Below are 57,671 nucleotides of genomic sequence, written 5' to 3' on the forward strand. Positions count from 1 at the left end.
CCGGCCGGCACCATCCAGCCCCTCCGGCGTTTGAGGAGCGGGGGTTCGGGGGCAGCGCCCCCGAAGGATGGGACGGGTAGGGGCGGCGGGGGCGAAAACCTCACAATCGCCACCCCGCCAACCGCGCACGTACGATGGTGAACATGACCGCTTCGCCTGGCCGCCGTGTCCTGCTCGCCGCCCCCCGAGGCTACTGCGCGGGCGTGGACCGCGCCGTGATCGCCGTCGAGAAGGCCCTCGAACAGTACGGGGCCCCCATCTACGTCCGGCACGAGATCGTGCACAACAAGTACGTCGTACAGACCCTCGAGAAGAAGGGCGCGATCTTCGTCGAGCGGACCGCCGAGGTCCCCGAGGGGTCGATCGTCATGTTCTCCGCGCACGGCGTCGCCCCCGTCGTCCACGACGAGGCCGCCGCGGGCAAACTCGCGACCATCGACGCGACCTGCCCCCTCGTCACCAAGGTCCACAAGGAAGCCGTCCGCTTCGCCAAGGAGGACTACGACATCCTCCTGATCGGTCACGAGGGCCACGAGGAGGTCATCGGCACCTCGGGCGAGGCCCCCGACCACATCACCCTCGTGGACGGCCCCAAGGACGTCTCGAAGGTCGAGGTCCGCGACCCGTCGAGGGTCGTCTGGCTGTCCCAGACCACCCTCTCCGTGGACGAGACGATGGAGACGGTCGACGCCCTCAAGGAGAAGTTCCCGCAGCTCATCTCCCCGCCCAGCGACGACATCTGCTACGCCACGCAGAACCGCCAGCTCGCCGTGAAGCAGATGGGCGAGGACGCGGAGCTGGTGATCGTCGTCGGTTCCAGGAACTCCTCGAACTCGATCCGGCTGGTCGAGGTCGCGAAGCTCGCCGGCGCGCGCGAGGCGTACCTCGTGGACTTCGCCGACGAGATCGACGAGGCCTGGCTGGAGGGCGTGTCGACGGTCGGCGTGACCTCGGGCGCGTCGGTCCCCGAGATCCTGGTGGAGCAGGTCCTGGAGTACCTGTCGCAGCGCGGCTTCGAGGACGTGGAGCTGGTCAAGGCGGCGGAGGAGTCCATCACCTTCTCCCTCCCGAAGGAACTGCGCCGCGACCTGCGCGCGGAGGCGGCGGAACTGGTGGCCCAGCGCACGGGCTCCAACCCCGGCACCCCCGTTACGCCCCCCTCGGGCGAGTGACTGTCAGTCGTACGCCGTAACGTAGAGCCATGCACATCTTTGGCGTGGACATCGGCGGGTCAGGGATCAAGGGCGCCCCTGTGGACCTGGACAGGGGCGACCTCGCGGAGGAGCGCTTCAAGGTGCTGACCCCGCACCCGGCCACGCCCGACGCGGTGGCGGACGGCGTGAAGGAGGTCGTCGGCCACTTCGGCTGGACGGGCCCGGTCGGGATCACCTTCCCGGGTGTCGTCACGGGCGGCTCTACGATCCGTACGGCGGCGAACGTCGACAAGAACTGGATCGACACGGACGCGCGCGCGTTGCTGAGCGACCGGCTGGACGGCCTCCCGGTGACGGTGCTGAACGACGCGGACGCGGCGGGCGTCGCCGAGATGCAGTTCGGCGCGGGCCGCGACCGCAGAGGCACCGTCATCCTCCTGACCTTCGGTACGGGCATCGGCAGCGCCCTCTTCTGCGAGGGCGTCCTGGTCCCGAACACGGAACTGGGCCACCTGGAACTGCACGGCCACGACGCGGAGACCCGCGCGTCCACCAAGGCCAAGGACGACAACGAACTGACGTGGGAGCACTGGGCCCACCGCGTCCAGAAGTATCTGGCGCACGTGGAGATGCTCTTCTCCCCGGAGCTGTTCATCATCGGCGGCGGGGTCAGCCGCAAGTCCGCCAAGTTCCTGCCGCTGATCGAGGGCATCAAGGCGGAGATCGTCCCGGCGCAGCTGCAGAACAACGCGGGGATCGTGGGCGCGGCGATGCGGGCGGCCAAGGAGGCGTAAGGGGCGCAAGAAGTGTAAGGGTGGGCGGTCGGCCGGGAGCGGCCAGAGGCCTCGCGGTCCTCTCGGCTGGGGGCGGCCAAAGGCCCCGCGGTTCTGCCGGCCGGGGGCGGCCAGAGGCCTCGCGGTCCTCTCGGCCGGGGGGCGGCCGAGGGCCTACGTGGTCCGGCCGGCCCGATTTCGCCCCGGCCGCCGGTGGTTCATCAGGCGCACCTTCCGCACGGTCGCGATGACACCCGCGACGAGCGTCCCCCCGTACAGCCACCCGGCCTGGGTGGCGAGTGCGGTGACGATGCCCATCGGGCGGGCGAAGAACCCGTCGCCGTCGGCCACGGGCAGCAGGCCCACGGTGAAGGCGATGGGGACGACGACGGGCGCGGTCACCAGGTCCGCGCCCCGCACCCAGGCCGCGGTCAGCACGCACACCGGCAGGAACAGCACGCCGTACGCCGTCAGGGACGCCCCGAACAGCAGTTGGTCGAGACTGCCGAGCGCGAACATCAGCGCGGCGCAGAACAGCCCGCCGCCGAGCCCGGTGAGCCGGGGGTTCGGCATCCGGCGCAGGGCCTGCACGACCGGCGGGGCGGGCCGTCGGGCGGGGGCCGTGGGGCGCCGGTTTCCGGCCGCCGCCTGCCCGGTGCCTCCCCGGGCGCCGGGTACGGGCCGGGCCGGGCCGGAGTGCGGGGGACGGTGTCGGATCCTGTGTTGCTCCACTGGACCAACCTAGGTCGGCCTGTGCGGGGACCGGCCCTTCAGACACGCCGAAGAAACGCCCGTAGACTGAGGGATCGTCTCCACCCTCCTCACCCTCCTCTCGTACGGGAAGTCGCAACGTGTCGCTCACGATCGGAATCGTCGGTCTGCCGAATGTCGGCAAGTCGACCATGTTCAACGCCCTGACCAAGAACGACGTGCTGGCGGCCAACTACCCGTTCGCCACCATCGAGCCGAACGTCGGCGTGGTCGGCGTCCCGGACGCGCGCCTCGCGTCGCTGGCCGAGATCTTCGGCTCGCAGAAGATCCTTCCGGCGACCGTCGACTTCGTCGACATCGCGGGCATCGTGAAGGGCGCCTCGGAGGGTGAGGGCCTGGGCAACAAGTTCCTCGCGAACATCCGCGAGTCCGACGCGATCTGCCAGGTCATCCGCGCCTTCCAGGACGAGAACGTCGTGCATGTCGACGGCAAGGTCTCGCCCAAGGACGACATCGAGACGATCAACACCGAGCTGATCCTCGCGGACCTCCAGACGATCGAGAAGGTCCTGCCGCGCCTCCAGCGCGAGTCGCGTATCAAGAAGGACATCGGACCGAAGGTCGCCGCGGTCGAGGCGGCGAAGGAGATCCTGGAGAAGGGCGACACCCTGTTCTCCCAGGGCATCGTCCAGGGCTCCGGCAACGAGGAACTCCTCCACGACCTGCACCTCCTCACCACCAAGCCCTTCCTCTACGTCTTCAACGTCGACGAGGACGAGCTGACCGACGAGGACTTCAAGAACGAGCAGCGCGCCCTGGTCGCCCCCGCGGAGGCGATCTTCCTCAACGCGAAGCTGGAGGCGGACCTCGCCGAGCTCGACGAGGAGGAAGCGATGGAGCTCCTGGAGTCGGTGGGCGTCGAGGAGCCCGGCATGGCGACCCTGGCCCGCGTCGGCTTCGACACCCTGGGCCTGCAGACCTACCTGACGGCAGGCCCCAAGGAATCCCGCGCCTGGACCATCAAGAAGGGCGCGACGGCCCCCGAGGCCGCGGGAGTCATCCACACGGACTTCCAGAAGGGCTTCATCAAGGCCGAGGTCATCTCCTTCGCGGACCTGGTCGAAACGGGCTCGGTCGCCGAGGCCCGCGCCAAGGGCAAGGCCCGTATGGAGGGCAAGGAGTATGTGATGCAGGACGGGGACGTGGTGGAGTTCCGCTTCAACAACTGAACTCCACCACGTCGCTGATGTGGTGGAGTTCAATGCCAAAGTTTAAGTGGCCAAGGGGGCCGGGATGGTTCGTCCCGGCCCCGTCGGCGCCCCCCGCTGCCAGGGATTCGTTCCCGGGAGGATGTCCATCATGGAGGGCGTGGGAAGAACCAGCCTCGCCGTCGCTGGTCGTTCGCGCCGGATGTCAAGGCCGAGATTGTAGAGCTGTGCGGGCGGGGTGACCGCTCGGTCGGTCAGATCGCCCCAAGGACTTCGGTCTGACCGACACCGCAGTACGACTGTGGGTCAGTCAGGCCGAGGTCGACGCAGGCGAACGCGAGGGCCTGACTAGGCTCTGAATGCGAGGAGTTGGCCACGCTGCGGCGGGAGAATCGCCGCCTAGCCCAGCTGGGCCGTCGCCCGCACTGCGATCTTCGACTTCATCGAGGGTTGGCACAACTTGCATCGCCTGCCCAGCAGTCTCGACTACCTCAGTCCCGGTGACTACGAGACCGTACTTGAGCCTCACCACCACACCACTGGGTCCGTCAAGCGCCTCGTCTGCCTCATCGCGTAAGACACAGGATTGGGCCTCGAGCGCCGCGCGCTAACGGGATCCTGCGTCAGTACCCGGCGCTATCGTTGAGGCACTTAGCTTGGGCTTTGCCACTACTGGTACTGCTGTCACGCAATGACACGCGAAGGATGGGCGCCGAAGGATGGACAGGTCACGCGTACACATCACCACGGGATCGCGGTCAGGCTCCGGGCTCAGCGCTGGCAAGGGGGTGGCGCGCTAGTGGCCCTCAAAAAGTCGGACCTGTACAGCTCCCTGTGGCGGAGCTGCGACGAGCTGCGCGGCGGCATGGATGCCAGCCAGTACAAGGACTACATCCTGACGCTGCTGTTCGTGAAGTATGTGACGGACAAGGCCAAGTCCGATCCGAACTCCTTGATCGACGTCCCCGCTGGCGGATCCTTCGATGACACGGTCGCCCTCAAGGGTGATAAGGAGATCGGCGACAAGATCAACAAGATCATTGGCAGGCTCGCCGAGGCAAACGGACTTGAGAAGGTCATCGACCTGGCCGACTTCAACGACGAGGAGAAGCTCGGCAAGGGCAAGGAGATGCAGGATCGCCTCTCCAAGCTGGTGACGATCTTCGCTGATCTCGACTTCCGAGGTAGCCGCGCTGAGGGCGACGACCTGCTTGGCGACGCCTACGAGTACCTGATGCGGCACTTCGCAACGGAGTCGGGCAAGTCGAAGGGGCAGTTCTACACCCCGGCCGAGGTCTCCCGGGTACTCGCCAAGGTCGTCGGTATCGGAGCGGGCACCCGGCAGGACCACACGGTCTACGACCCGACGTGCGGGTCCGGCTCGTTGCTCCTCAAGGTCGCTGACGAGGCCCCACGTGGCCTCACCATCTACGGTCAGGAGAAGGACAACGCCACCTGGGCGCTGGCCCAGATGAACATGATCTTGCACGGCTACGAGGACCGTGACATCCGCAAGGGTGACACGATTACCAGCCCAGAGTTCACCCAGGGCGCACGGCTACAGACCTTCGACTTCGCCGTCGCCAATCCGCCGTTCTCGATCAAGTCGTGGAGCAACGGCCTCGAGAACGACTACGGTCGCTTCGAGTTCGGCCGGCCGCCGGAGAAGAACGGCGACTACGCCTTCCTCTTGCACATCCTCAAGTCCCTCAAGAGCAACGGGAAGGCCGCAGTCATCTTGCCGCACGGTGTGCTGTTCCGTGGCCATGCCGAAGCGAACATCCGCAAGGAGCTGCTGCGCCGCGGCTACGTTAAGGGCATCATCGGCCTGCCCGCGAACCTCTTCTACGGCACCGGCATCCCAGCTTGCATCATCATCCTCGACAAGGAGAACGCCCAGGCGCGAACTGGCGTCTTTATGATCGACGCCTCCAAGGGTTTCATGAAGGACGGCAACAAGAACCGCCTCCGCAGCCAGGACATCCACAAGATAGTCGATGTCTTCAACAAGCAGACCGAGATCGAGCGCTACTCGCGTATGGTGCCGCTCCACAAGATCGCCGACCCGAAGAACGACTACAACCTCAACATCCCGCGGTACATCGACTCGTCCGAGCCGGAAGACATCCAGGACCTTCACGCCCACCTTCACGGCGGGATCCCGGACCACGACCTGGACGCACTCAACGGGTACTGGGAGGCATTCCCGAGCCTTCGTGCCACGCTCTTCAAGCCGAACCGCCCCGGCTACAGCGACCTGGCTGTCGGCGTGGCTGAGGTACAACAGGCCATCCTGGACTCCGACGAGTTCCAGAAGTTCGCTATGGACGTCCGCGGCCAGGTTGACGACTGGTTCGCCGCGCACCGGCCGGTTCTGCAAGCGCTCAACTCGGACACTGTTCCCAAGGACCTGATCGCTGGTATCAGTGACGATCTGCTGGCCCGGTTCAAGAACACCCCTCTGCTCGACGAGTACGACGTCTATGAGCAGCTCATGACCTATTGGCACGGCGTCATGCACGACGATGTCTTCCTCGTCATGAACGACGGGTGGTGTGAGGCGGCGAAGCCGCGCAAGACCATCGAGGACAAGGAGCGCAAGCTCTCCGAGACCCCGGACCTTGTCATTGGCTCGGGGCGAAGCGCCGCCAAGTACAAGATGGACCTCATCCCGCCGAGGCTTGTCGTCGCTCGGTACTTCGCGGACGAGCAGTCCAAGGTCGACGCACTGCACGCGGCAGCTGAAGAGGCAAGCCGTGCTGTCGAGGAGTACATCGAGGAGCACGCCGCAGAGGACGGCCTGCTTGCCGAGGCGATGGACGATGGCAAAATCTCCAAAGCTCTCGCTTCGACGCGCCTCAAGGTGGCTCGGTACGAGGGAGCTGACGCGGAGGAGATCAACGCTCTCCAACATCTGATCAAGCTGTACAACGACGAGGCCGTCGCCAAAAAATCCGCAAAGGAAGCCCAGGCCACCCTCGACCTCGCCATTCTTGAGAAGTATGGCGCCCTCACCGAGCCTGAGATCAAGCTGCTTGCGCTCGATGACAAGTGGCACGCCACGATCGCCGACCGAGTCGCTCACGTGGTCGAGTCGCTGACGCTGACCCTGGTTGGCCGGATCCAGGAACTCGGCGAACGATACGCCGCAACGGTCGAAGACCTGGTGACCGATCTCGCGAAGCTGGAAAGCCTCGTGACGGGGCACCTCGCTGACATGGGGGTGCGATGACGTCCGCAGCTCCACGACAGCACTGGCATTCGGTGCCGGTGTCCGACCTGATCACCATTTCGCACGGGTTCGCCTTCAAGGGCGAGTACTTCTCTGAATACGGAAGGGACGCGGTCACCACACCCGGAAACTTTCTGGAAGCGGGCGGGTTTCGCCGCACCGAAACAAAGCAGCGGTACTACAGCGGCAGCATTCCGGAAGCCTACCGGCTCAAGGCCGGAGATCTGATCGTCGCGATGACTGAGCAGGCCGAAGGGCTGCTCGGCAGTACTGCGTTTGTACCGGATGCCGGTAGTTGGCTTCACAATCAGCGAATCGGCCGCATTCGGGCCAAGTCCGATGAGGTTTCACTCAAGTACCTGTACTACGTATTCAACTCTTTCGAGTTTCGAAAGTCGGTTGCTGAAACCGCCGCTGGCACCAAGGTCAAGCACACGTCGCCGGTCAAGTTGGGCACGGTAGAGATCCTTCTGCCGCCGAGAGGCGAGCAGGACCGGATCGCCGGGAAACTTGATGATTGCGACGATATGATTCTGGGGCTCGAACGCCTCATCGCTAAGAAGCAGGAAATCAAGCAAGGGTTCATGCAGCAACTCCTCACCGGTAGATCTAGACTCCCCGGATTTACTGCACCGTGGGAAGAGGACTCCGTCGGAAGCTTCCTAGAATTCAAGAATGGCCTCAACAAGGGAAGCGAGTTTTTTGGTTCAGGAACACCGATTGTGAACTTCATGGACGTTATGAACGGCCCATTAATCACTGCCACCGATCTACTAGGGCGAGTGACCCTCAGTCGGGATGAGCGTAGGCGCTTTTCTGCTAAGAAGGGGGACATTTTCTTTACGAGAACTTCAGAAACTGTGGAGGAAGTCGGCACCGCGGCCGTTCTTGTCGAAGATGTACAAGATGCGGCCTTCAGCGGTTTTATCCTGCGCGGGCGTCCACGCGCAACGGATTGTGACCCTCGATTTCTTGCCTATCTATTCCAAACCGACAGAGTTCGGAGACAAGTTACTTCAGCCGCTACATATACAACTCGCGCATTGACTAACGGCAGATCGTTGAGCCGGATTGTTGTACAAGTTCCATCGTTGGATGAGCAGCGCGCGATCGGCTCAGTCCTCGAAGATAATGAGTCTGAGCTCTCCGCTCTCGAGGAACGACTCAAGAAAGCCGTCGACATCAAACTGGGCATGATGCAACAGCTCCTGACCGGCCGTACTCGCCTGCCTGTCAAGGAGGGTGCAGCATGAGTAACGTTGGGCAACCCGAGCGCAAGACTCAAGACCGCGTCGTCGAGCTGTTCCGGGACTCGTTGGGCTACGAGTACCTCGGGAACTGGGGGTACCGTGCAGCAAATTCCAACGTAGATGTGGAACTGCTCACGCAAAACCTCCGCGCTCGGAACTACAGCGACGAACTCATCAACAAGGCGATCGACAACCTGAAGAGCGACGCCTCGCTCGGTGGCGGTCGTGATCTGTACGAGGCGAACCGAGACGTCTACGGCCTGCTCCGGTACGGCGTGAAAGTTAAGCCCGGTGTCGGCGAGCAGACACAGACGGTCTGGCTTATCGACTGGGCGCGCCCCGAAGCCAACCACTTCGCCCTGGCCGAGGAAGTGACGGTGCTGGGGCAGCACACGAAGCGCCCAGACATCGTGCTGTACGTCAACGGCATCGCCTTCGGGACGATCGAGCTCAAGCGCTCGAAGGTCGCCGTCTCTGAAGGTATCCGGCAGAGCATCGGGAACCAGCGTCCCGAGTTCATTCGGTCATTCTTCACGACGGTGCAACTCGTCATGGCCGGCAACGACGTGGAGGGGTTGCGTTACAGCGCTATCGACACGCCGGAGAAGTACTGGCTCGCATGGCGTGAACCGTCCGACATCGCCGATCCCCTCGATCGTTCCTTGACTCAGCTCTGCTCGAAGGAGCGTCTGCTTGAGCTGGTTCACGACTTCATGGTTTTTGACGCGGGACAGAAGAAGACGTGTCGGCACAACCAGTACTTCGGCGTCAAGGCGGCTCAGGAGCGGATCGCCAAGCGCGAGGGCGGCATCATCTGGCATACCCAGGGCTCCGGCAAGTCGCTGACGATGGTGTGGTTGGCTAAGTGGATCCGGGAGTCTCAGGTTGGGACAAACCCACGGGTCTTGCTGATCACCGACCGGACCGAACTGGACGATCAGATTCAGAAGGTCTTTCAGGGAGTCAACGAGGCCATCTACCGGACCAAGAGCGGCGCTGACCTCCTCTCCACATTGAATGCGAGCGAGGAGTGGCTGGTCTGCTCGCTGGTTCACAAGTTCCGCGGCTCGGAAGACGACAACGCCCGCGATGAAGCTGAGAGCGAGTTCATCCGTGAACTCAAAGCGACTGTCCCCAAGGACTTTCAGGCCAAGGGCAACATCTTCGTCTTCGTAGACGAAGCCCACCGTACACAGTCGGGCAAGATGCATGACGCCATGAAGGCGCTCATGCCTGGTGCCATGTTCATCGGCTTCACCGGCACACCTCTTCTCAAGGAGGACAAGGACACCACTGTCCAGCGGTTTGGCAGCTTCATTCACACCTACAAGTTCAACGAGGGCGTTGCAGACGGCGTCGTGCTCGACCTGCGGTACGAGGCGCGCAACATCGACCAGGACCTGACCTCGCCTGAGAAGGTCGACCAGTGGTTTGAGGCCAAGACCCGCGGCATGACGGATCTCTCCCGCGCTGAGCTCAAGAAGCGCTGGGGCACCATTCAGAAAGTCGTCAGCTCGGAGCCACGAGCCCGGCAGATAGTCAACGACATCCTGTTCGATATGGAGATCAAGCCGCGTCTGTTGGATGGCCGCGGCAACGCCATTCTTGTCAGTCAGAGCATCTACCAGGCATGTAAGTTCTACGAGCTGTTCACTCAGGCCGGGTTCAAGGGCAAGTGCGCCATCATCACGTCGTACACACCGCAGGTGAGTGACATTACCAAGGAAGACTCAGGCCACGGCGCGACCGAACGGCTGCGCCAGTATGAGATCTACCGGAAGATGCTCGTTGATCACTTTGAAGAGCCTGCCGATAAGGCAATGGGCAAGGGCAAGGTCGAGCAGTTCGAGAGAGACGTCAAGGAACGTTTCATCAATGACCCGGGCCAGATGCGGCTGCTCATCGTCGTCGACAAGCTCCTGACGGGCTTCGACGCCCCGAGCGCGACGTACCTGTACATCGACAAGAAGATGCAGGACCACGGTCTGTTCCAGGCGATCTGCCGGGTCAATCGCCTCGACGGCGAGGACAAGGACTACGGCTACATCGTCGACTACCGTGACCTGTTCAACTCCCTTGAGTCCGCGATCACGGACTACACTGGCGGTGCTCTCGAAGGCTACGAATCGAAGGACGTCGAAGGGCTGCTGTCGGATCGGATCGACAAGGCCCGTGACGACCTTGATGAGGCCCTGGAGAAGATCCGCGCGCTCTGCGAGCCGGTCGAACCACCAAAGAACACCCTCCAATACCAGCAGTACTTCTGCGCCAGGGAACAGGGCAACACCCAGCAGCTCAAGACCAACGAACCCAAGCGGGTTGAGCTCTACAAGTCTGTGGCGGCCGTGACCCGCGCGTACGGCAACCTCGCTAACGAAATGCAGGCCGCTGGGTACAGCGACGCCGAAGCCGCAGCGATCAAGGACGAGATCGCTCACTACGCCAACGTGCGTGAAGAGGTGAAGCTCGGTGCTGGTGAGAACGTCGATTTCAAGCAGTACGAGGCCGGCATGCGGCACCTGCTGGACACCTACATCAGTGCCAGCCCTTCCGAGGTGGTCTCTGACTTCCAGGAAGCCGGGCTGATCCAGTTGATCGTCGAGATGGGAGCCGGCGCGCTCGATAAGCTTCCCGCGGGTATCAAGAAGGACCCGGAAGCGGTGGCAGAAACGATCACCAACAACATGCGCGTGGTGATCATCGACGAGCGCCCGATGAACCCGAAGTACTATGACAAGATGTCGGAGCTGCTCGACGCCATACTTGAGGAACGTCGGCAGAATGCTCTGGACTGCAAGGCGTACCTCGCGAAGCTCCTGGAACACGCGTCCAAGCTTGGCAAGGGCGAGTCGGACACCAAGTACCCGGAGTGGGCTGACAATGGTGCTCGCCGCGCTCTGATTGATTTCTTCGGTGAGTCACCGGAGCTGGCCGCGGTTGTGGACACCACAATCCTCCATACCAAGCCCGACTCGTGGGTGGGCAACGCGATGAAGGAGAAGAAGGTCAGGCGCGCGCTTGCGCACGCACTGACCGTCGACTTCGACCGGCTTGATGAGCTGCTGGAACTGCTGAAGGCCCACCGTGAGTACCGCTAGCGCCTCTCTCGCTATCCGTGGCATCGATGTTGAGGTCATCTACAAGAACATCAAGAACCTGCACATCGGCGTCTATCCACCACTGGGACGCGTCCGCGTAGCGGCGCCGCACCAGCTCGACAATGAGCAGGTGCGACTCGCTGTAATCCAACGCCTACCGTGGATCAAAGAGCAGCGCGAGCAACTGCGATCAGCAGCACGGCAGTCCACGCGAGAAATGGTCACAGGCGAGTCCCACTATGTGTGGGGCGTTCGTCGCAGGATGAAGGTCGTGGAACGTCCCGGGCGGGCTCACTTCGAGCTAGACGGTGAACGACTGCTGCTATACGTCCCGGTCGGCACAACGGCTGAACGACGCCGGGAGCTGCTCGACCGTTGGTACCGGGAACAGCTTCGACATGTGGTCCCGGATTTGATTGCCAAGTGGGAACGCGTACTCGAAGTGTCGGTGCCGCGGTGGAATATCAAGCGTATGAAGACCAAATGGGGCTCGTGCAATCGCGAGACCGGGCACATCTGGTTCAACGTCGAGCTTGCCAAGAAGCCCCCAGGCTGCCTCGAGTACATCGTTGTCCACGAGATGACGCACTATCTTGAACGTAATCATGGTGAGCGCTTCACCAAGCTCATGGAGAGATTTATTCCGAATTGGCGGAATCTTCGAGATCAGCTAAATGAAGCGCCGCTCGCAGAGGAAGAGTGGGTATAAGGATGCAAGAAAAATAGTCCATCATGGGGCAATATGACGTAAACGGGATCACGGTGCGGGCGGCGGCGTGATTCGCCAGGCTGGTACACGGTCGTGAGTCGAGGGCGTCGCGATCGTGCTGTCAGAGCGAGGCGATAGGGTTCGAACTCAGTTCGACCGAAGTGCGGGTGTCCGCCCCAGAATCGGAGGCTCGACCCGGTGAAGTTCATTGTCCTGCCCCAAGGCACGCCGGTGCGCTCAGGCCCCGAGGCTGCGGTCCTAGTAGTTGATGACTGGGATGACTTCGGCTTCCGCACTAGCTATACGCTTTGGTACCGAGACTCGCAGACGCAGGTGAACCTTGGTTTCGTCAAGGTCGCTGTTGCCGGGCAGGAAGATGGCCCCAGTCCTATCCGTGCCGGGGTTTACGATGGCTCGCCACCGGGTGAACTCTTCTCACTCGGGCAGAGCGATCTCTACTACGACAACATCAAGAAGCTCGGACACGACAGGCGCGAAGAGATCCTCCGAGGGCTCTCTGACGTGGCGTACAATCCCGGCCTTCTTGAGACCGCTATGCAGTACCCAGTGACCCGCGCGTCACTGTTGCGGACGATTGAGGAACAGACGGTCAGGGCGCAGTTCAACCGGATCGCCCGTGGCGGAGTCCGACTGACCGAGTACCGGTTCCGCTACACCGCACCGGGGCATGGCGCTGATGGCACTCTTGATTTCAAGGTCGATCCTGACTCCAGGCCGTCTAGCAATATCCACGTCCTCATCGGCCGCAACGGGGTTGGCAAGACAACCTTGCTGCGGAATCTCGCCGCCGCGGTTGTCTTGCCCGAGAGGTACGCGGAATTCGGCCGCGTGGATGTGCTCCCGACGTCCACGTCCACAAACGGCGAGCGGTTCGTGAATGTAGTCTCGGTCACCTTCAGCGCGTTCGATCCCTTCGTCGAAGTGGTCGAGGAGAGTGATCCCCCAGCGGTGAAGTACACCTACGTTGGCCTGCAAAGCACGTCGCTCGATGATCTGTCCACCGGCACCCAGCAGCAACGACTGCAAGCGGCTTTCAGCGCTGGAGTCCACGCCGTCATCAACTCGCGCGACCTCATGCGCTGGCGCGACGCCATGATGCTGCTGAGCCGTGACCCGCAGTTCGCGGACTCCGCTGTCGCGGCCTACGCCCGCGACATACGGGCCGGCATGAAAGTTACGGACTCCGACGTGCGTGACCTGACCGCTGCCTTTGGGCGGATGAGCTCAGGTCACGCGATCGTGGTGCTGACCATGACACAACTCGTGCACCTCGTGGCGGAGCAGTCCCTGGTCCTGGTGGACGAGCCCGAGGCTCACTTGCATCCCCCACTGCTGGCTTCCTTCATACAGGCGCTGTCCAACCTGTTGGCCGCCCGCAATGGTGTCGCCGTGGTCGCTACACACTCGCCTGTTGTCCTGCAGGCGATGCCACAGTCCTGTGTCTACAAGCTCATACGCCAGGGCGAGAGCAGCCGCGTCGAGCGCCCGCTGATTGAGACATACGGTGAGAACGTGGGCGTGCTGACCCACGAGGTATTCGGGCTGGAGGTGATGGAGTCCGGCTTCTATGCCGAGATCCGCAGAGCGGTGGCCGCACTGGACTCATACGAAGAGGTTGTCGCCCACTTCGACGGCAAGCTCGGCGGAGAGGCAAAGGGGCTGGTCCGGATCCTCCTCGCAGAGAAGACGGATGGGCCCCTTTGATGTGGCCCCTTAAGATCCCCATGCGCAAGGCGAGTGACAGCTACCGGGCATGCGTCGCCCGCAGCACCACGGCGGAAGGGCGGCGCGAGCGGCTGCTCAAGGCGGCCGACACCGTGCAGAAGGCTGGCCAGGTGCTACGCGATGCCGCCGCTAGTAGGAACCTGCACGACCTTGACTCCAAGGGTTTTACAGTTCCCGAATTTGCTGGTGGCACCTTCGTGGCCTGGGCGTACGGCAACGGCATGCAGACCGTCGAGGGACGGGTGATCCGCGACGAGCTGATGGCCGCTCCACCCAACGAACGATGCCCGTTATGCCGACAGGGCACCGTCCGCCAGCTCGACCACTTCATGCCGAAGAGCCTCTTCCCCGCACTGTGTGTAGATCCGCTTAACCTCGTCCCTGTCTGCGAGCGTTGCAATTTAATCAAGGGCAACAAGCGTCCAGACAGCGCCGAGAACACGCTCCTGCATCCGTACCTGGACCGGATATCCCACGAGAGTTGGCTGGACGCACGAACGCTCCATGGTTCCGGCACGGTGCAACTGCGTTTCTTCGTCAGCCCACCGGTGTCCTGGGACGCCACGCTCATCGCCCGGGCCAAGAACCACTTCACGCTCTTCGAGCTCGGGACGCGCTACGCCATCGAAGCCAACCGCGTGATCTCAGACATCACGTATGGCATTGACAGGCAGCGCAAACGCGGTGGCGCACGCATGGTTCGTGACTACCTACAGGAGCAAGCAGAGACTCGGCTCGCCGTCGACCTCAACAGCTGTGAGGGCGTCACCTACCGGACACTCGCAGCCGACGACTTCTACTGTCACGGGCCCTCGACGCGGGACACTCCCAGCTTAGTGGCCCCAAAATGAGGCCGTTAGTACGCGAATGGGCCGGTCGTCGGAATTCGTCGGTTGCTAGACGGTGCGGATGACTGGGGCGGGTTTGATGTCCTGGGCGTCGATGAGGGTGCGGATGTCGTCCGGGTCCGAGGTCCAGATGATGGCGCCGAGGCTGGCGGCCATGGTCACGACGGTGGCGTCGACGATGTCGGAGGTGCCGGCCTTGCCGCAGAGGATGCCTGCGGTTTTGGCGGTTTCGAGGCCGACGGGTACGACGTGGCAGCCGGCGAGGAACTTGCCGAGTCTGACCTGGCGGCGGGAGTCCCGCCATGCCTGGCTGACGACGACGGACGGGACGTGGATGTCGCGGCCGTCTTCGAGGGCCAGGTTGTGGCGGGCCCACATGCGGCGGTCGTCGTTGTCGATGGCGATGAGTACCCCGGCGTCGTACAGGTAGGGGATGTTCACGCGGCTGAGGCTCCCGAACTGCTGAGGTACTCGGCGTCGGCGGCGGCCAGGTCTGCGCGGGCGGCGGCGAGCTCTTCCGGGGTGAAGGCGCCGTGTTCGGCCTGCCACTCCTGGATGACGGCCCGGCCGGCACGCAGCCGCAGCTCGCGTTCGGCGGCTCCGGCGACGAGGCGGGAGAGTGGGATGCCTTCTTCCTCGGCGGCTCCGGCCAGGGCTTCGACCAGGGTTTCGTCGAGAGTGATAGTCACCTTCTTGGTAGCCATACATCAACCATAGCGTGGTATGGCCTTCGGTGTGGATCTGCGGATCACGTGCCAGCGAGCGGAGGGTGCGAGCGCATACAGCAAGGAGGTCCCTCGCCGACTCGATGGCCCGCGGGGCTGCGGGGGAGGGTAGGTCCACATTCCCCGGAAAGGGCGGATTAGTGATGAATATCTTGCTCGGCCATGAGGTAGCGGTGCACGGTTTCGAGCACGGGCCGGGCGAAGGATCGGGGCTTGCGTGGCGAGCGTTTTTCAGAGGTGCAAGAAGGATGTCCGGGACCGGAACTTCCCCTGTGATCGTCCGAGGTGTCGACATGGGTGGACGGTGCGCTACCGGGAGCCGGGAGGCAGGCGCGGGCGGCAGCGGGAGAGGTCGTTTCCCCGTCGGGTGGGTTCGGATGGTGCGGACGCTTTCGCCGACAAGGTCGAGAACGACAAGAAGGCTGGCATTCGCTTCGATCCTGCGCGTGGGCTTGTGCCGTTGCGGCTCTGGGCTCAGGAGTGGCTGGACCGACGGGTTATTGGCGAGTCGACGCGCCGCAACTACGAAGGGTTCATCCATAACCATCTCGTGCCGCGCCTGGGGCGGAAGATGCTGGCCGGGCTGGCGCGGCGCGATTTCGAGGAGTTCGCCAGGGACGTGCATGCCTCCGGTGCCGGGTTGGCGGTCTCCACGGTCAATGACCGGATGGTAATGGTGGCCGCGATGCTGGAGGCGGCCGTCGTTGGCAAACGCATCCCGGACAATCCCGCGCGCGGCATCCGGATATCCCGGGCGGCCCCGTGCGCGGTGGACGAGGACGAGATTCCCACGCTGAGCGAGGTCGATCTGATCGCGCAGCACATCTCACCGCAGTACCGGCTCGCGGTCTACTTGCAGTCGGGTACCGGCCAGCGCCCCAGCGAGGCCCTGGCCTTCTCCACCGAGTGCCGACGGTCTGGTTTCGTCAGGGTCCGCTGGCAGGTCAGTGCCAAGGCTCGCCGCGATGACTGTCGCACGATCTTCGTGCCGCTCAAGCACCGGGCGGAGGGTGAGTACCGGGACATTCCGATAGCCTCGTTCGTCGAGCAGGAGATCGACGACCACATGTCGCGGTGGAAGCCGGTGCCCGTGGCCTTCGCCGATCAGCGGGGCAGGCCACGGCGGCTGGAGGTCTTCTTCACCCCGCGCCAGCGTGGCAAGGGCGTGATGCCCACCGCCTCCACCTACGGCTACCACTTCAAGAAGGCGTGCCTGTCGGCCGGCCTGGTCGACTTGGAGGGCAAGGCCAAGTACACGCCCGGCAGTCTGCGGCACTTCTTCGCCTCGACCGCGATGGCGAACGGTGTACCGATCCGCGAGGTCTCGCGCTGGCTCGGCCATAAGTCGATCAAGACCACCGTGGACATCTACGGTCACCTCGTCCCCGAGGCGTGGGATCGTTGTCGAGACATCATGCAGAACGCCATGCGCCCCGCGGTTGAGGACTCGGAGGAGTCTGCCTCCGCGGCTGGACGTGCTGGATGTGTTGGATCGGCCCCGACGGTGCTGGATGGGTGCTGGATACGATCGTTCGAAGGGACGTTTCAGCAGGTGAGAGCACTGTATTGAATGTTCCGCTTCAACGTCTGAACTCCACCACGTCGCTGACCTGGAGTAATGGGATTTGTCTTCTGTGACGGCCTCGAAAGCGAGGCCGTCACAGATTGATCGTCCGGGCTCCGATCGGCCTTGTCGGCGTGAAAGTGAGGATGTTCCGCCGCTGTCAGACGAAGAGTGGTGTCGGGTTCAGCTTCTCGTACGAGGTCGGCTCTCGGAGACGGCCGAGCGCCACCGGCACGTCGAACAGGCGGCCAGGCGCGAACCGGGCCCAGAAGTGCCGCAGGCCCGGCACGATCACCTTCACCACCGGCAGGCCCAGGTCGGGACGCAGCTGGTCGAGGACCAGGAGTTCCAGACCGGTGGCGTGGACCAGCTCGGTGATCGCGTGCACATCGTCGAGGAGGTCGGGGCGGTGCGGGGTCGGCCAGTGTCCGGGGCCGCGCGGCGCCACCTGCGGATCCGGCGTCAGGTAGGGCTGGTTGGCGACCGTGGCGTGCCGCCACCAGCGCGTCGGCTCGGGGTCGTCGAGCCGGTATCCGGACCCGTCGGGCAGGACGTCGGACACCGCGGGAAGCAGTTGCCCCATCTCGGTGAGCGCGCGCCGCAGCGCCGTCCGCGGGTCGAAGTGGGCGCCGAACCCGAAGATGACGTCCTGGGCCGGCTTGTCGATGCGACGGGAGAGCGCCGCCATGACGGGGATCCCGAAGTCCGAGGTCAGGTCCAGGACCCAGATCTCCCGGTGGACGCGCCGGTATCCGTGGCGCAGCCGCTCCACGTAGGACTCGTCGAAGGCGTCCAGGTCGACCGAGGGCTGCCGGGTGCGGTTGTACCACCACAGGGCGACCGCGTCCCGCTCGACCAGTTCGAGGAAGCCCTGAAGGAGAGCGTCCTCGGGGCTGCCGCCGGCGGCGTTGCCGTTCGAGTCGGCCCACAGGCCGTCGTCTGTCCCTGTTCCCGCGCCCGCGAAGTAGAGCATCGAAGTGGGCAACAGACGCCGGGTGTTGTGGGTCAGGGACCAGACGGGGGTCCAGTCGGTGGGCAGTGTCTCGTCGAAGGGGGCGCTGACGTGCTGGAACCGGGAGTGGGTCGCGTTCCAGAGCTCCCGCTGGGCGTACTGCCGGTCCGCGTACAGCTGGCAGTCGTTCGGGTGCACGGCCGCTGAGCCGAGGCCGCGGTAGGAGTCCCGTACCACCGGCTCGTCACCGTGCCGGGTTCCGCTGTAGCGCTCCACCGCCTCGCCCAGGGCGCTGGCCCGGGCCTCCGTCTCGTTCAGGCCCTTGCCGCCGCTGAGCGCGCGCAGGCCGGAGCGCAACCCGGCGAGCGTCGCGGACCCCATCGCCAGGTTGTGACCGGAGACGTAGGAGGTGACGAAGTCCGGGCAGCCGGGCGCCTTTCTGATCTCCTTGACGACACCGGTCACCGGATTCACCAGATGACCGTACGTGCCGAGCATCTGCTGTGCCGTCAGCGCCCGGTGGCCGTTGCCGCCGGTGACGGCCTTGAGGCGGGTGACCGGCCGGAACGGGGCGCGTACCCGCCGGGCGATCAGATCCGCGTCCCCGCACTCGGGACACTGCGGGCGTCGACTCACCGGATGCGAGGCGGTGCGCAGCCGGACGGTGTCCATCGTGTGGATGTGGCCCTGCTCCGGATCGCGTACCCCGGCCAGCCACTTCGTCGTCTCCAGGACGGCGATGCCGATGGCGAGAGAGCGTCCTGCGGCCAGGGACGCGACGGGGCGGGGGAGCGGCCCGTCGAGCCCGAGGGCCCGCTGCACCGGCACCTCCGAGTGGCGGTGCCCGCGCAGCCGTACGGAAAGGCAGTGCCAGCAGGGGCCGTTGTCCGGTTGGAACACCGGACCGACCCACGGGTCCGCCCCGCACAGCTTCGCGAGCAGCCATGGCTGCCCGGCGGCGCGGTGTGCCGCGTCCACCGCGGCGAGTTGGGGTGACAGATAGTCGTCGCACAGGACGAGGGACAGGTCGGCGTCGGTGCCGGGCGGGGAGATGGTGATCCCTTCGGCGCGACAGGCCCGCGCCACGGGATCCGCCGCCACTCCGGGCAGCGCCTCGACCGCGACGGTGGCGCCCGCGACGGTGGCCGCGGCTCGGCCGCCGTCCAGGCCGATCAGGTCCCAGTACGCCTCGGCGGCCGGGTCCGTGTGCGGCGGTTCGGGAACGTCGAACCGCAGCAGACCCGCGCCGTCCAGGGCACGCAGTGCCGCCTCGGCGTCCTCGATGCCGAGCTCCGGGGCGGCCTCGCGCAGCACGGCACGCGGGCTGCGCGTACCGTCCAGAAGCGGCACCAGGACCTCTGCCGGGTGGCCGTGCAGTGCCGTGACGCCGCGGCGCGACACCAGGTACGTCGCGTCGTCCGGCAGGACCGTGGGGCGCAGGTGGCTCTTGAAACCCACCAGGACACGGTCCCCCGCAGCGAGCACGGGGGACCCGTCCTTCCGTACGTCGGAAGGGGTCACGCGCCGAGCCGCCCGGCCCTCCGCGCGGCGGCCGGGACAGCGCTCTCGGCCTGGATGCAGAACGTGGAGAGCGCGACCATGTGGTCCGCCGCCGAGTCGAGCTCCTCGATCACGAGGACGGATCGGGCGGACCGGGCGGGGCGGGCGGGAACGGCGCTGTCGGCCTTCAACTGAATGCCGGAGGAAAGCAGGTTCATGTCTTGTCCCTCGTTGGTGTGGTGTGTGTTCCTTGGCCTCGGTGGTGCTGCGTGCTGCTCCGTGGAAGATTCTGCGAAGTCGGCCTCGCTGCGCACAGTGCCGGTGTCATCACTGCGAGATGAAGAACTCACGTGGGGCCGGAGGTGGCCTTTTAAGGCTCCGCTTGATCACGGTGATCCGTCCGGCGTCGCGTGGCACGCTCACGGGACGCTCCTTTTCGGCTTCCGTACGCGAGGAAGCTTCCGTACGCGAGGAAGAAGGCCCCCGTGATTGCCGAGACCGCCGCCCCGCCCTACGGCCAAGTGCTTCGGCTCGACGAGCTGTTGCGGACTGCCCGCGTCCACGACGACGATGTGGACCACGTCCTTTTCCTGGCCACACACCAGTCCTGCGAGATCCTCTTCGCCGTCGCCCTGCGCCATCTGGAGGAGATACGCGCGGCCCTGGACACGGGCGACGCGGACAGGGCCGTACGCAGGGCGGCCCCGTTGCCGCGGCTGATGGCCACGCTGACCCGGCACTTCGACGGGCTCGCGACGTTGACCCCGGCCGCGTTCGAGGGCATCAGGACAGCACTGGGCGACGCCAGCGGATTCCAGTCCGCGCAGTTCCGCGAGATCGAGTTCCTCTGCGGCCTGCGCGACTCCCGCTACCTGACCACGGGCGGTTTCACCGAGGAGGACCGGGCGCGGCTCGAAGCGCGGCTCGGGGAACGGACGGTGGCCGAGGCCTACCGGGACTTCGTCGACACGTGCGCGGACCGGGCGGCCGCCGAACGAGTGCGGCTGGCCCTCCTCGAGTTCGACGACGCCGCGGCCGTCTGGCGAGCCCGGCACGCCGTGCTTGCCGAGCGCTTCCTCGGCACGGCCGTGGGCACCGCCGGATCCGAGGGCGCCGGTTACCTGTGGCGTGCCGCCCTGCGCCGGATGCTGCCCGAGGTCTGGACCCCACTGCCGTGACCGCGCCCGACACGGCACGCACCGGGCTCGACCGGGAGTACTCGCCCAGCTCGCGCGTCACCGACCTCGACGTCCACCTCGCCCGATACGCCACCGACAGCGCCCGTGCCCGCGCCGATCTCCCCGTCCACCTGGACGTGTCCTGCGGCCCCCTGCCCGAGCAGCGGCTCGACCTGTTCCCGGCGCCCGACCCGCACGCCCCCCTGTTCGTGTTCGTGCACGGTGGCTACTGGCAGGAGCTCAGCAAGTCCGAAGCGGCCTTCGCCGCACGGGACTTCCTGGCCGCCGGCATCTCCTTCGCGGCGCTCGGCTACGGCCTGGCGCCGCGGCACCGCCTGCGCGCGATCACCGCGGCCGTCGGCGACTCACTGCGCCGTATCTGCACCCGCCGGGCCCAACTGCCCATGGCGCCCAGGGCCGTTCACCTCGGCGGTCACTCCGCCGGGGCCCACCTCGTCGCGAGCACGCTCCTGGACGCCGACGCCCTCCGCCTCTCCGGAACGATCACCTCCGCGACGCTGATCAGTGGCGTCTACGACCTGGAGCCCCTGCGGCACACCTACGTCAACGACGCCCTCGGCATGGACGCCGACGAGGCCCGCGACTGCAGCCCGCTGCACCGCATGCCCACCCGGCTTCCCCGGCTCGTCGTCGCCCTGGGCGAGAACGAGACGGACGCGTTCACCGCGCAGCACCACCGGTTCGTCGATGCCGCCCGCGCGGGCGGCACCGAGGTGACCGATCTCGTCGTACCCGGACGCCACCACTTCGACCTGCCCTTCGACCTCGCGGACCCGGACACGGTGCTGGGCGCCGCGGTGCTGGGCATCCTGTGCAACGGCCACTGATCGAGAGGCTGTTGCCGTCGTACGTTGCCGGGGCCGAGGCCCGCGCCGACGCGGCGGACGACGCCCTGCACCCCGAGGAGCGGGCCGCGGTCGCCGGGGTGGGCGAGGGGCGACGCCGCGAGTTCACCACGGTCCGGCACTGCGCCCGCCGCGCCCTGTCCGCGCTCGGCCACGCCCCCGTGCCCCTGATACCGGACGCGCGGGGGGTGCCGCGCTGGCCCGACGGGGTCGTGGGGAGCATGACGCACTGCCGGGGATACCGGGCCGCCGTCGTGGCGCGGCAGTACGACGTGCGCGCACTGGGGGTGGACGCCGAGCCCTGGCGCCCGTTGCGCGAGGGTGTGCTCGGCACGGTCTCGCTGCCCGGGGAACGCGAACGGCTGGCGGCGCTGGAGGCGTCACACCCCCGACTCGCCTGCTGGGACCGGCTGTTGTTCTGTGCGAAGGAAGCGGTCTACAAGGCGTGGTTCCCGGACACCGGGACCGAACTGACCTTCCGGGACGTGTCGGTGGCGTTCGACCCGGCCGACCACACCTTCCGAGCCACCGTCCTGGTCCCGGACCGGCGTGACTTCACCGGCCGCTGGCTCGCGAGGGACGGGCTTCTGGTGGCCGTCGCCTTCGACGGCTGACCGGTGAGTTTCGGCGGGGGCTTAAGAGCGTGGTCCGGGCGGCCGCGTGTTCCTACGCTGGCGATCGTCCGGAAGACCGCGCCGCCGTCCCTGCCCCGTCCGCACCCAGGAGCCCCCGTCATGGTCCATGTACCCCACCCCAGCTCGGTGTCCGGCGCGGTGCGCCCCGTCGAGGAGGCGTCCGTCGTCCACATGGTCGTACGGCATGTGCGGACCCGGCCCGACACCGTGGCGGTGCGGTCGGCCCACCGTGCGCTCACCTACCGGGAGTTGTGGCGGCGGGCCCTCGTCGTGGCCGCCGCCCTGGACGAGGCGGGCGTCGTCGCGGGGGACCGGGTGGCCCTCATCGCCGCGCGGACCCCGGACACCGTCGCGGGAGCCCTCGCGGTGATGGCGCTCGGCGCGGCCTATGTGCCCATCGACCCGGAGCACCCCGGCGAGCGCGTCGCCGCCGTACTCGCCGGCGCCGCTCCCACCGCGCTGCTGCACTCGGGACCCGACGCGACCGAGGGACTGCCCGCCCGATCCATACCGTTCATCGACATCGCGGCCCTGCCTGACGCCGACGCCCCCGACCGCGGCGCCACCCTGCCGGGCCCGGAGGACATCGCGTACGTCGTGTTCACCTCCGGCTCGACCGGCATCCCCAAAGGCGTCCGGGTGCCGCACGCCTCGCTCGCCAACTACGTCTCGTGGTGCGGCGAGCTGGTGGGCTCCGAGGGGACCGGCAGCCCCCTGTTCGGCAGCCTCGGCTTCGACCTGGCGATGACGTCGCTGTGGGTCCCGCTCGCGCAGGGCCGCACCGTCGTGACCGTCGCCGGGTTGTGGGACCAGAAGACACTGTTCGGCGAGCGCCCGGAGAAGTACACGTTCGTGAAGATGACTCCCTCGCACGCCCGCTTCTTCGACGTCCTCGCACAGCCACCCCGCTACGACCGGGTGACACGGCTGCTGATGTTCGGCGGCGAAGGCCTCGACCCGGCGCTCATCGCCTCCCTGGGCGACCGCCTCGACGGGGTCCGGCTCGTCAACCACTACGGTCCGACCGAGACCACCATCGGCTGCTGTGCGTTCCCCTTCGACCGTACGACGCTGCCCGCGACGCCGACCGTGCCGATCGGCCGGCCCGCCTGGAACACCCGGGCGTACGTCGTGGACGACCAACTGCGTCCGGTGGGGCAGGGCAGCCCGGGTGAACTGGTCATCGCCGGACGCGCGGTCGCGGCCGGCTACCTGGGCCCGCAGCCGTCGGGCGAGCGGTTCATCGACGAGGCCGAGCTCGGCGGGGCGGCCGGGCGTGCCTACCGCACGGGCGACACGGTGGAGCTGCGGCCCGACGGCACGCTGCTCTACCTCGGGCGCGCGGACGACCAGTTGAAGGTCAACGGGCACCGGATCGAACTCGGGGAACTCCGCCACCACGTGCTGTCCGTGCCGGGTGTCGCCGACGCGGTGTTCGACGTCGTGCGCGGCCCGATCGACACGCTGGAGCTGTTCGTACGGCCTGTCGCGGCGAGCGGCGTCGACGGCCTGGCCGACGCCGTCCGCTCCGCGCTCACGACGGTGCTGCCCTCCGCCCTGGTGCCGGAGGCCGTGCACACCGTGCCGGAGATCGTCGTGAACGCCAACGGCAAGCGTGACGTCGCGGCGACGAGGTCGCGCGTGGCCTGAACGGGACCGGCCGCCCACCACCAGGTCGCCCGCGGCGCACATCAGTGAGCGGTCAGCGTTTCGTCAGCGCGGGTCGAGATCCTCGAAGAGCCGGTGGACGACAACCGGCGATCGAAACCGACCCGACCTGGAGTGTGTGACGTGGCGAACCCCTTTGACGACCCGGACGGAACCTTCCTCGTGCTGGTCAACGACGAGGGCCAGCACTCCCTGTGGCCCGCCTTCGCGGAGCGCCCCGGAGGCTGGACGGTGGCCCTCGGCGAGAGCTCGCGCGACAAGGCGCTCGCGTATGTGGAGGAGCACTGGACCGACCTGCGCCCGCGCAGCCTGCGCGGCCCGTCCGCCGACGCTCCGGCCGCCTGACGAGCCCGGCCGAGTCAGGGCGGAGGAGCAGCGGTGGCAGCGGTGGAATGGGCGATCGAGGCCGAGGGCCTGTCCAAGCGGTACGAGCGACGGCAAGCGCTGGGCGGAGTCGACCTGGCGGTGCCGTCGGGAACCGTGCTCGGCCTGCTCGGTCCGAACGGGGCGGGCAAGACGACCACCGTCAGAATGCTCTCGACCCTGCTCGAACCGGACGGCGGCCGGGCCCGGGTCGCCGGCTACGACGTGGTGCGTCAGCCGGCCGAGGTACGGCGGCGCATCGGGCTCGCCGGACAGTACGCGGCGGTGGACGACATGCTCACCGGACGGGAGAACCTCGTCCTCATCGGTACGTTGACCCACCTGGGCCGGGGTGCCGCGCGCGCTCGGGCGGCCGAGTTGCTCGACCGGTTCGAGCTGACCGGGGCCGCCGACCGCCCGGCGCGCACGTACTCGGGCGGTATGCGGCGCCGCCTCGACCTGGCGGCCTGTCTGGTGGCGAGGCCGTCCGTCCTCTTTCTGGACGAGCCGACGACGGGCCTCGACCCGGTCAGCCGCTCCCGGCTGTGGGACGCGGTGAAGGAGCTGGTCGCCGACGGTGTGACCGTGCTCCTGACCACCCAGTACCTGGAGGAGGCCGACGTCCTCGCCGACCGGATCGCGGTCATCGACACCGGCCGGGTCATCGCCGAGGGCACCCCGGAGGAGCTCAAACGCACAGCGGGTGAGGAGCGGCTCGAAGTGTCCCTCACCCGGCCGGAGAGCGTGGCGCGGGCTGCCGACGCGCTGCGCCGCGTCGCCCCCGGCGAGCCGTCCGCGGACCTCGTCGACGGCACCGTGTCGATCGTCCTGAGCGACGGCATACAGAGCATCGAGACCGCTGCGGCAGCGCTGCGCCAGGCAGGTGTCGACGTCGCCGACTTCGCCCTGCGCAGACCCACCCTCGACGACGTCTTCATCTCCCTCACCGGCAAGTCGACCTGAGCGGCGGTTGCCGCCAGCAGCGCGACCACGGGGGCATCACCATGCAACGAATCCACTTCATCCCTGCTGACTTCGCTCGGGTCCGCCTGAGAACGACCGTCGGCCCGCTCGTGGAGAGCGCCTTCGCGTACGGGTTGCTCGGGCGCGGCGTCGGTGCGCCGTTCGCCCGCTGGCGCAGCCAGGTCGGGGAGCGGCTGACCCAGTGGCCGCTCCCGCTGACCGGCGGCAGCGCCGCCCCCGGACTCGACGGGCTGATCGACCTCATCGAACGCGGTGGCCGCTGCGTCGGCACCGACGCCTCCACCGCGCGGAACGCGCCCGGTCCGCCCTTCCACCCGGCGGCCGGCGATCTGTCGCTGGTGTGGCGGGTCGCCGTGGCACCGTACTGGGAGCATGTACGGGCCTACCTGGAGGCCGAGTGCGAGGCCCGCGGCCGCGTACTGATGGCCGGCGGGGTGGAACTGCTCCTGACCACCCTGCACTCCAAGATCACCTGGCGTGCTCCGGTCCTTGAGATCCACGACGGCCCCGACGAGGACATCCGTCTCGACGGGCGCGGTCTGGTGCTCGCTCCGTCCGTGTTCCTGGCACACCGGCCGGGCAGGGTCACCCGCCGCCTCGACGACAACGGTCCGGTCGTGCTCGCCTTCGCCGCGCCGCCCGACACCCACCAGGCGACCGGGCTGTGGGACGAGCCGGACGACAGTGGCCAGTCGCTCGGCGCCCTGGTCGGGCAGACCCGGGCCGCCGCGCTGCACGCCCTGCGCAGCAGTTGCACCACCAGCCAGCTGGCGGACCGGCTCGGCATCTCGGCGGCGGGCGCCAGCCAGCACACCGCGGTACTGCGCCGGGCGGGCCTCATCACCACCCGCCGCATCCGCAACACGGTGCTGCACACCCTGACCCCGCTCGGCGTCGCCCTCCTCAAGGGAATCTCCCCCCGCCCGGCGAAACCGGCCGCCGTGGGCGTCCCGGCCCGCCGCCGCCCGGCCGGCGCGGCGGTGGGCCACCGTGAGCCGCGCCCGGTGACCGACCTGACGGCACGCACGACTCCGGCCGCCTGAGGTTCCGTCGATCCCTCCGCCCCGGCGCCGGGACGTGTTCTCCGCGCACCGCTGTGCGCACCCCGCTGCGACGCCGTCGGCGGGGCCCGGCACGAACCACCGTGCCGGGCACCGCCGACGGCGTGTGCTCCGCTACTCCTTGATGCCGGCCATGTCCCCGGGCCTGCCGCGCAGTACGGCGCCCGCCGCCAGCAAGGTCGTCGTGAGGGTCAGCGCCGCCGCTCCGGCCACCACCGCGACGAGGATCCACGGCGAGCCGCCGGGCAGCGCGGTGCCGAGGACGCTCATGCTCAGCGGCACCAGCGTCGCCCCGGCGACCAGGAGACCGAGGAGGATGCCGGCCAGGGCCACCAGGGACGCCTCGACCGTCATCATCTGCAGGACCTGGCGGCGCGTGGCCCCGATGAGACGTTGCAGCATGAACTCCTTGCGTCGCTCGGTCGTAGCGAGGATCTGTGTGTTGATCAGGGCGAGTGTGGAGTAGCCGACGACGACTCCGAGGACCAGGTACGCCATCCACGCCTGGGTGTCGTCCGCGTCGGCCTGCGCCGCCTCCAGGACCTCCCGTCCGACCACCTGGAGGCCGGGCTGCTGCTTCGCCAGCGTGGAGAGTGACGCGCTCAGCCGGGCCGGGTCCGTGCCGGCGGCGGCGCGCACCAGGATCTGCGGGACGAGCCCGCCGTCCGTGTGCCCGACGAGTACCGACGCCGGGACGAGCGCGGTCTCGTAACCGCGCCGCCCGTCGACCGTGGCGACCAGCCTCAGCTTGACCTGCGTGCCGTCACCGAGCCGCATCGGGACCAGGTCGCCGAGCTCACGGTCCTTGGCGTACGTGGCGGGCAGCGCCACGGAGTCGCCGCTCAGGGCGGTGAGGCTGCCCGTCGCGGCGTGGTACGCGGTCGTGCGGTCCAGGCCGTCGGGCGTGACTCCCTGCATCGACAGCTCGGTGGGCTGCGGGCCCTTGTCCTCGCCCTCGCTCGGCCGCATCGGCTCGTCCGGCTCGATGTAGCCGGTCGTGGGGATCTGCGCGGACGCCGCCGCCACCCCCGGCTGCCTGCGTACCGTGTCGACGAGGCCGAGCGGCAGACCACCGGAGGCCGATGTCACGACGACGTCCGCGCGCAGGTTCTCGTCGAATGCCCGCTGGGCACCGTCGGACTGCGTGGTCTGCATGTAGATCAGGCCGACCGCCAGACCGCTCGCCAGCATCACCGGCATCACGGCCGACGCGAGGCGGGCCGTGCGCGCCCGCGCGTTGTGCGCGGCGAGTTCACCGGCGAGCCCGGACACCTTGCTGACAGGACGGCGCAGCACGGCCACCATGGCGCGTACGACGACGGGTCCGAGGAGACCGAACGCCGCCGCCCACACCATCGCCGCCGGAGTGGCGACCCCGGCCGCGTCCGGCCCCGCCGAGCCCGCGGTGCCCCAGGCGAGGGCCCCGCCCCCGGCCAGGCACAGCAGCCCGACGACCAGCCGGAACGCGCTGAACCAGCGGCGCTGCAGCGTCGCTTCGGCCAGCGCCTCGGTCGGCCTGGTGCGCGCCGCGGCGTGCGCCGCGATGTACGCCGCACCGACAGCGGTGAGCAGCGCCGTGCCCACGCCGACGATCACCGGCACGGAACCGGCCCGGTAGGCGATCGACTCCGGTACGACGCCCGCGTCCGCGAACGCGTTCAGCAGCCAGTGTCCGAAGCGGGGGCCCGGAATGGTGGCGAGCCCGGTGGCGATGACCGCGAGGAACAGGGTCTCGCCGACGATGAGGCGGCGCAGCTGCCCCGGTGTCGTACCGATCGTGCGCAGCAGTGCCATCTCGCGCTGCCGCTGCTGGATGGAGAGGCCGAGCGTGCTGGCCACCACGAACACGGTGACCATCGCCGACAGACCGCCGAACGCGGCGGCGAGCGGGACCAGATCGCTGCCGTCGGCCACCACGTCCGGGTCCTCGGCGCGGCCGCGTTCGTCCCCGGTCAGCACGGTGACGGCCGAGCCGTCGACGACCTCGCGGACAGCGGCGGCGACCTCCTGGGTGTTCGCGCCGGAGGCCGGGAAGACGCCGATGTTGTCGGTCGTGCCGACGCGGTCGGCGACCTCGGCGGCCTCGGCGTCGGTGAGGAAGACGTCCACGCCGTCGTCGGGACCGGTGGCGAGCCCGGAGACCTGGTAGCTCTTCTCCACGCCGTGGACGAGGAGTTGGATCCGGTCGCCGGTCTTCAGCCCCGTACGGTCCGCCAGGTCCTCGCCCAGGACCAGCCGGCCGTCCGTGCCGGGGGCCGTACCGTCGGTGAGCCGGTAGGGGGAGAGCCTGGCGGAGGACCAGCCGTGACCCGTGACCGGGCCGCCCCTGGTGAGGGCCGCCGGGAACGACAGGTCCCGCACCGCCGCCTCGACGCCCGGGACCTCCGCGATCCTGTCCGCCCACTCGGCGTCCATGTGGAGCCGTTCGGGGAAGACGAGATCCTGCCGTGTGTAGGCGTAGCGCTGGTCGCCGGTGACGACGATCGGCGCGGCGGCCAGCCGGTGCGGCGGCGCCGCGTTGTGGATTCCGGTCTCCAGGAGCCCGCCGGAGCCGATGACGATGACGGCACCGAAGAACAGGGCCACGAACGAGGCGATGAAGCCGCCCTTGTGGAAGCGCAGGGTGCGCAGCGCGATGCGGATCACCGGCGCACCCCGTGGTCCGGTCCCTGGAGCGCGAACGGGTCGCTCCATGTGCCCAGTTTCTGCATCTGCTCCGTGACCTGGTCGACGGACGGACGCTCGAGCGTGCCGATGAGCCGGCCGTCGGCGAGGAAGACGACCCGGTCCGCGTATGCGGCGGCCACCGGGTCGTGGGTGACCATCACGATCGTCTGTCCCACCACGTCCACCGACTGCCGCAGCAGCGTGAGCACTTCGGCGGCGGTACGTGTGTCCAGGGCGCCGGTCGGCTCGTCGCCGAAGATCACCGCGGGCCGGGTGACGAGTGCCCGGGCGATGGCGACGCGCTGCTGCTGACCACCGGACAGCTCACCGGGACGGCTGCGCCGCTTGTCGGACAGACCGACCTGTTCGAGGACCTCGTCGACGACGGCCTTCTTGGGGCGGGTGCCCGCCAGGCGCAGCGGCAGCGTCACGTTGTCCACGACGCTGAGCGCGGGCAGGAGGTTGAACGCCTGGAAGACGAAGCCGATGCGCTCGCGGCGGAACTTGGTCAGGGACTTCTCACGCAGCGGGGCGAGGTCCACCCCGTCCAGGTGCACCGACCCGGACGTCGGCCGGTCAAGGCCCGCGGCGCAGTGCAGGAAGGTGGATTTACCCGATCCGGAGGGGCCCATGACGGCGGTGAAGGTAGCCCTCTCCAGGCTGATGCTGACGTTGTCGAGTGCCGTCACCCGGTTCTTGGGTCCGCCGTAGAGGCGGCTGACGGATTCGAGGCGGACGACTGGTTGGGCGGGCGGGTCCTGTGTCCCGTTCATGGGTGTCCTTAGGGGCGTTGGATAGGCAGGGCAGGATCGGGGGTGCGGGGCGTGCCTCCGGGGGAGGCGGGCGCGCCCCGCACCCGGTGGTCAGGGGGTTGTGGGCCAGGCGGCGAACTGCCGTAGCCCGTACAGGAGCGGGGGCCGCCCGCTCGGTCGGCTGATGCGCCGCACCGTTCCGAAGACCGTCACGTGGTCGCCCATGCGCTGGGTCAGGGACACGGTGCAGTCGGCGATCGTGTGCGCGTGCCGTGGGAGGTGCGGTCCGGCGGCGCCGGCCGTCCGCTCCCAGTGGGTGACCCGGAACCGCTCGGGGTCCCCCGAGGCGAACAGTTCGGCGACGCTCCGGGCGTCCTCGTGCAGCAGGTTCACGGTGAACTCACCCGAGGCGAGAACGGCTTGGAGCGTGGGGCTGCCGTCCCGCAGGCACACCAGGAGGGTCGGCGGGGTCAGGGCGACGCTGCACACCGACGAGCAGGTCATGCCGCGCGGGGTGCCGTCGAGATCCTCCGCGGCGATCACCGCGACCCCGGTGGGGAAGCTGCCCATCATCGTGCGGAAGTCGTCGGACGGGGTGGTGGCCGTTGTCGTCCGGACGCTGGACCGGGTCATCGGGTACCGCTTTCCGCCGCCGCGGCGACCGGTTCGGGGGTGCGAGCGGGCTCGGGTCCGCTCGCACCGCGGTCTAGGAGGCCGAGCAGCGGACCCGTCGCGGCGGTGGTGGCCACCGCCATCAGGGTCAGCGCGAGCACCAGGGGAGCTGTGAGGATCCCCGCGCTGAAGCCGGCCTGGAGCACGATCAGTTCGGTGAGCCCGCGCGCGTTCATCAGCACCGCGATCCGGCGGGACGCGCCGGGTGGCTGACCGCCTAGACGCGCTCCGAGGTAGCCGCCGATCCCCTTGCCCGCACAGGCGAGCACGAGGGTCGTCACGAGCAGTGCCCAGGAGAGCTGGGTGAAGGCCTTGTCGAGCACGGTGATCCCGGTGACGACGAAGAACGCGGGTACGAGCGCCCGCCCGGCCCGGGTCAGGTTCGCCACGACCGGCGTCCACGGGGTGTCGTCGCCCGTCGGGATCGCGAGACCCACCAGGGCGGCGCCGAGGATCGCCGTCATGCCGAAGTGCTCCACGGTCAGTGCCACGGCCAGCGCCGCCGCACCGAGCACCACGGTGGCGGTCCGTGGCCGCAGCGCGCACGCCCGTCCCACGGCCGTCACCCGCATCCCGAACCGCACGGCGAGCGCGCCCGCCGCACCCAACCCGATGCCGAGGACGGAGTGCAGGAAGCCCGTCGCGCTTCCGGCGTTCAGGCTGATCGCGAGCATGCACAGCAGCCAGCCGACCGAGTCGATCGCGACGGCCGCGGACAGCGCGAGCCGTCCGGCCGACGTGGTGCTCATGCCGCGGTCGGCGAGTATGCGGGCCAGGACGGGTACGGCCGTGATGGACATCGTGACGGCGACCATCAGCACGAACGCGGGCAGCGTGGCGTTCCCGCGCACCGCGGGGTCGTCCTGGAGCAGCACGAACCCGGCGAGCAGGGTGCCCGCGAACAGCGGTGGGACCAGCGATCCGGCCGCCAGCCAGAGGGTGGCGCGCCGCTCGGCGCCGGAACGGGCCCGCAGTTCATGGGCCAGCCCGACGAGGAACAGTACGAGCCCGGCCTTGGCGACGTATTTCAGCGCCTCCAGGGCGGAGCCGGGCAGTACGGCGTCGAAGGTGTCCTGGCCGAGCAGACGGAGCACGGCGGGCCCGGAGAGCAGCCCCACCACGATCTCGCCGATCACCTCGGGCTGGCGCAGCCGGCGCGCCACGCTACGGCCCACGCGGGCGAGCAGCAGAACCACGGCGAGCAGCGCCGCCAGGTGCGCGGCGTGGCCCAACGGTTGCAGGAAGTCCATTGCGCAGCACCTTTCCGCTGGTCAGTGCTGCGCGGCGAAGTAGTCGTACGCCTTCGGCAGTGTCTCGGTCAGCCGGCGTGTCTTGTCGCGGATCGCCGCGAACTCCCGCTCCGCCGGGCCCGGGTCGGACAGGGCGAGGGCCGGTGAGGGCTTCAGTTCGATTCCGCCCATGCCGAGCAGGATGCACATGTACGAGTAGGGCGGCAGGCCGTGGTAGTAGGGGAAGACCGTTTCCGTGTCGGGGAGCTGGGTCTTCCACGTCTCGATGCGCTCCGCCAGCCCGTCCGGTATGCGCCGGGTCTTCGTGTCTCGCCAGTACTGCGTGTCGTCGCGTTTGGCGGCGACGTAGTGCAGGACGAGGAACTCCCGTACGCCGTCCATGACATGGGCGATCGAGTCGTTGTAGAGCTGCCGCTGGACGGGGCTCCAGGACTCGTCGGGGAAGTTCTTGGCGAGCTGTTCGATGGCGTGGTGGATGAAGAAGATGCCGGTGGACTCCAGGGGCTCGACGAAGCCGCTGGACAGGCCGATCGCGACGCAGTTGTTGACCCAGGAGTTCTCGCTGCGGCCGATCCGCATGCGGATGTGGTTGGCCTCGACATCGGCCGCGGCCGGGCCGACGAACTCGCGCAGGGTGCGCTCGGCCTCCTCGGGGGACAAGTAGTCCTTGGCGTACACGTAGCCGGTGCCGATGCGGCCCATCAGCGGGATCGTCCAGATCCAGCCGGCGTCCTGGGCGGTGGCGGTGGTGCACGGCAGGATGCCGCGTGCCTTCATGTCCTGCGGGACCTGGAGGGCGACCGCGCTGTCGTTGGGCAGGGTGTCCGCGTAGGAGACGAACGGGACCTCTAGGGCCTTGTTCAGGAGCAGTGCGCGGAACCCGGTGCAGTCGACGAACAGGTCGCCCTCGATGTCGCCGTGCTCGGCCGTGGTGACACCGGAGATCCAGCCGCGCTCGTCCAGATTGACCTTCTGGACGTCGTCCGTGATGTGCGTGACGCCGCGCTCCACCGCGTACGTCGTCAGGTACTTGGCGAGCAGGGCCGCCTCGAACTGGTAGGCGTAGGGGAACTGCGTCTTGCCCTGGTGCTCGGACATCGTCAGGCCCTGCATCTCGTCCGCGCCCTCGACGAAGGGCTGGTCGATCAGCGTGCCGTCCAGGTGGCGGGGGCTGAGCCCGGCGTCGATGACGGAGGGCATCACGAAGCAGTCCCTGTCGAACCGGTCCGTGGGGCCCCCGCGCAGCCACCAGTCGGTCAGCGGGAAGCCGTTGACCGATCGCATCTGCTCGAAGGGGTGGTAGAAGGAGTGGCCCTTCTCGCGCCAGTTCTCGAACCGGACGGCGAGTTTGTACGTCGCGTTGCACGCCGGCATCCAGTCCCTCTCCTTGAGCCCGAGGAACTCGAAGAAGTGCCGGATGTCACTGAACGTCGCCTCACCGACACCGACCGTGCCGACATTGCCGGACTCCACCAGCGTGATGTCGATCCGGTCCCCGAATGCCGCCTTGAAGTACGAGGCCGTCATCCATCCCGCTGTTCCGCCGCCGACAATCACAAGTCTGTTGAGCATGGGTCGACTCCTGTTCGCTGACCGATTTCCCGTACACGGGAGGAGCCTAGGAACCGGCCAAGGAGCGCGACAGGTTGTTAAGCGGGCGCTGAAACACGCCGGTTGAAACGGTTCGGTGGCCGGGATCCATCGGCGTCAGCGAACCGTCAGTGAGGTTCGGAATTATGCCCGCACGCCGTACGCGCGGCAAGGGGTGCCGGGGCGCGTGCGCGTACTCGGCAGGCCTGTTCCCGCTGTGGCCATACCATCCGGATGCTTGTCGGTGGCGCGAATGGTATTTCCCCCGACCGGTGGACACGGGCGATATTTGGCCTCCACCGACCGACGAATACGGGGGCATTCTCAGTGGACATACTGGTTCTCGGTTCTGTTTCTGTGCGGTACGGCACCCGGCAGCACGCCGTGGTGTCGAAGCGTCTGACGGCGATCCTCGCCCTGCTCGCGCTCTCGCCGGGCCGCACGATCCTGGCGGACCAGCTCGAGGACGAGCTGTGGGCGAGCCGCACTCTCACCAATGCGCGCAACGCGTTGCAGGCCAGCGTCGGCCGGCTGCGCAAACATCTGGGGTCGATCACGGGCCTGCGCGGCGACGAGCTGATCCGCACCGTGGGCGGCGGCTACCAACTCGACGTCCCCGCCGGCTCTGTGGATGCCCACCGCTTCCGTGAGCAGGCACGCAGCGGTGCCGACCTGGTGACGGGCGACCCCGCGCTGGCCGCCGTCGTGCTGGAAGAGGCCCTGTCCCTGTGGCGCGGTCCCGCCCTGAGCGACGTCCACGACGGACTTCGGGTACGGATCGCGGCGGCCGATCTGGAGGAGCAGCGGATCACCGCGTACGAGGATCTGATCACCGCGCGGCTGGCGGTGGACCCGCACCGGATCTCACTGCCGGAACTGCGCGGGACGGCCGCCGAGCATCCCGAACGGGAGCGACTGAGCGAGTTGTTGATGCTGGTGCTCTACCACGCGGGGCGGCAGGCCGAAGCCCTCGATGTGTTTCATCGCGCGCGCCGCAGGCTCGTGGACGACATGGGGCTCGAACCGGGCCGCGCACTGCACCATGCCTATCAGGCGATCCTGGAACAGGACCCCAGACTCGGTGAACCACGGCAGGTTCTCGCCCACCGCTGAAGTCCTGCTGAGGGAATACTGAGGTAATGCTGAAGGGATATTGAAGTACGGCAATAGGCGACTGTCCGTCCTCCCGCGTCGCGGTTAACGTGGATCGGCAGTGGATTCTCCGCCCCTTCCGGCTCCTGGACTTCCGAACAGGTCCCGGAAAGGGCGGATTCCGTATGTCCGCTCTGGGACGTAAGGCGGCTCATGGACATCGAACTAAGGCATGCGCGGATCGTCGTCACCATTAGTGAAGCCGGGAGCATTTCGCGCGGCGCCAGCGAACTCAATCTCCCCCAGCCGAGTCTCACCGCCCAGCTCAAACGTATCGAAAGGGCAGTCGGCGGCACCCTGTTCGTGCGGTCCCGAACCGGCGTCACGCCGACCCCTCTGGGGGAACGGCTGATCCCGTTGCTCGACGATCTCGTGCAGCGTGCCGACGAGGTCGTCGCCCAGGCGAGCTGTGCCACCGCCGGCCGACTGCGCCTGGGCAACACCGAATGGACCCCGCCCACCCTCGGCGACGCCCTGAAGAGCGTGCTGCCCGACACCACCGTGGCGACCGAGACCCTCTCACCCGCCGCCGCGGTGGCGGGCGTGCGCCGCGGCGCGCTCTCCGTGGCCCTGGTGCCGGGCCTCGCCCTGCCGTCCGGCCACGCGTCCGACGTGGCCGATCCCGCCCTCGCCAGCGCGGTCGTCGTGCGCGAGCCCGTCTGGCTCGCGCTGCCCGCGGACGGCGACCGGGTCGGACGGGTCTGGGTGCGCTACTCGCGCCACCACTGGCTGCACACCGTCGAGGAGCGGCTGCTCGGCCGGCTCGGCCGGGCCGGTCCCGCCACGGTGCTGCACCAGGTCAGCACGCAGCGCGAGGCGATGACGTGGGTGCACGACAGGGGAGCCACGGCCCTGGCCACGCCCTCCGGTGCCACCGCCGACGTACGCCTGCAGCCGCTCCCCGACACCGAGCTCGTCGAGATGCTCCTGGTGTGGCGCCGCGGCGCGGTCACCGAGGAGACGCTGCGCCGCCTCGTGGATGCGGTCCGCGACTACTACTGCGCATACGCGCGCACGGTGCCCGGCTACTGGGAATGGCTCGTCGAGCATCACGCCGAGCTTCCCGAACTCCAGCCGTTCCTCACGTAGTTCCGCACAGGACCGCGGGACACAAGACCTTGGGGCGGAGCCTGTCAGCGGGCGGTCAGTGACTCGTCAGCGAGGGATCAGCGCGGTCCGCCAGCATCGTCGGCATGACAACAACGAATGAGCTCAACGCCGAGGACCGCGCCAGGATCAAGGAGATCATCTGCGACATCCTGGAGATCGAACCGGAGGACATGACCGGCACCAGCCGCTTCAAGGAGGACCACGAGGCGGACTCGATGGGCGCCATCGAGATCCTCTCCCAGCTGGAGCGGGCCTTCGGCGCCGACATCGACCAGGCCGAACTCTCCCGCATGGTCGACCTGGACAGCGTCGTGACCGTCGTCGGCGAGGCCGTCGCGGCCAAGCTCGCCCGGACCAACTAGCAACCGCGGCCTGACGGACACGACGGGAGAGCATGGTGTACGACGAGGAGCAGCGGCCGCGCCGGGTGGTCATCACCGGACTCGGCGCGGTCACCAGCATCGGGCTCGGAGCCCCGGCCTTCCTGGACGGACTGAAGTCCGGCCGCAGCGAGGTCAAGCCCATCACGGCCTTCGACACGACCGGCTTCGCGCATGCCAACGCATGCGAGGTGACCGACTTCGTGCCCACCGAGTGGATCCACCACGTCGACCCCCAGGAGCTGGGCCGGGCCACCCAGTTCTCCGTCGCGGCGGCCAACATGGCTGTCGCGGACGCCGGTCTGACCGCGCGGGACCTGCGCGAGCGCAGGGTGCTGGTCTCGATCGGCACCACCGACGCCGAGTCGCGCGATCTCGACACCCTGGCCGGCATCCAACTGGACGAAGGACCCGAGCGGTTGTCGCCCGGTCTGGCGCGCAGGGCGCAGGCCGGGCGCCTGTCCAGCGGTATCGTCCGGGAACTCGGCCTGGTCGATGTCGAGGCCCTCACCATCCCGACCGCCTGCGCCGCCGGCAACTACGCGATCGGCAGCGGCTTCGACGCCATCCGGCACGGCGAGGTGGAGACCGCACTGTGCGGCGGCGCCGACGCCGTCTGCCGCAAGACGTTCACCGGCTTCTACCGCCTGGGCACCATCGCTCCGGAGGTCTGCCAGCCCTTCGACATCGACCGCAAGGGCATCCTCACCGGGGAGGGAGCGGGTGTCCTCCTTCTGGAGAGCCTCGATTCCGCCCTCGCGCGCGGGGCGCGGATCTACGCCGAGGTGCTGGGCTACGGACTGAACTGCGACGCGCACCACCCCGTGTCGCCGGACCAGGACAGCCTCGCCCGCTGCATGGAGATCGCGCACCGCAACGCCGGCGTGGCGCAGGAGGACATCGACTTCATCTCCGCGCACGGCACGGGGACGCGGGCCAACGACGTGACGGAGGCCGGCGCGATCCGGCAGGTCTTCGACGCCCCGCCACCCACGGTCTCCATCAAGTCGATGCTCGGCCACTCCATGGGGGCGGCCAGCGCCCTGGCAGCGGCGGCCTGCGCCCTCGCCATCACCGAGAACTTCATCCCGCCGACCCTCAACCACCGTGAGACGGACCCCGAGTGCGCGGTGGACTGCGTGCCGAACGAGGCCCGTCCGGCCGTCCTGAACGTCGTGCAGAACAACGCGCTCGCCTTCGCCGGCAACAACGCCGTGGTGATCCTCGGCCGCGTGGACCGCGTGTCCGGCTCGGAACGCGCGGTTCACGCGGAGCCCGTCAAGGAGGCTGCCTGATGTCGTCCCTCGTCATCTCCGCCTGGTCGGCGATCTCCCCCTACGGCGTCGGCAACGCCCCCTTGCGGAAAGGGCTCGCCGAGGGACGCGACGCCGTGGCCGCCCTCGACCGCGACATCCATGAGGTTCCCTTCCAGCAGGCCGCCCTGGTACCGGACTTCACCGCCGCCCAGTACCTCGGCAAGAAGGGCACCCGGACCATGGACCGGGTGACCGCGCTCGCCGTCACCGCCGTCGGCGGAGTCGTCGAGGCCGTCGCCGAGGAACTCGCGGCCCGGCCCGAGCAGACCGCCCTGGTTCTCGGCACCGGCTCCGGCAGCGTCCAGAGCATCATGGACTTCACCAGGGACTCCCTCACCGGGGAGCGCCCCTACCACGTGGAGGCCGCCCGCTTCCCGAACACCGTGATGAACCGGGCGGCCGGACAGAGTGCCATCTGGCACCGCATCAAGGGCCCCAACACCACGGTGGCGGGCGGCTCGTTGACCGGCCTGCTCGCTCTCAACCACGCGCTGCGGCTGCACCGGGGCGGACACTGCACGCGCGTGTTCTGCGGGGCGGCCGAGGAGTTCACCACGCAGCGCGCCTGGCTGGAGTGGCACGGGAGGGCCGACGAGGAGCGGGGGACCCCGCTCGGTGAGGGCGCCGCCGTGTTCCTGGTCGAGCCCGCCGAGGACGCCGCGGCAGCGGGCCGCACCGCCCTGGCCCGCGTCGGAGCCGTCCGCTTCCGCGGCTACCAGGGGACCGACGGCCCCCGCGAGGCGCTCTCCGTGTGCGTTCGCGACGCGCTGGACACGGCGGGTGTGGCACCCGAGGACATCCGGTACGTGGCCCCGCTCGGGGGCGGTGGGAAGCTCGCCGCCGAGGAGGAGCAGGCCGTCACCGATGCCCTGCCCGGCGCGCACCCCGAGTGGATACGTCTGCGCGAACGTGTCGGAGACACCTCCGCCGCGGCCACCGCGCTCCAGTTGGCCGCCGTCCTCGCCACGGCCGGTGAGCGGGGCCTCGGACCCGGTGAAGCGGCCCTGGTGACCGGTGTCGAGCGGGACGGCCAGGTCGGCTGCGCCGTGCTCGTCGGCGGCTGAGCCGTGCTCACATCCCTGCTCAGATCCGTGCCCGAGCCGACGGAGCCCTGCCTCAGAACCTTCAGGAGACAAGCATGTCCGCAACCGATCGACCCGTCGCCCTCGTCAGCGGCGGCTCGCGCGGCATCGGCCGCCATGTGGTGACCCGGCTCGCCCGCGACGGCTACGACGTGGCGTTCTGCTTCCAGTCCGACAAGGAGGCCGCCGAAGCCGTCACCGAGGAGGCCACCGCCGTGGGCGCCCGTGTGTACGCGGCGCGTACGGACGTGGTCGACCACGACGCCGTACGCGACTTCGTCAAGGCCGCCGAACGCGAACTCGGTCCGCTGCGCACCGTGGTGTCCTGCGCGGGCATCGTGCGCGACAACCCGCTGGTGCTCCTCGCACCGGCCGACTGGGACGCGGTCGTGCGGGTCAACCTCGACGGCACGTACAACCTCTGCAGGGCCGCGGTCTTCGCGATGATGAAGCGCAAGGCCGGTTCCGTGATCACGCTGTCGTCCGTGGCCGGCGTGTACGGGAACGCCACCCAGGCCAACTACTCGGCCAGCAAGGCCGGAATCATCGGTTTCACCAAGGCCCTCGCCAAGGAGTCGGGTCGCTACGGCATCCGTGCCAACGCGGTGGCGCCCGGCTTCATCGACACCGACATGCTCTCCGGCCTCGCCGCCGGGCACGTCGAGAAGATGACCGAGCGCATCCCGCTCGGCCGCCTCGGCCGTCCCGAGGAGGTCGCCGACCTGGTGGCGTTCCTCGCGTCCGACCGCGCCTCGTACATCACAGGACAGGTATTCGGAGTCGACGGCGGCCTCGTCGTCTGACCGGAAAGGGGCGCCACCATGCCCGAGAACAAGACGCCGCGGTTCTACTTCTCCCTGCGCAGCCCGTACTCCTGGCTCGCCTACCGCACGGTGATGGCCGAGCATCGGGACCTCGCGGAGCGCCTCGAATGGGTGCCCTTCTTCGAGCCCGACCAGCTCAGCGCACGTCTCATGAAGGAACAGGGCGGGCGGTTCCCCTACTCGGAGATGTCCCGCGAGAAGCACCGCTATGTGCTCCAGGACGTCGGCCGCATCACCAAGTCCCTGGGCATCAAGGTCGTCTGGCCCGTGGACCGCGACTCCATCTGGGAGGTCCCGCACCTGGGCTACCTCGTCGCCCGCAGCCAGGGCCGCGGCCACGACTACATCGACGCGGTGTACCGGGCCAGGTTCGGCCAGGGCCGCGACATCTGCGACCGGCGGACCATCGAGGACATCGGCTGGGAGCTGGGCATCGACCCACTGGCCCTGTCCCGCGCCAGCGACCGGCCCGAGCTGCGCGCCGAGGGCATCCGCATCCTCCTGGACGTCTGCGCGGACGGTGTATTCGGCGTTCCGTTCTTCGTGCACGGCTACAGCCGCTTCTGGGGGATCGACCGGCTCGACGCGTTCGTGGAGCACCTGCGCTCCCGGGAGGAGCCGGCCACCGCGGTACCGCGCGAGTTCACCGCCGCCGGCATCGGCACGGCCACCGACGACGGGCACGCGGGCGGCTGCGGCTGACCGCCCCCGCGCCCCCACCCGCACCATCTTTCACCTAGGGGACTGCTATGACACCTGTTCAGACGGTCGGCCTTCCGCTCACCGCCGGCCAGAAGGACATCTGGTTCGACGCGAAACTCTCCGGCGGGGGCGCGACCTACAACAACTCCGCCTACTGGGACATCCGCGGGCCGCTGGACCCGGACCTCCTGCGCACCGCGCTCGCGCGGCTCGTCGACGAGTCGGAGTGCCTGCGCGCCCGGTTCGACGAACAGGGCGGCGACCCGCGTCAGTTCGTCGAACCCGTCGGGACGCTGCCGCTGGTCGTCACCGACGTCAGCACCGCACCCGACCCCGCGGCGGTCGCGCGGCAGGCGATCCGCGACGACCTGGCCGTGCCCTTCCCGCTCGACGACGAGGCCGACGGCACGGAAGGACACGGCCCGCTGTTCAGGCTGAGCGTGTTCGTACTCGGCCCGGAGCGCACCTTCCTCTGCCTCCTCACCCATCACCTCGTCTCCGACGGGTTCAGTTACGTCATCTACTTCCAGCGGCTCTCCGAGATCTACGACGCCCTGCTCGACGGCACCTCGCTCGACGAGGGCCGCTTCCCCGCACTCGCCGAACTGGTCGACGCCGAGGCGGCGTCGACCGGTTCGACGAAGGGTGAGCGGGACGCGGCGTACTGGCGGGAGCAGGTGGGTGACGGCCCCGCGCTGATCAGCCTGGCCACGCGGGACGCCCAGCCCGCCCCGTCCTTCCACCAGGAGAGCGCGGTGCTGCCCGAGCTGACGGCCGAGCTGCTGCGCACGGTCGCCTGGAAGTCCCGGGTGATCTGGCAGAGCACGTTCGCCGCCGCCCTCTTCGCCTACACCGCGCGCACCGCCGCCGTCGAGGACGTCCTCCTCGCCCTGCCGGTGACGGGGCGCCTCGGGGGCACGATGCAGCGCATCCCCGGCGTGGTCGTGAACACGCTGCCGCTCCGCCTGGCCGTGTCCGCCGACGCCACGCGCGCCGAACTGCTCGCGGCGACGCACGAGGTGTTCTCACAGGGGCTCAGACACCAGCGCCACCGGGTCAGCGGGATCCGCAGGGACATGGGTCTTCCCAGCGACGACCGGCGGCCGTTCGGCCCGTGCCTCAACATGATCCCGCAGCCCGAGAAGCTGGCCATCGGTCCGTGCGAGGCCACCATCTACACCCCCTCCACAGGACTCGTCGACGACCTGGAGATCACCGTCTTCGACAAGGGCGCCGCGGGCATCGCAATCGACCTCAGCGGCAACACCGCACGCTACGACCGTACCGAGATCCGCACGCACCTGGACCGGTTCACCGCCTTCCTGGACGCCTTCCTCCAGGCCGCGCCCGACGCCCCGCTCGGCGGCCTCGACCTGCTCACCGCCGACGAGCGGGCCGGCCTCACCGCCGCGCTCACCGGGCCCGTCCGCGAGACGCCCTACCGGGGGGTCGTGGAGCGGGTACGGGAGCATGCGGCGCGGGCGCCGCACGCGGTGGCCGTCACCGACGACGGCGGAAGCGTCGACTACGCCGAGCTGATCGGCCGGGCCTCCGCCGTCTCCCGTGTCCTGACCGGCCACGGCCCGGTGGCCATCCTCTCCGAGCCGGGCCGGGACTTCGTCACCGCCGAACTCGCCGTCCTCGGCGCCGGACGCGCCTTCGTGCCCCTCGACCCCGGGGCGCCTGTGGCCCGGCTGACCGCACTGCTGCGCGACAGCGGCGCCGGTTTCCTGCTCACCCAGGACGAGCACGCCGGCCTGGCGCGCGCGACGGCGGCTTCCCTGGCCGACCCGCTGCCCGTGCACGTCCTCGACGCCCGCGCCGACACCGCCGGTGAACTGGCCCCCGTCACCGGCGGCCCGCTCGACCTCGCCTACGTCATCTACACCTCCGGCTCCACCGGCAAGCCCAAGGGCGCCATGGTGCAGCGCGGCGGCATGGTCAATCATCTCCTCGCCAAGATCGAGGAGTTCGGGCTCACCGGCGCCGACGCGCTCGTCCACAACGCACCCGTCACCTTCGACGTCACCGTCTGGCAGACCCTGACGACGCTGCTCGTCGGCGGACGCGTCCGCGCCTTCAGCCGCGGTGACGCCGCCGACCCGGACGCCCTGTTCCCCGCCATCGGCGCCGAGGAGCTGACCGTCGTCGAGGTCGTGCCGTCGCTGCTGCGCGCCACCCTCGACGTCTGGGACGCGGCGGGCTCGGCACCCGAACTACCCGCCCTGCGCTGGATGATCTCCAACGGCGAGGCGCTTCCCGCCGACCTCTGCAGGCGCTGGTTCGCCCGCTATCCGGACATCCCGCTCGCCAACCTCTACGGCCCCACCGAGTGCTCCGACGACGTCACCCACGCCTATGTCTCCACCACCGGCGAGCTGGACGCGCCCGTCGTGCCGATCGGCCGGCCGCTGCGCAACACCCGCCTTCATGTCCTCGGCGCCGACCTGCGGCCGGTGCCGCGCGGCGCGCAGGGCGAGTTGTTCATCTCCGGCCGGGGAGTCGGCCGCGGCTACCTCGGTGACCCGCGCCGCACCGCCACCACGTTCGTGCCCGACCCGTTCGCCGCCGACGGCTCCCGCATGTACCGCACCGGCGACCATGTCGTCCTGCGCCCCGACGGGCAGCTCGCCTTCGTGGGCCGCGTCGACCACCAGGTCAAGATCCGCGGCCAGCGCATCGAACTCGGCGAGGTCGAGACGGCCCTGCGCGAACTGCCCGGCGTCGCCGACGCGGTGGCCGTCGCCGTCACCGACCCGGCCGGACAGCAGCGGCTCGTCGGATACGTCGTCGGGGACGCCATCGGGGACACAGCCCGCCCGGACACCGCGGCCGCCCGCGCCCTGCTGGCCGAGCGGCTGCCCGGTGCCCTGGTGCCGACCGTCCTCGTCGCCCTGGACGAACTGCCGCTGACCGCGCACGGCAAGGTCGACCGCTCATCCCTGCCGGTCCCCGACTTCGGGGCCTCCGCACAGGGGCGCGCCGCGCGCACCGACGACGAGCGCGTCCTGTGCCAGGTCCTCGCCGAGGTCCTCGGTGTGCCCGAAGTCGGCCCGGAGGACAGTTTCTTCGCCCTCGGCGGTGACAGCATCAGCTCCCTCCAGGTGGTCAGCAGGGCGCGCAGGGAAGGCCTGGTCGTCACGGCCCGCGACGTCTTCCGGCACCGCACCCCGGCGGCCATCGCCGCCGTCGCCGGACACACCGGACAGGCGGCGCCCACAGCCGAGGAGGACGGCATCGGAGAAGTCGAACTCCTGCCCGTGGCCGAGCAGTTGCGTGAACTCCTGTCGCATCTTCCGGACGAGACCAGGGAGTTCGCGCAGCACTTCGCCGTGACCGTGCCCGCCGAGGTGGACGCCCCGAGGCTGGAGCGCGCGCTGCAGGCCGTCCTGGACCGCCACGACACGCTGCGGCTGCGCCTCGCCTGCCCGGTTCCCGGCCTGTGGTCCCTGAGCACCCGGCCCCCGGGCGCCGTCGCGGCGTCCGACGTACTCACCACCGCCACTGTTCCCGAGGGCGCCGACCGGGCCGTACGTCTGGCCGAGGAACTGGCCGCGGCCCGCGCCCGTCTGCGTCCCGAGGACGGCCTCGTCGCGCAGGCGGTGCTCCTGACGGAGGAAGGCACCGGCACCCTGCTCCTCGTCGTTCACCACCTCGCCGTCGACGGCGTGTCCTGGCGGATTCTGCTGCCCGACCTCCAGGCCGCCTGGGAAGCCGTCGCCGAGGGCCGCGAACCGCGGCTCGACCCCGTGCCGACCTCCTACCGCCGCTGGGCGAAGGCCCTGTCCGAGGAGGCCCGCACCGCGGACCGCATGGCCGAACTGCCGCTGTGGACGCAGCAGTCGAGCGGGGCGTCCGCAGCGCTCACCGAACAGCCGCTGGACCCGGCCCGTGACGTGCACGGCAGCGCCGGCCGGCTGCGCGTCGAACTGCCGGCCGAGCACACGGCGGCCCTGCTCACCCAGGTGCCCGCCGCCTTCCACGCCGAGATCAACGAGGTGCTCCTGACCGGCCTCGCCCTCGCACTCGTCGAGCGGGCCCGCCGCACCGGAGCCCCGCATGCCACCCGAGCGCTGATCGAACTGGAGGGACACGGCCGCGAGCAGATCGCGGGCGACCTGGACCTGTCCCGTACGGTCGGCTGGTTCACCAGCGTCTTCCCCGTCGGCCTCGACGTGGGCGAGCTCGACCCGTCCGACGTGTGGCAGGGCAGCACCTCCCTCACGGACGCGCTCAAGCGGGTCAAGGCCACCCTGCGCGCGCTGCCCGACCACGGCATCGGCCACGGCCTGCTGAGCCACTTCAACCCGCAGACCGCCGCCGTTCTCGCCCGCACCCCCGTCCCGCAGCTCGGCTTCAACTACCTGGGCCGGTTCGCCGCAAGCGGCGGCGACTGGTCCATGCAGGCCGGCGGGGCAGGCCAGACCGCGGCCCCGAACACACCGCTGCGTCAGCCCCTCGACCTCGTGGCCGTCGCCGAGGACCGCCCCGAGGGCCCCGTCCTCGTCGCCGAATGGACCTGGGCCTCCGCCCTGCTCGACGAGGCCGACGTACGGGATCTCGCCGAGACCTGGTTCCGCGCCCTGGAAACCCTTGTCGGGCACGCGGACCGGCCGGGCACCACCGGACGCATTCCGTCCGACTTCCCGCTCGTCCAGGTCGAACAGCGGGAGATCGACGCGTACGAGAGCGAACTGCGCGGTGTCACCGACATCCTGCCGCTCTCCCCGTTGCAGCGCGGACTGCTCTTCCAGGCCGAGTTCGACCGTCAGGGCATGGACGCGTACACCCTCCAGGTCGTCATGGACGTCGGCGGCGCCATGGACCGCTCGGCACTGCGGGCCGCCGCCGTCACGCTCCTCGACCGCAATCCGGCGCTGCGCGCCAGTTTCCGCGAACGCGACACCGGCGACCCGGTCCAGCTGATCCCCGAGCACGTCGAACTGCCGTGGACGGAGGTCGACCTGACCGGCGTCGCCGCAGCCGACGTGGACGCCGAGGTGGCCCGTCGCACCGACGAGGAGTGGCTGCACCGCTTCGACGTCACCCGCGGTCCGCTGACCCGGTTCACCGTCTACCGGATCGCGGACGACCGGCACCGTGTCGTGTGGACCACGCATCACATGCTGGTCGACGGCTGGTCCCTGTCCGCCGTGCTCGCCGAGGAACTGGTCACCCTGTGGTCCAACGGCGCCGACACCACCGCCCTCGCCCGCGTCGCCCCCGCCCACCGCCATCTGGAGTGGTCGGCGGCCCAGGACAAGGACGCCGCCCGCGAGGCATGGCGCGCCGAACTCGCGGACATCGAGGAAGCGGGCGGTGCGACCAGGCTCGGCCCCGCGGACCGCGACCGCGTCTCCGTCCTGCCCGAGACCCTCGTGGCCGACGTGCCCGCCGAGGTCACCGCCGCGCTCACCCCCTGGGCGCACACCCGCGGTCTCACCATGAACACCGTGATGCAGGGCGCCTGGGCCGCGGTCCTGGGCGCGCTCACCGGACGACGGGACGTCACCTTCGGCGCCGTCGTCTCCGGCCGGCCGGCCGAGCTCCGGGAGGTGGAGCGGATGGTCGGCGCGTTCCTGCACACCCTCCCGGTCCGTGCCCGGCTCGATGCCGCGCAGCCCTTCGAGGCGATGCTCGCCGACCTCCAGGACCGCCAGCTCGGCCTCGAACCCCACCACCACCTGGGCCTCGCCGAGGTACAGCAGTGCGCCGGCACGGGCGAGCTGTTCGACACCGTCGTCAGCTTCCACAACTATCCGACGGGCGCCCTCGACCGCATCGGCGAGCACATCCCCGGACTGACCATGCTCGGCTGGAAGGCGCGCGTCGTCGCCGAGTACCCCCTGGCGATCGGCGTCTTCCCCGGCCCGGACGGCGAGTTGAGGGTGGAGGCCCAGTACCGGCCCGACGTGTTCACCGAGCAGCAGACGGACGCGTTCGTCCGCCGCTTCCTCCGTGTCCTGGAGCGCCTGGCGGCCGACCCGGGTGTCCCGCTCGGCCGCCTCGACACCCTCGACGAGAACGAGCGGCGCCGGCTCACCGTGGACTGGGCGGGGGCCGAGGCCGCACTGCCCGAGCCCGCCCTGCTCGCCACCGAGACCTTCGAGCGGTGGGCCGGCTGGTTCCCGGACAAGCCCGCGGTCTCCCTCGGTGCCGAGGTCCTCGACTACACCGAGCTGAACACCCGGGCCAACCGGATCGCCCGGCTCCTCGTCGCCCGAGGGGTGCGGCCCGAACAACCGGTCGCCGTCATGCTGCCGCGCTCCGTGGAGCTGGTGGTGGCGGCCCTGGCCGCGCTGAAGGCGGGCGCCGTGTTCCTGCCCGTCGACGTCGACTACCCGGCCGACCGCGTCGGCCACCTCCTCGACGACGCGCGCCCCGCGGTGCTGCTCACCGACACCGCGACCGCCGCCCGTACGACGGGGCTGCCGCACCGGCCGGGCCGCACCGACGCCCCCCTGATCCTCGACGCACCCGACACCGTGGCGGAGCTGGACGGACTCTCCGGCGCCGACCTCACCGACGCGGACCGGAACGGAACGCTGCACCCGCTGCACACCGCGTACATGATCTACACCTCCGGCTCCACCGGCCGCCCCAAGGGCGTGACCGTGCCGCACGCCGGGCTGATGGCGATGGTCGACAGCCTCACCCAGCGATTCGATCTCGACCACGACGTGCGCGTCCTGCAGTTCGCGTCCTTCAGCTTCGACGCGTCGGTCTTCGGCATCATGCTGGCGCTGCTCAACGGCGGCACCCTCGTGATCGCCGACGAGGAGCACCGCACCCCGGGCCGTCCCCTGGTCGACCTGATCAACGACGCCCGGATCAACCTGGCGGCGCTGCCGCCCGTCGTCGTCGGCGCGCTCCCGGAGGGCAGCACGCTCCCCGCGGACCTGCGCATGGTGGTGACCGGCGAGGCGGTCCCCACCCAGGTCGTCGACCGCTGGGCGGGCTCCGTGCGGATGTTCAACGGGTACGGCCCCACCGAGGCCGTCGTCGGCTGCACCGTCAGCGGCCCCCTCGCCCCCGGCCGCGGCCGGCCGCCGATCGGCCGCCCGACCAACGCCCACCGCGTGTACGTCCTGGACCGCGCGCTGCGGCCCGTACCGGTCGGCTGCGTCGGTGAGCTGTACGTCGGCGGAGGACTGGCCCGCGGGTATCTCGGCAGGCCGGGGCTGACCGCCCAGCGGTTCCTGGCCGACCCGTACGGGCCCGCCGGCAGCCGCATGTACCGCACCGGCGACCTGGTGCGCTGGCTGCCCGACGGCGAGCTGGACTACCTGGACCGCGCCGACGACCAGGTGCAACTGCGCGGCATCCGCATCGAACTCGGCGAGATCTCCGCCGCGTTGACGGCCATGCCCCTGGTCGAGCAGGCCGCCGTGGTGATGCGCGAGGACGCGGCGGGGGAGCGGCGCCTGGTGGCGTACGTGGTCGCTTCCGGGGCCGGGTCCGGGACGGACACCGGAGTACTGCGCGACCGCCTCGCCCGGGAACTGCCCGACTACATGGTGCCGTCCGCCGTCGTCGCCCTGGACTCCCTCCCGCTGACCGCCCACGGAAAGCTGGACCGCGCCGCCCTGCCCGACCCGGACCTCGGCGCCGGTGCGCGAGGCCGCGCCCCGCGCACGCCCGTCGAGGAGATCCTGTGCGGCCTGTTCGCCGACATCCTCGGCCGCGAACAGGTCCACGCCGACGACGACTTCTTCGAGATCGGCGGGCACTCGCTGCTCGCCACGCGCCTGGTCAGCCGGGTCCGCGGAGTCCTCGGCGCCGAACTGCCCATCCGCGCCCTCTTCGAGGCCCGCACCCCGGCCGCCCTCGCCGCCCGGGTGGAGCAGGCGGACCGGGCCAGGCCGCCGCTGGCACCCGCGCCCGCCGGAACCGAGCGGCCGCTCTCCTTCACCCAGCAACGGCAGTGGTTCCTCAACCGCCGCGAGGGCACGGCGGACGGGTCGTACAACTCGGTGCTCGCCTTCCGGCTCACCGGGCAACTCGACACGGACGCCCTGCGGGTCGCGCTGCGCGACGTCGCCGGGCGGCACGAGGTGCTGCGCACCGTCATGCCGGACACCGACGGGGTGCCGTCGCTGCGCGTCCTGGACACCGTCGCGGGCGCGCCCGCCGTCAAGGTGGTGTCGGTGCCGGCCGCCGAGGTGACCGAGGCGGTGGCCGCCGAGGCCGACCGCGGCTTCGACCTCACCGAGGAGGCCCCGCTGCGCGTCCGGCTCTTCCCGGTGGGACAGGACGAGTGCGTGCTGTTGTTCGTGATCCACCACATCGCGTTCGACGGCTGGTCGATGGGCCCGTTCCTCGGCGACTTCGCCGCCGCCTACCGGGCCAGGAGCGAGGGCCGCGCCCCCCGCTGGGAGCCGCTGCCCGTCCAGTACGCCGACTTCGCCGTCTGGCAGCGCGAACTGCTCGGTGGCGAGGACCCCGACGGCCTCGCCACCGAACAGCTCGACTTCTGGCGCGACGCGCTCGCGGGCCTGCCCGACGAGACACCGCTGCCCGCCGACTTCCCCCGCCCGGCGCGGGGTACGCGGGAGGGCGACGCGGTGCTGTTCGACGTGGACGCCGAACTCCGGTCGGCGATAGGGGACCTGGCCCGCGCCACCGGCACGACCGAGTTCATCGTCTTCCAGGCGGCGCTGTCGGCACTGCTGACCCGGCGCGGCGCGGGCACCGACATCCCGGTAGGTGTCTCGGTGGCGGGCCGCACGGACGACGCGCTCTCTGACGTCGTCGGCATGTTCCTCAACACCCTGGTGCTGCGCGGCGACACGAGCGGCGACCCGACCTTCCGCGAACTGCTCGACCGGCTCCGGGAGACCGACCTCGCGGCCTTCTCCCACCAGGACGTGCCGTTCGACCAGGTCGTCGACGCGCTGCGGCCGTCCCGCGCACTGAACCGGCACCCGCTGTTCCAGGTGTCGCTGACCGTGCAGTACGACGGCGTACGCGACCTCGGCCTGCCCGGCCTGACCGCGCGCCCCGAGTACGTTCCGTCCCGGCAGGCCAAGCTCGACCTCGTCGTCGAACTGGTGCCGTGGCCCGACAACGACGGCATGCAGGGACTGCTGACCTTCAGCAGGGATCTGTTCACGAGGGAGACGGCCGAGAGCCTGGTACGGCAGTTCACGCGGGTACTGCGGGACGCGGTGGCCGATCCCGGCGTACGGATCGGGGACCTGGAGATCGAGGGCGCGGACGAGCCGACAGTGTCGGCCCGGCCCCCGGAGACCTACGCCCAGGACTTCGCCGAGGTCGTCCGGGAGCTGCCCGAGGTGACCCTGATCGACCTGTTCGCCGAACTGGTCGCGGAGAAACCCGACGCCGTCGCCACCGGCAGCGGGCCCCAGGCGCTGACCTACGCCGAACTCGACCGGTGCGCCGACGCGTTGGCGCACACCCTGGTCGCGGCCGGGGCCGGCCCCGAGCGCACCGTGGCGCTCGCCGTGCCGCGCGCGGCCGACCAGGCCCTCGCGGCGCTCGCGATCCTCAAGGCGGGCGCGGCGTACGTGCCGCTGGCCGCGGACGAACCGGGTGACGGGATCCGGGCCCTGTTCGCGGACACCGACCCGGTGTGCGTCCTGACGACGGTGGGCATGGCGGGACGGCTGCGGACGACCGGGGTGCCGGTGCTCGTCCTCGACGTCCCCGGGCTGCGCGGCACGGCCGGCGACGAGGACCGGCCCGTGACCGCCACGGCACGGCCCGAGCAGGCCGCGTATGTGATCCGCGGCGGCACGGCGGGCACGGTGGTGGAGCACCGCACGGCCGCCGCCCGGGTCGCCGCCGCGCTCGACGGCGGACGGCCGGGCGAGGCCGGGCTGTTCGGGGCGCTGCTCGCCGGGACCGGCGTCGCCACCCGGGAGCGCCCGCCCGCCGCATGGGCCGCACCGGACACGTTTCCGGCGGACACGGACCGATGGCCGGCCCACGGCTACGTACTGGACGAGGCGCTGAGCCCGGCCCCGGAGGGCGAGCTGTATCTCGCGGGGGCGGCCGTCGCCCGGTCCTACGCGGGCCGGGCCGACGTCACCGCGGAGCGGTTCGTCGCCGATCCCTGGGGCGAGGCGGGGGCCCGGATGTGGCGGACGGGCCGGAAGGTGACCCGGGGCGACAACGCTTCGACGCAGTCGACGCAGCCGGAGCCGCCGATGCCACCGCAGTCGGCCGCCGACCCGGTCGTGGTCCGGCTCTGCGAGATCGTCGCCGAGGTGGTCGGGGCGGAGTCCGTGGCCCCGGCGGAGAACTTCTTCGAGACCCGGTCCATGGACAGCATGAAGTCGCTGCGCCTGGTGGCCCGGGCCCGCAAGGCCGGCATCGAGCTCAGCATCGCCGACGTGTTCACCCACCAGAGCGTGGCCGCGCTCGCGACGGCGCTGAGCCCGGAACCGGAGTCCGGGACGGCGCAGGAGCCGACGGCCCTCGCCCCCAGGGACACCATGCGCCTCGCGGCCGAGGCGATCGAGGAGACCGACGGCCTCGATCACGCGGACACGTTCGCAACGATGCTGTGCATCCGTCCGACCGGCGGGCGCCCGCCCGTCTTCTGCGTTCACAGCGGTGTCGGCCTCGCGCTCTCGTACCTGCCGCTGGCCCGCTACATCGGGGCGGACCATCCGGTCTACGGCATCCAGTCGCCCAGCGTCGTCGACGGGGCGCCGCTGCCCGACAGCATCGAGGCGAACGCCGCCGCGTACATCGACCTCATCCGCCAGGTCCGCCCCGAAGGGCCGTACCACCTGCTCGGCTGGTCGTTCGGCGGACTGCTCGCGTACGAGATCGCGGTGCAACTGCGGGCCGCCGGACACCAGGTGGGCCTGCTGGCCAACCTGGACTCCTACCCCCGGACCGGCGCCGTCGACGAGCGGGACGTGCAGGGCAGCCTGGCCTGGCTGCTGGAGGGCATCGGGCACAGCCGTGACGAGTTCGGCGACCGGGACCTCACCCCGGCGGACATCATCGACGCCCTGCGCCGCGACGGCAGCGCTCTGGCCCGGACGGGGGAGGCGCGGATGGCCCGCATGGTCGATCTGATGGCCCGCCACCAGATCCTCAACACCCGCTACCGGCCCCGCGGTTACGACGGCGAGATGCACCTGTTCCTGGCCGACCGCTCCCCGTGGGGCGAGGAGACGGACAAGGAACGCCTCTGGGCCCCCTACACCGACGGCACCGTGACCACGCACCACGTCGACTGCGCCCACGACGACATGCTCAGCCCCGGCCCGCTGGACGAGATAGGACGCGCGGTCGCGGCCCAGCTGGAACGGCTGCACGCGGAGTCGGACAGGAGCGAGCGATGACGGCGGCCGGCTCCCGCGCCCGGGCCGTGCGCCGGCGTCGCCTGTGGGCGGCCGCCCGCCGGGCCGGCTGGCAGGGAGTCCTCCTGACGCCGGGCCCCGGCGCGGCGCGGGACACACCCGACGGCCCGTCGCCCCGCGCGCCGCAGCGGCCGGCGGATCCCGCCCCGGACGAACGGAAGCCCTCATGACGACCACCCTCCCGCAGGCGCCGCCCCCCGCGGCGCCCGACCCCGGCCGGGCCCCCGTCGCGAATCCCCTCCTCGACGGGGCCCGGCCGGGCGGAGCCCGGACCTTCGGGACCGAGGTGCTCGCCGTACTGGGACGCAGGCTCAGACGGCTGCGCCGGGGGCCCGGCCGGGCCATCGGCGTCGTGCTCAACCCGCTCGTGTCGATGGTGCTGCTCGGCTATCTGTTCCGGGACGCCATCACGCTGCCCGCCGGCGGAAGCTACGTGGAGTACGTCTTCGCCGGCGGCGCCGTCCAGGTGGGGCTCGCCTGCGTGGGACCGACCGCCGTGTCGATGGCGATGGACCTGCAGGGCGGCATCATCGACCGGTTCCGTTCGCTGCCGATCAGCCGGTCCGCCGTGCCGTTGGGGCACACCGGCGCGGACTTCCTGGTCGCCCTGGCCGCGCTCGCCGTCACCACGGGCGCCGGGCTGCTGCTCGGCTGGCGTTCGCACACCGGGCCGCTGCCCACGCTCGCGGGGTTCGCGCTGGTCGCGGTCTTCACGTACGTGATGCTGTGGCTCGGCGTGCTGCTCGCCATGACCCTGCGCAGCATCGAGACGATCAGTGTCGTCGCGCCGTTCGTCGTCGTCGTGCTGCCCTTCCTGTCCAGCGCCTTCCTCTCCCCGCAGTCCATGCCGGGTGCGATCCGCCCGATCGCCGAGTGGAACCCGGTCAGCGCCGTCATCGCGGCCTGCCGCGACCTGTGGGGCAACCCCGCCACCACGAGCCCCGGCTTCGTCGGCGAGCACCCGCTGATCGTGGTCGCGGTGACCCTGAGCGTGCTGTTCGCGGCCTGCCTCGCCCTCAGCCTGCGCCGATTCCGAAAGCCCTGAGCCCCGAAGCAGTGAGGAAAACCCACCATGCCTGTCACAGAACGCCAGGCGGCACCCGATCCCGCCTCGCTCGACCTCACCGATCCGCAGACCTTCCTCGACGTCGACCAGCACGCCATGTGGCGCAGGTTCCGCACCGAGAGCCCCGTGCACTGGCACCCGGCGGGCCCGGCCGGCCCCGGCTTCTGGGTGATCTCCCGGTACGCGGACGCGGTCGCCGTCTACCGCGACAACAAGCGGTTCACCTCCGAGAAGGGGACCGTCCTCACCACGCTGCTCCAGGGCGAGGACTCGGCCTCCGGCAAGATGCTCGCCGTCACCGACGGAGTGCGCCACCGCGAGATCCGCAACCTGATGCTGAAGTCGTTCTCGCCGCGCGTCCTCGCGCCCGTCGTGGACGGCGTGCACCGGCACACACGTGAACTGCTCGGCGCGGCCGTCGAGTCGGACCGGATCGACTTCGTCACCGACGTCGTCGACCACATCCCGATGCACACCATGGGCGACCTTCTCGACATCCCGGCCGCCGACCGCCCGCAGTTGGTCGAGTGGAACACCCGGACACTGTCGCGGCACAGCTCCGAGGAGAGCGAGTTCGAATCGCTCCTGGCACGCAACGAGATCCTGCTCTACCTCTCCCAACTCGCGGCCGAGCGCCGGGCGAAGCCGGGCGACGACGTCCTCAGCACCCTGGCCACCGCCACCATCGACGGCAGACTCCTGACCGACGACGAGATCGTCCTCAACAGCTACAGCCTCATCCTCGGCGGCGACGAGTCGACCCGGATGTCCATCACCGGCGGGCTCATCGCGCTGGCCGAGAACCCCGGACAGTGGCGCCGCCTCAAGAACGGCGACGTCACCTCGGAGTCGGCCACGGAGGAGGTCCTGCGCTGGACGACGCCCGCCATGCACTTCGGACGCCGTGCCCTGGCCGATGTGGAACTCGGGGACCGGATCATCCGGGCCGGTGACGTGGTCACCCTGTGGAACGCCTCCGCCAACTTCGACGAGGACGTGTTCACCGACCCGTGCGCCTTCGACGTCGGCCGCACCCCCAACAAGCACGTGGTCTTCGGCCACGGCCCGCACTTCTGCCTCGGCGCCTTCCTGGGCCGGGTCCATGTGAACGCCATGGTGGAGGCGCTGCGCGCCATGGTCGCCGACATCACGCTGCTCGGCCCCCCGCAGCGCCTCTACTCCAACTTCATCCAGGGCTACAGCGGACTGCCCGTCGCACTGCGCGCGGAGCCGGCCGCCGAGGAGGTTCGCTGAGATGCGGCACACGACACGGACCACGGGCGGCACCACGCTCGCGATCCTGCACACCGGGACCCCGGCCGACGCCTGGGACGAGGCACGCTGGGAGGAGGTGCGCGGCCGGACACGGGTGCTGCTCGACTCGTACGGGGTGGTCCTGCTGCGCGGCGCCGGCATCCCCGACGCCACCGCGTTCCACACCGCCGTCAGCGGCTTCGGCGGCGACCTCATCGAGAGCTATCGCGGCGGCAACACCCCCCGCAAGACGCTCTCCGACGGCGTCTTCACCTCCACCGAGTACCCGGCGCGCTACGACATCACCCTGCACAACGAGCTGTCGTACGCCCGTAGCTGGCCCGACCGGCTGTACTTCTGCTGCCTGGACGCACCCGACACCGGCGGCGCCACCCCGGTCTGCGACGGCGAGGCCCTGCTCGGCGCGCTCTCCCCCGAGGTACGGGAGCGGTTCGCCGCCGGGGTCGTCTACCGCCAGTACCTGCACGGCGGGGCCGGGCTCGGCAAGTCCTGGCAGGACACCTTCGAGACGGACGACAGGGCGGCCGTCGAGGAGTTCCTCACGGAGTCGGGCGCCGACTTCGGGTGGACGGCCGACGGCGGCCTGCGCGTCAGCCAGCACCGCCCCGGCGTCCGCAAGAACCCGCGCACCGGCCGCGACACCTGGTTCAACCAGGCCGACCAGTGGCACCCCTCCAACCTCCCCGACGACGAAGGGGAGTTGCTCCTGTCCCTGACCGACTCGGTCGACGACCTGCCGCACTGGGTGACGTACGCCGACGGCACCCCCCTCTCCGACGAGGACCTCGCCGAGGTCCGCGCGGCGCAGCGCGAGCACACGCTGACCGAGCCCTGGCAGCGGGGCGACGTGATGATCGTCCACAACCTCTCCGTCCTGCACGGCCGGGAGGCGTTCACCGGCACCCGCAAGGTCGTCGTCTCGATGACCTGAGCGGGGCGCACCGGACGGTTCGGAGGGGCCCGGCCCAGAGTGCCGGGTTCCTCCGACACGGCAGACAACCAGGGGGAGCGTACGGATGACAGTGCTCGACGACATCGTGGCGGGGGCGCGCGAGGATCTCGCGGAGCGCCGGCGCTCCGTGCCGGAACGAGAGGTGAGGCGGCGGGCGGCGGCGCGCGGCCGGGGTGCGGACTGCGTGCCCCTGCTGAGGGCCGCGGACGGGCGCCCCCAGGTCATCGCCGAGGTGAAACGCGCGAGTCCCTCCCGCGGTCCGCTGGCCGCGATCGACGACCCGGCCGGGCTCGCCGCGGCGTACGAGAAGGGTGGCGCGGCCGCGATCAGCGTGCTGACCGAGCGTCGCAGGTTCGACGGAAGCCTCGCCGACCTGGACGCGGTGCGGGCCGGGGTCGCCCTGCCGGTGCTGCGCAAGGACTTCGTCGTGGACCCGTACCAGGTCTGGGAGGCCCGGGCACACGGCGCGGACCTGGTGCTGCTGATCGTGGCGGCGCTCGAACAGCCGCTGCTGGCCGATCTGTCGGCACTCGCCACGGAGATCGGCCTGACGCCGTTGGTGGAGACCCACGACGAGGCGGAGGCCGAGCGCGCGCTGGCGGCCGGGGCGCGGGTGATCGGCGTCAACGCGCGTGATCTGCGAACACTGAGGGTGGACCGGTCGACGTTCGCACGGGTCGTTCCGCACCTGCCGGCCGACGTCGTGCGGGTCGCGGAGTCGGGCGTGCGGGGGTCTGCCGACGTGGCGGGGTACGGGGCGCTCGGGGCGGATGCGGTGCTGGTGGGCTCGTCGCTGGTCACCGACGGCGACGCGACGTCGGCGGTCGCGCGTCTGTGGGGCTGATGCGGTTGGCCGTCCGCGGGTGCGTCGTGGCTGGTCGCGCAGTTCCCCGCGCCCCTTGACGGCGCACTCCGTGCGCCGTATCAGGGCGCCTGGGTGCGCGGCCACATCCCGTGCCCCCTGGGTGCGCGGCGGAGCCGCGCATCTCAGGGGCGCGGGGAACTGCGCGACCAGCCACGACGCACCCGCACCCGGACGCTCAGGCCACCACAACCCGCCCCGCAAGGGCCACCCACCGCTCCAGCACCCCCGCCGCCGCCCCCGAATCCACGGAGTGCCCCGCACGGGCGAGACCGGACGCCAGACGTTCAGGCAACGGCCCCGTACCGCCCTCGAACGCCGCCAACCCCGCCGCCGCCGACAACAGCACCGCATCCCTGACCGGCCCCCGAGCCCCGGCCAGGACGTCCCGGGCCACCCGGGCGTTGTACACCCGGTCCCCGCCGCGCAGCGACCCCGCGGCGGCCCGCGGGACACCGATGTCCCGCGGATCGAACGACTCCCGGCGCACCTCGCCGCCGGTGGCCGACCACACGGTGGAGGTAGTGGTGACCGTCAGCTCGTCCATCCCGTCGTCGCCGCGGAACACCAGCGCGTCCGTGCCCCGCCGCGCGAGAACCTCGGCGATGCGCTCGGCCAGTCCCGGGTCGGCGACCCCGATCGCCTGGGCCGCCGGCCGCGCCGGATTGGTCAGCGGACCGAGGGCGTTGAACACCGTACGGATGCCGAGTTCGCGGCGCGGCCCGGCGGCGTGCCGCATCGCCGGGTGGAACAGCGGGGCGAAACAGAACGTGATGCCGGTCTCCTCGACGACCGCTCCCACCTCGGCGGCCGGCAGGTCGAGTGGCACCCCCAGCTCCTCCAGCACATCGGCCGATCCGCACGCCGAGGACGCGGAGCGGTTGCCGTGCTTGACGACCCGTGCGCCGGCCCCGGCCGCCACGAGCGCCGACATCGTGGAGATGTTCACGCTGTGCGAGCCGTCGCCGCCGGTCCCCACGATGTCGAGGCAGCGGCCCGGCACGGTCAGCGGCACCGCGTGCCGGAGCATGCCGCGCGCCAGGCCCTCGATCTCCGCGGCCGTCTCGCCCTTCGCACGCAGGCCCATCATCAGGGCGGCGAGCCGCGCCGGACCCGCCGCACCGGACATGGCCTCGTTCATCGCCCATTCGGTCCGGTGCGTGGACAGGTCCTGGCGGGCCAGCAGGGCGTTCAGCAATTGGGGCCAGTTCTCCACGGCGTTCTCCTCCTGCACGAATGGGTTCACTTTTCCGTCCGGTCTCAGTCTGGGAAATGCGGCGGGTCCTTTCCAGACCACCGCCGCATTGTTCGTGCGGTCCAATTCGGCGAAAGGGATGTGAGTGGCATGCAGGTGGCGATGAACGTCGTCCGGGACTCCGAAGTTCCGCTGACGTCACAGATCCAGCGATTCATCAAGAGCGAGGTCGCTGCCGGAGTGCTGCACCCGGGCAGCCGGCTGCCTTCCAGCCGCGGCCTCGCCGACGACCTCGGCGTCTCCCGCAGTGTGGTCGTCGAGGCGTACGGACAACTCGTCGCCGAGGGCTATCTGGAGGCGGTGCAGGGCGCGGGCACCCGCGTCGTACGGCATCTGCGGCCCGAGCCGGTCGTACCGACCCTGCTGGAGGACTGCCGGGTGCCGGACGTGCGCTGGGACCTGCGTCCCAACGCCCCCGTGTTCCCGCACTTCCCGCGCCGCGACTGGCTCACCTGTTACCAGCGGGCCCTGCAGTCCGCGGACCCGGCCGACCACGACTACCCGCCGCCCGCCGGGGTGCCGGCCCTGCGCACCGAACTCGCCCACTACCTGGGCCGGGTGTGCGGTGTGCCCAGCGCACCGGACCGGATCATGGTCGTCGCGGGCTTCGCCCAGACCCTCGGGCTGCTCGGCGCGGCGCTGCCCGAACTGGGCGTGGACGCCCTGGGAATGGAGAACCCGGGGCATCCGCGCCTGCGCCGGTTCGTGCGCGAGTGCGGACTGCGGCCGGTGCCGCTGCCGGTCGACGCGGAGGGCCTCGATGTGGCGGCGTTGCGGGCGTCGGGGGTGCGTGCCGTGCTCGTCACGCCCGCCCACCAGTACCCGACCGGTGTCACCCTCTCCACGCGGCGGCGGGCCGAACTCGTCGCGTGGGCACGGGAGACCGGGGGCTGGATCGTGGAGGACGACTACGACGGCGGCCTCTGGTACGAGCGCGGCACGCCCCGGCCGCTCGCCCTGCGCCGGCTCGCCCCGGACCACGTCGTCTACGCGGGCACCGCCAGCAAGACGCTCGCCCCCGGCCTGCGCCTGGGCTGGCTCGCGGCACCGCCGGCCGTCCTCGCCCCGCTGCTGCGTGCCCGCGCCCGGCACGACCTGGGCACCGACAGCCTGGCGCAGCTGGCGTTCGCACAGTTCCTGCGCAGCGGCCTGTACGACCGTCATCTGCGCCGCCTCAACTCCCTGTGCCGGGACCGCCGA

General features: G+C 69.8%; 42 protein-coding genes (1 of these 42 running past the window's edge). 31 read left to right on the forward strand and 11 right to left on the reverse strand.

The annotated features are described in order from the left end of the window. Positions 1–134 precede the first annotated feature (134 nt). Both ACFYXF_RS06650 and ppgK read left to right on the forward strand, forming a co-directional pair. On the forward strand, positions 135–1,172 hold the full coding sequence (locus ACFYXF_RS06650; RefSeq protein WP_389348482.1) for a 4-hydroxy-3-methylbut-2-enyl diphosphate reductase: 1,038 nt from the start codon (positions 135–137) through the stop codon (positions 1,170–1,172). Between the two features lie 29 nt (positions 1,173–1,201). Beyond that, positions 1,202–1,948 (forward strand): polyphosphate--glucose phosphotransferase, encoded by a 747-nt coding sequence (ppgK, locus tag ACFYXF_RS06655; RefSeq protein WP_389348483.1) that lies wholly within the window; start codon positions 1,202–1,204, stop codon positions 1,946–1,948. 153 nt (positions 1,949–2,101) lie between these two features. Here the strand turns inward: ppgK and ACFYXF_RS06660 are convergent, their stop codons facing one another. Beyond that, on the reverse strand, positions 2,102–2,659 hold the full coding sequence (locus ACFYXF_RS06660; protein WP_389348484.1) for a DUF6542 domain-containing protein: 558 nt from the start codon (positions 2,657–2,659) through the stop codon (positions 2,102–2,104). Between the two features lie 119 nt (positions 2,660–2,778). On the opposite strand from ACFYXF_RS06660, the gene ychF reads away from it, so the two are divergent. From ychF to ACFYXF_RS06695, 7 genes are all read left to right on the forward strand, one after another. Next, positions 2,779–3,867: a redox-regulated ATPase YchF gene (gene ychF, locus ACFYXF_RS06665; RefSeq protein ID WP_389348485.1), complete on the forward strand. Its 1,089-nt coding sequence runs from the start codon at positions 2,779–2,781 to the stop codon at positions 3,865–3,867. A gap of 778 nt (positions 3,868–4,645) precedes the next feature. After that, on the forward strand, positions 4,646–7,078 hold the full coding sequence (locus ACFYXF_RS06670) for a type I restriction-modification system subunit M (RefSeq protein ID WP_389348486.1): 2,433 nt from the start codon (positions 4,646–4,648) through the stop codon (positions 7,076–7,078). After that, entirely contained in the window at positions 7,075–8,331 is a 1,257-nt protein-coding gene (locus ACFYXF_RS06675) for a restriction endonuclease subunit S (RefSeq protein ID WP_389348487.1), read from the forward strand. Before ACFYXF_RS06670 ends, ACFYXF_RS06675 begins: the two co-directional genes overlap by 4 nt. Continuing rightward, positions 8,328–11,426, forward strand: a complete 3,099-nt coding sequence (locus tag ACFYXF_RS06680) for a type I restriction endonuclease subunit R (RefSeq protein WP_389348488.1) — start codon at positions 8,328–8,330, stop codon at positions 11,424–11,426. Before ACFYXF_RS06675 ends, ACFYXF_RS06680 begins: the two co-directional genes overlap by 4 nt. Next, a complete protein-coding gene (locus tag ACFYXF_RS06685) occupies positions 11,413–12,135 on the forward strand; it encodes a M48 family metallopeptidase (protein ID WP_389348489.1) in 723 nt (240 codons plus the stop codon). Before ACFYXF_RS06680 ends, ACFYXF_RS06685 begins: the two co-directional genes overlap by 14 nt. 198 nt (positions 12,136–12,333) lie before the next feature. Continuing rightward, a complete protein-coding gene (locus tag ACFYXF_RS06690) occupies positions 12,334–13,860 on the forward strand; it encodes an AAA family ATPase (RefSeq protein ID WP_389348490.1) in 1,527 nt (508 codons plus the stop codon). Positions 13,861–13,880: 20 nt separating this feature from the next. Further along, a complete protein-coding gene (locus tag ACFYXF_RS06695; protein ID WP_389348491.1) occupies positions 13,881–14,732 on the forward strand; it encodes an HNH endonuclease in 852 nt (283 codons plus the stop codon). A 45-nt stretch (positions 14,733–14,777) separates the two neighbouring features. Here ACFYXF_RS06695 and ACFYXF_RS06700 read toward each other — a convergent pair whose 3' ends face one another. Both ACFYXF_RS06700 and ACFYXF_RS06705 read right to left on the reverse strand, forming a co-directional pair. Beyond that, a complete protein-coding gene (locus ACFYXF_RS06700) occupies positions 14,778–15,170 on the reverse strand; it encodes a PIN domain-containing protein (protein WP_389348492.1) in 393 nt (130 codons plus the stop codon). Next, the gene (locus ACFYXF_RS06705) at positions 15,167–15,433 is read right to left on the reverse strand and encodes a hypothetical protein (protein ID WP_043443528.1); all 267 of its coding nucleotides are present in this window, start codon (positions 15,431–15,433) and stop codon (positions 15,167–15,169) included. The genes ACFYXF_RS06700 and ACFYXF_RS06705 overlap by 4 nt, the downstream gene beginning before the upstream one ends. 388 nt (positions 15,434–15,821) lie before the next feature. Between ACFYXF_RS06705 and ACFYXF_RS06710 the strand changes: the two genes are divergently transcribed. Continuing rightward, positions 15,822–17,024: a tyrosine-type recombinase/integrase gene (locus ACFYXF_RS06710; RefSeq protein WP_389348493.1), complete on the forward strand. Its 1,203-nt coding sequence runs from the start codon at positions 15,822–15,824 to the stop codon at positions 17,022–17,024. Positions 17,025–17,178: 154 nt separating this feature from the next. Here ACFYXF_RS06710 and ACFYXF_RS06715 read toward each other — a convergent pair whose 3' ends face one another. Both ACFYXF_RS06715 and ACFYXF_RS06720 read right to left on the reverse strand, forming a co-directional pair. Further along, on the reverse strand, positions 17,179–19,455 hold the full coding sequence (locus ACFYXF_RS06715) for a TOMM precursor leader peptide-binding protein (RefSeq protein ID WP_389348494.1): 2,277 nt from the start codon (positions 19,453–19,455) through the stop codon (positions 17,179–17,181). A 32-nt stretch (positions 19,456–19,487) separates the two neighbouring features. Further along, entirely contained in the window at positions 19,488–19,688 is a 201-nt protein-coding gene (locus ACFYXF_RS06720; RefSeq protein WP_389348495.1) for a hypothetical protein, read from the reverse strand. 267 nt (positions 19,689–19,955) lie between these two features. On the opposite strand from ACFYXF_RS06720, the gene ACFYXF_RS06725 reads away from it, so the two are divergent. The 7 genes from ACFYXF_RS06725 (at position 19,956) to ACFYXF_RS06755 (ending at position 26,207) form a co-directional block, all read left to right on the forward strand. Further along, on the forward strand, positions 19,956–20,648 hold the full coding sequence (locus tag ACFYXF_RS06725) for a tryptophan 2,3-dioxygenase family protein (RefSeq protein ID WP_389348496.1): 693 nt from the start codon (positions 19,956–19,958) through the stop codon (positions 20,646–20,648). After that, positions 20,645–21,496: an alpha/beta hydrolase gene (locus ACFYXF_RS06730; protein ID WP_389348497.1), complete on the forward strand. Its 852-nt coding sequence runs from the start codon at positions 20,645–20,647 to the stop codon at positions 21,494–21,496. Before ACFYXF_RS06725 ends, ACFYXF_RS06730 begins: the two co-directional genes overlap by 4 nt. An 11-nt stretch (positions 21,497–21,507) precedes the next feature. After that, a complete protein-coding gene (locus ACFYXF_RS06735; RefSeq protein WP_389348498.1) occupies positions 21,508–22,128 on the forward strand; it encodes a 4'-phosphopantetheinyl transferase in 621 nt (206 codons plus the stop codon). Positions 22,129–22,248: 120 nt separating this feature from the next. Continuing rightward, positions 22,249–23,799 carry an amino acid adenylation domain-containing protein gene (locus tag ACFYXF_RS06740; protein WP_389348499.1) on the forward strand — a complete coding sequence of 517 codons (1,551 nt, stop codon included), beginning with the start codon at positions 22,249–22,251 and terminating at the stop codon, positions 23,797–23,799. 141 nt (positions 23,800–23,940) lie between these two features. Further along, the gene (locus ACFYXF_RS06745) at positions 23,941–24,162 is read left to right on the forward strand and encodes an MbtH family protein (protein WP_389348500.1); all 222 of its coding nucleotides are present in this window, start codon (positions 23,941–23,943) and stop codon (positions 24,160–24,162) included. A 42-nt stretch (positions 24,163–24,204) separates the two neighbouring features. Then, positions 24,205–25,143, forward strand: a complete 939-nt coding sequence (locus tag ACFYXF_RS06750) for an ATP-binding cassette domain-containing protein (protein WP_389348995.1) — start codon at positions 24,205–24,207, stop codon at positions 25,141–25,143. A gap of 41 nt (positions 25,144–25,184) precedes the next feature. Further along, positions 25,185–26,207: an ArsR/SmtB family transcription factor gene (locus ACFYXF_RS06755; RefSeq protein WP_389348501.1), complete on the forward strand. Its 1,023-nt coding sequence runs from the start codon at positions 25,185–25,187 to the stop codon at positions 26,205–26,207. A 132-nt stretch (positions 26,208–26,339) separates the two neighbouring features. Here the strand turns inward: ACFYXF_RS06755 and ACFYXF_RS06760 are convergent, their stop codons facing one another. From ACFYXF_RS06760 to ACFYXF_RS06780, 5 genes are all read right to left on the reverse strand, one after another. Continuing rightward, positions 26,340–28,871 (reverse strand): FtsX-like permease family protein, encoded by a 2,532-nt coding sequence (locus ACFYXF_RS06760; RefSeq protein WP_389348502.1) that lies wholly within the window; start codon positions 28,869–28,871, stop codon positions 26,340–26,342. Further along, positions 28,868–29,665 carry an ABC transporter ATP-binding protein gene (locus ACFYXF_RS06765; protein ID WP_389348503.1) on the reverse strand — a complete coding sequence of 266 codons (798 nt, stop codon included), beginning with the start codon at positions 29,663–29,665 and terminating at the stop codon, positions 28,868–28,870. Before ACFYXF_RS06765 ends, ACFYXF_RS06760 begins: the two co-directional genes overlap by 4 nt. Before the next feature lie 90 nt (positions 29,666–29,755). Beyond that, positions 29,756–30,277, reverse strand: coding sequence for a flavin reductase family protein (locus ACFYXF_RS06770; RefSeq protein WP_389348504.1), 522 nt, complete (start codon positions 30,275–30,277; stop codon positions 29,756–29,758). Beyond that, on the reverse strand, positions 30,274–31,566 hold the full coding sequence (locus ACFYXF_RS06775) for a cation:proton antiporter (protein WP_389348505.1): 1,293 nt from the start codon (positions 31,564–31,566) through the stop codon (positions 30,274–30,276). The genes ACFYXF_RS06770 and ACFYXF_RS06775 overlap by 4 nt, the downstream gene beginning before the upstream one ends. Positions 31,567–31,587: 21 nt before the next feature. Then, the gene (locus tag ACFYXF_RS06780) at positions 31,588–33,138 is read right to left on the reverse strand and encodes a tryptophan halogenase family protein (protein WP_389348506.1); all 1,551 of its coding nucleotides are present in this window, start codon (positions 33,136–33,138) and stop codon (positions 31,588–31,590) included. 345 nt (positions 33,139–33,483) lie between these two features. Here ACFYXF_RS06780 and ACFYXF_RS06785 point away from each other — a divergent pair, with 345 nt between their 5' ends. The 13 genes from ACFYXF_RS06785 (at position 33,484) to trpC (ending at position 55,198) form a co-directional block, all read left to right on the forward strand. Then, positions 33,484–34,269: a BTAD domain-containing putative transcriptional regulator gene (locus ACFYXF_RS06785; RefSeq protein ID WP_389348507.1), complete on the forward strand. Its 786-nt coding sequence runs from the start codon at positions 33,484–33,486 to the stop codon at positions 34,267–34,269. A gap of 192 nt (positions 34,270–34,461) precedes the next feature. Then, entirely contained in the window at positions 34,462–35,397 is a 936-nt protein-coding gene (locus tag ACFYXF_RS06790) for a LysR family transcriptional regulator (RefSeq protein WP_389348508.1), read from the forward strand. Positions 35,398–35,501: 104 nt separating this feature from the next. Continuing rightward, entirely contained in the window at positions 35,502–35,780 is a 279-nt protein-coding gene (locus ACFYXF_RS06795) for an acyl carrier protein (RefSeq protein ID WP_389348509.1), read from the forward strand. 32 nt (positions 35,781–35,812) lie between these two features. Then, the gene (locus ACFYXF_RS06800) at positions 35,813–37,093 is read left to right on the forward strand and encodes a beta-ketoacyl-[acyl-carrier-protein] synthase family protein (protein WP_389348510.1); all 1,281 of its coding nucleotides are present in this window, start codon (positions 35,813–35,815) and stop codon (positions 37,091–37,093) included. Then, complete coding sequence (locus tag ACFYXF_RS06805) at positions 37,093–38,178, forward strand: beta-ketoacyl synthase N-terminal-like domain-containing protein (protein WP_389348511.1); 1,086 nt, start codon at positions 37,093–37,095, stop codon at positions 38,176–38,178. The genes ACFYXF_RS06800 and ACFYXF_RS06805 overlap by 1 nt, the downstream gene beginning before the upstream one ends. A 74-nt stretch (positions 38,179–38,252) precedes the next feature. Next, positions 38,253–38,999: a 3-oxoacyl-ACP reductase FabG gene (fabG, locus tag ACFYXF_RS06810; protein ID WP_389348512.1), complete on the forward strand. Its 747-nt coding sequence runs from the start codon at positions 38,253–38,255 to the stop codon at positions 38,997–38,999. A gap of 18 nt (positions 39,000–39,017) precedes the next feature. Beyond that, on the forward strand, positions 39,018–39,722 hold the full coding sequence (locus tag ACFYXF_RS06815) for a 2-hydroxychromene-2-carboxylate isomerase (protein ID WP_389348513.1): 705 nt from the start codon (positions 39,018–39,020) through the stop codon (positions 39,720–39,722). Positions 39,723–39,769: 47 nt separating this feature from the next. Beyond that, the gene (locus tag ACFYXF_RS06820) at positions 39,770–51,043 is read left to right on the forward strand and encodes an amino acid adenylation domain-containing protein (RefSeq protein WP_389348514.1); all 11,274 of its coding nucleotides are present in this window, start codon (positions 39,770–39,772) and stop codon (positions 51,041–51,043) included. Continuing rightward, positions 51,040–51,231: a hypothetical protein gene (locus ACFYXF_RS06825; protein ID WP_389348515.1), complete on the forward strand. Its 192-nt coding sequence runs from the start codon at positions 51,040–51,042 to the stop codon at positions 51,229–51,231. Before ACFYXF_RS06820 ends, ACFYXF_RS06825 begins: the two co-directional genes overlap by 4 nt. After that, on the forward strand, positions 51,228–52,106 hold the full coding sequence (locus ACFYXF_RS06830; RefSeq protein WP_389348516.1) for an ABC transporter permease: 879 nt from the start codon (positions 51,228–51,230) through the stop codon (positions 52,104–52,106). The genes ACFYXF_RS06825 and ACFYXF_RS06830 overlap by 4 nt, the downstream gene beginning before the upstream one ends. Positions 52,107–52,133: 27 nt before the next feature. Further along, the gene (locus ACFYXF_RS06835) at positions 52,134–53,381 is read left to right on the forward strand and encodes a cytochrome P450 (protein ID WP_389348517.1); all 1,248 of its coding nucleotides are present in this window, start codon (positions 52,134–52,136) and stop codon (positions 53,379–53,381) included. A gap of 1 nt (position 53,382) precedes the next feature. After that, positions 53,383–54,333, forward strand: a complete 951-nt coding sequence (locus ACFYXF_RS06840) for a TauD/TfdA family dioxygenase (RefSeq protein WP_389348518.1) — start codon at positions 53,383–53,385, stop codon at positions 54,331–54,333. Positions 54,334–54,418: 85 nt separating this feature from the next. After that, on the forward strand, positions 54,419–55,198 hold the full coding sequence (trpC, locus tag ACFYXF_RS06845) for an indole-3-glycerol phosphate synthase TrpC (protein WP_389348519.1): 780 nt from the start codon (positions 54,419–54,421) through the stop codon (positions 55,196–55,198). Between the two features lie 196 nt (positions 55,199–55,394). On the opposite strand, the gene trpD is transcribed toward trpC, so the two are convergent. Beyond that, positions 55,395–56,462 (reverse strand): anthranilate phosphoribosyltransferase, encoded by a 1,068-nt coding sequence (gene trpD, locus ACFYXF_RS06850; RefSeq protein WP_389348520.1) that lies wholly within the window; start codon positions 56,460–56,462, stop codon positions 55,395–55,397. A gap of 99 nt (positions 56,463–56,561) precedes the next feature. Here trpD and ACFYXF_RS06855 point away from each other — a divergent pair, with 99 nt between their 5' ends. After that, on the forward strand, positions 56,562–57,671 hold the 5' portion of the coding sequence (locus tag ACFYXF_RS06855; RefSeq protein WP_389348521.1) for a PLP-dependent aminotransferase family protein. The gene runs 360 nt beyond the window's last position; 1,110 of the gene's 1,470 nt are visible here — the first part of the coding sequence; its start codon is at positions 56,562–56,564; its stop codon lies off the right edge, out of view.

Origin of the sequence: Streptomyces sp. NPDC002680, assembly GCF_042889145.1 — a bacterium.
GTDB classification, from domain to species: domain Bacteria; phylum Actinomycetota; class Actinomycetes; order Streptomycetales; family Streptomycetaceae; genus Streptomyces; species Streptomyces adonidis.

Bases quoted from the DNA above. Each gene is read 5' to 3' on its own strand.
- ACFYXF_RS06650 (WP_389348482.1), top strand. From the start codon at position 135: ATGGTGAACATGACCGCTTCGCCTGGCCGCCGTGTCCTGCTCGCCGCC.
- ppgK (WP_389348483.1), top strand. From the start codon at position 1,202: ATGCACATCTTTGGCGTGGACATCGGCGGGTCAGGGATCAAGGGCGCC.
- ACFYXF_RS06675 (WP_389348487.1), top strand. From the start codon at position 7,075: ATGACGTCCGCAGCTCCACGACAGCACTGGCATTCGGTGCCGGTGTCC.
- ACFYXF_RS06680 (WP_389348488.1), top strand. From the start codon at position 8,328: ATGAGTAACGTTGGGCAACCCGAGCGCAAGACTCAAGACCGCGTCGTC.
- ACFYXF_RS06695 (WP_389348491.1), top strand. From the start codon at position 13,881: ATGCGCAAGGCGAGTGACAGCTACCGGGCATGCGTCGCCCGCAGCACC.
- ACFYXF_RS06705 (WP_043443528.1), bottom strand. From the start codon at position 15,433: ATGGCTACCAAGAAGGTGACTATCACTCTCGACGAAACCCTGGTCGAA.
- ACFYXF_RS06720 (WP_389348495.1), bottom strand. From the start codon at position 19,688: ATGAACCTGCTTTCCTCCGGCATTCAGTTGAAGGCCGACAGCGCCGTT.
- ACFYXF_RS06740 (WP_389348499.1), top strand. From the start codon at position 22,249: ATGGTCCATGTACCCCACCCCAGCTCGGTGTCCGGCGCGGTGCGCCCC.
- ACFYXF_RS06755 (WP_389348501.1), top strand. From the start codon at position 25,185: ATGCAACGAATCCACTTCATCCCTGCTGACTTCGCTCGGGTCCGCCTG.
- ACFYXF_RS06765 (WP_389348503.1), bottom strand. From the start codon at position 29,665: ATGAACGGGACACAGGACCCGCCCGCCCAACCAGTCGTCCGCCTCGAA.
- ACFYXF_RS06770 (WP_389348504.1), bottom strand. From the start codon at position 30,277: ATGACCCGGTCCAGCGTCCGGACGACAACGGCCACCACCCCGTCCGAC.
- ACFYXF_RS06775 (WP_389348505.1), bottom strand. From the start codon at position 31,566: ATGGACTTCCTGCAACCGTTGGGCCACGCCGCGCACCTGGCGGCGCTG.
- ACFYXF_RS06780 (WP_389348506.1), bottom strand. From the start codon at position 33,138: ATGCTCAACAGACTTGTGATTGTCGGCGGCGGAACAGCGGGATGGATG.
- ACFYXF_RS06790 (WP_389348508.1), top strand. From the start codon at position 34,462: ATGGACATCGAACTAAGGCATGCGCGGATCGTCGTCACCATTAGTGAA.
- ACFYXF_RS06795 (WP_389348509.1), top strand. From the start codon at position 35,502: ATGACAACAACGAATGAGCTCAACGCCGAGGACCGCGCCAGGATCAAG.
- ACFYXF_RS06800 (WP_389348510.1), top strand. From the start codon at position 35,813: ATGGTGTACGACGAGGAGCAGCGGCCGCGCCGGGTGGTCATCACCGGA.
- ACFYXF_RS06805 (WP_389348511.1), top strand. From the start codon at position 37,093: ATGTCGTCCCTCGTCATCTCCGCCTGGTCGGCGATCTCCCCCTACGGC.
- fabG (WP_389348512.1), top strand. From the start codon at position 38,253: ATGTCCGCAACCGATCGACCCGTCGCCCTCGTCAGCGGCGGCTCGCGC.
- ACFYXF_RS06815 (WP_389348513.1), top strand. From the start codon at position 39,018: ATGCCCGAGAACAAGACGCCGCGGTTCTACTTCTCCCTGCGCAGCCCG.
- ACFYXF_RS06820 (WP_389348514.1), top strand. From the start codon at position 39,770: ATGACACCTGTTCAGACGGTCGGCCTTCCGCTCACCGCCGGCCAGAAG.
- ACFYXF_RS06825 (WP_389348515.1), top strand. From the start codon at position 51,040: ATGACGGCGGCCGGCTCCCGCGCCCGGGCCGTGCGCCGGCGTCGCCTG.
- ACFYXF_RS06830 (WP_389348516.1), top strand. From the start codon at position 51,228: ATGACGACCACCCTCCCGCAGGCGCCGCCCCCCGCGGCGCCCGACCCC.
- ACFYXF_RS06835 (WP_389348517.1), top strand. From the start codon at position 52,134: ATGCCTGTCACAGAACGCCAGGCGGCACCCGATCCCGCCTCGCTCGAC.
- ACFYXF_RS06840 (WP_389348518.1), top strand. From the start codon at position 53,383: ATGCGGCACACGACACGGACCACGGGCGGCACCACGCTCGCGATCCTG.
- trpC (WP_389348519.1), top strand. From the start codon at position 54,419: ATGACAGTGCTCGACGACATCGTGGCGGGGGCGCGCGAGGATCTCGCG.